General features: G+C 52.6%; 55 protein-coding genes (1 of these 55 running past the window's edge). 33 read left to right on the top strand and 22 right to left on the bottom strand.

The genetic code is table 11. From position 1 onward, the window contains the following. The 12 genes from B7L15_RS13935 to nth all read left to right on the top strand — a co-directional run. Positions 1 to 69, top strand: the 3' end of a protein-coding gene (locus B7L15_RS13935) for a recombination-associated protein RdgC (protein WP_085919558.1). Its footprint begins 876 nt before the window's first position; 69 of the gene's 945 nt are visible here — the last part of the coding sequence; its start codon lies off the left edge, out of view; it ends in the stop codon at positions 67 to 69. A gap of 71 nt (positions 70 to 140) precedes the next feature. Next, positions 141 to 1,322 carry a 1-acyl-sn-glycerol-3-phosphate acyltransferase gene (locus tag B7L15_RS13930; RefSeq protein ID WP_085919557.1) on the top strand — a complete coding sequence of 394 codons (1,182 nt, stop codon included), beginning with the start codon at positions 141 to 143 and terminating at the stop codon, positions 1,320 to 1,322. Positions 1,323 to 1,420: 98 nt separating this feature from the next. After that, a complete protein-coding gene (locus B7L15_RS13925) occupies positions 1,421 to 1,702 on the top strand; it encodes a hypothetical protein (protein ID WP_085919556.1) in 282 nt (93 codons plus the stop codon). Between the two features lie 66 nt (positions 1,703 to 1,768). Then, positions 1,769 to 3,805 (top strand): methionine--tRNA ligase, encoded by a 2,037-nt coding sequence (gene metG / locus B7L15_RS13920; RefSeq protein WP_085919555.1) that lies wholly within the window; start codon positions 1,769 to 1,771, stop codon positions 3,803 to 3,805. Positions 3,806 to 3,898: 93 nt separating this feature from the next. Then, positions 3,899 to 5,500: a sensor domain-containing diguanylate cyclase gene (locus B7L15_RS13915; RefSeq protein ID WP_085919554.1), complete on the top strand. Its 1,602-nt coding sequence runs from the start codon at positions 3,899 to 3,901 to the stop codon at positions 5,498 to 5,500. Further along, on the top strand, positions 5,497 to 6,078 hold the full coding sequence (gene rsxA, locus B7L15_RS13910; RefSeq protein ID WP_085919553.1) for an electron transport complex subunit RsxA: 582 nt from the start codon (positions 5,497 to 5,499) through the stop codon (positions 6,076 to 6,078). The genes B7L15_RS13915 and rsxA overlap by 4 nt, the downstream gene beginning before the upstream one ends. 8 nt (positions 6,079 to 6,086) lie before the next feature. Further along, positions 6,087 to 6,695, top strand: coding sequence for an electron transport complex subunit RsxB (rsxB, locus tag B7L15_RS13905; protein WP_085919552.1), 609 nt, complete (start codon positions 6,087 to 6,089; stop codon positions 6,693 to 6,695). Then, positions 6,679 to 8,331, top strand: coding sequence for an electron transport complex subunit RsxC (gene rsxC / locus B7L15_RS13900; RefSeq protein WP_085919551.1), 1,653 nt, complete (start codon positions 6,679 to 6,681; stop codon positions 8,329 to 8,331). The genes rsxB and rsxC overlap by 17 nt, the downstream gene beginning before the upstream one ends. Then, positions 8,328 to 9,365: an RnfABCDGE type electron transport complex subunit D gene (locus B7L15_RS13895; protein ID WP_085919550.1), complete on the top strand. Its 1,038-nt coding sequence runs from the start codon at positions 8,328 to 8,330 to the stop codon at positions 9,363 to 9,365. Before rsxC ends, B7L15_RS13895 begins: the two co-directional genes overlap by 4 nt. After that, complete coding sequence (gene rsxG / locus B7L15_RS13890) at positions 9,362 to 10,000, top strand: electron transport complex subunit RsxG (RefSeq protein ID WP_085919549.1); 639 nt, start codon at positions 9,362 to 9,364, stop codon at positions 9,998 to 10,000. Before B7L15_RS13895 ends, rsxG begins: the two co-directional genes overlap by 4 nt. Next, positions 9,997 to 10,698, top strand: a complete 702-nt coding sequence (locus B7L15_RS13885; RefSeq protein ID WP_085919548.1) for an electron transport complex subunit E — start codon at positions 9,997 to 9,999, stop codon at positions 10,696 to 10,698. Before rsxG ends, B7L15_RS13885 begins: the two co-directional genes overlap by 4 nt. Positions 10,699 to 10,712: 14 nt before the next feature. Continuing rightward, complete coding sequence (gene nth, locus B7L15_RS13880) at positions 10,713 to 11,351, top strand: endonuclease III (protein WP_085919547.1); 639 nt, start codon at positions 10,713 to 10,715, stop codon at positions 11,349 to 11,351. Here the strand turns inward: nth and B7L15_RS13875 are convergent, their stop codons facing one another. Continuing rightward, the gene (locus tag B7L15_RS13875) at positions 11,352 to 12,443 is read right to left on the bottom strand and encodes a tRNA-queuosine alpha-mannosyltransferase domain-containing protein (RefSeq protein ID WP_085919546.1); all 1,092 of its coding nucleotides are present in this window, start codon (positions 12,441 to 12,443) and stop codon (positions 11,352 to 11,354) included. Between the two features lie 203 nt (positions 12,444 to 12,646). On the opposite strand from B7L15_RS13875, the gene B7L15_RS13870 reads away from it, so the two are divergent. Genes B7L15_RS13870 through B7L15_RS13855 form a run of 4 tightly spaced genes read left to right on the top strand, consistent with a single transcriptional unit; the run spans position 12,647 to position 18,046 of the window. Beyond that, a complete protein-coding gene (locus B7L15_RS13870; RefSeq protein WP_085919545.1) occupies positions 12,647 to 13,021 on the top strand; it encodes a response regulator transcription factor in 375 nt (124 codons plus the stop codon). After that, positions 13,018 to 15,081, top strand: coding sequence for a 3'-5' exonuclease (locus B7L15_RS13865; RefSeq protein ID WP_085919544.1), 2,064 nt, complete (start codon positions 13,018 to 13,020; stop codon positions 15,079 to 15,081). The genes B7L15_RS13870 and B7L15_RS13865 overlap by 4 nt, the downstream gene beginning before the upstream one ends. Continuing rightward, complete coding sequence (locus tag B7L15_RS13860; protein ID WP_085919543.1) at positions 15,078 to 15,287, top strand: hypothetical protein; 210 nt, start codon at positions 15,078 to 15,080, stop codon at positions 15,285 to 15,287. The genes B7L15_RS13865 and B7L15_RS13860 overlap by 4 nt, the downstream gene beginning before the upstream one ends. Positions 15,288 to 15,289: 2 nt before the next feature. Further along, positions 15,290 to 18,046 (top strand): sensor histidine kinase, encoded by a 2,757-nt coding sequence (locus B7L15_RS13855; RefSeq protein ID WP_085919542.1) that lies wholly within the window; start codon positions 15,290 to 15,292, stop codon positions 18,044 to 18,046. Between the two features lie 12 nt (positions 18,047 to 18,058). On the opposite strand, the gene B7L15_RS13850 is transcribed toward B7L15_RS13855, so the two are convergent. The 3 genes from B7L15_RS13850 to B7L15_RS13840 are packed head-to-tail and all read right to left on the bottom strand — an operon-like array spanning position 18,059 to position 20,819. Next, positions 18,059 to 19,186 carry a DUF294 nucleotidyltransferase-like domain-containing protein gene (locus tag B7L15_RS13850; protein ID WP_085919541.1) on the bottom strand — a complete coding sequence of 376 codons (1,128 nt, stop codon included), beginning with the start codon at positions 19,184 to 19,186 and terminating at the stop codon, positions 18,059 to 18,061. 33 nt (positions 19,187 to 19,219) lie between these two features. After that, entirely contained in the window at positions 19,220 to 19,543 is a 324-nt protein-coding gene (locus B7L15_RS13845; RefSeq protein WP_085919540.1) for an HlyU family transcriptional regulator, read from the bottom strand. Between the two features lie 55 nt (positions 19,544 to 19,598). Next, entirely contained in the window at positions 19,599 to 20,819 is a 1,221-nt protein-coding gene (locus B7L15_RS13840; RefSeq protein WP_085919539.1) for an argininosuccinate synthase, read from the bottom strand. A gap of 191 nt (positions 20,820 to 21,010) precedes the next feature. Here B7L15_RS13840 and rnt point away from each other — a divergent pair, with 191 nt between their 5' ends. Next, positions 21,011 to 21,679: a ribonuclease T gene (gene rnt / locus B7L15_RS13835; RefSeq protein ID WP_066320406.1), complete on the top strand. Its 669-nt coding sequence runs from the start codon at positions 21,011 to 21,013 to the stop codon at positions 21,677 to 21,679. 80 nt (positions 21,680 to 21,759) lie between these two features. Further along, a complete protein-coding gene (locus tag B7L15_RS13830) occupies positions 21,760 to 23,019 on the top strand; it encodes a 6-phosphofructokinase (RefSeq protein ID WP_085919538.1) in 1,260 nt (419 codons plus the stop codon). Between the two features lie 93 nt (positions 23,020 to 23,112). On the opposite strand, the gene B7L15_RS13825 is transcribed toward B7L15_RS13830, so the two are convergent. Next, positions 23,113 to 24,828: a bifunctional protein-serine/threonine kinase/phosphatase gene (locus B7L15_RS13825; RefSeq protein WP_085919637.1), complete on the bottom strand. Its 1,716-nt coding sequence runs from the start codon at positions 24,826 to 24,828 to the stop codon at positions 23,113 to 23,115. Between the two features lie 262 nt (positions 24,829 to 25,090). Between B7L15_RS13825 and ppa the strand changes: the two genes are divergently transcribed. From ppa to purH, 8 genes are all read left to right on the top strand, one after another. Then, complete coding sequence (gene ppa, locus B7L15_RS13820) at positions 25,091 to 25,621, top strand: inorganic diphosphatase (protein WP_085919537.1); 531 nt, start codon at positions 25,091 to 25,093, stop codon at positions 25,619 to 25,621. A gap of 144 nt (positions 25,622 to 25,765) precedes the next feature. After that, positions 25,766 to 27,691, top strand: coding sequence for a protein-disulfide reductase DsbD (gene dsbD / locus B7L15_RS13815; RefSeq protein WP_085919536.1), 1,926 nt, complete (start codon positions 25,766 to 25,768; stop codon positions 27,689 to 27,691). Positions 27,692 to 27,950: 259 nt separating this feature from the next. After that, the gene (gene accB, locus B7L15_RS13810; protein ID WP_085919535.1) at positions 27,951 to 28,421 is read left to right on the top strand and encodes an acetyl-CoA carboxylase biotin carboxyl carrier protein; all 471 of its coding nucleotides are present in this window, start codon (positions 27,951 to 27,953) and stop codon (positions 28,419 to 28,421) included. Positions 28,422 to 28,451: 30 nt separating this feature from the next. After that, on the top strand, positions 28,452 to 29,792 hold the full coding sequence (gene accC / locus B7L15_RS13805) for an acetyl-CoA carboxylase biotin carboxylase subunit (RefSeq protein WP_085919534.1): 1,341 nt from the start codon (positions 28,452 to 28,454) through the stop codon (positions 29,790 to 29,792). A 71-nt stretch (positions 29,793 to 29,863) separates the two neighbouring features. Next, on the top strand, positions 29,864 to 30,775 hold the full coding sequence (gene prmA / locus B7L15_RS13800) for a 50S ribosomal protein L11 methyltransferase (RefSeq protein ID WP_085919533.1): 912 nt from the start codon (positions 29,864 to 29,866) through the stop codon (positions 30,773 to 30,775). Between the two features lie 109 nt (positions 30,776 to 30,884). Then, on the top strand, positions 30,885 to 31,922 hold the full coding sequence (dusB, locus tag B7L15_RS13795) for a tRNA dihydrouridine synthase DusB (RefSeq protein WP_085919532.1): 1,038 nt from the start codon (positions 30,885 to 30,887) through the stop codon (positions 31,920 to 31,922). After that, entirely contained in the window at positions 31,919 to 32,266 is a 348-nt protein-coding gene (fis, locus tag B7L15_RS13790; protein WP_085919531.1) for a DNA-binding transcriptional regulator Fis, read from the top strand. The genes dusB and fis overlap by 4 nt, the downstream gene beginning before the upstream one ends. Before the next feature lie 46 nt (positions 32,267 to 32,312). Further along, a complete protein-coding gene (gene purH, locus B7L15_RS13785) occupies positions 32,313 to 33,893 on the top strand; it encodes a bifunctional phosphoribosylaminoimidazolecarboxamide formyltransferase/IMP cyclohydrolase (RefSeq protein ID WP_085919530.1) in 1,581 nt (526 codons plus the stop codon). Between the two features lie 87 nt (positions 33,894 to 33,980). On the opposite strand, the gene B7L15_RS13780 is transcribed toward purH, so the two are convergent. The 3 genes from B7L15_RS13780 to B7L15_RS13770 form a co-directional block, all read right to left on the bottom strand. Continuing rightward, complete coding sequence (locus tag B7L15_RS13780) at positions 33,981 to 35,438, bottom strand: NAD-dependent succinate-semialdehyde dehydrogenase (protein WP_085919529.1); 1,458 nt, start codon at positions 35,436 to 35,438, stop codon at positions 33,981 to 33,983. A gap of 107 nt (positions 35,439 to 35,545) precedes the next feature. After that, positions 35,546 to 36,097, bottom strand: a complete 552-nt coding sequence (gene folE / locus B7L15_RS13775; RefSeq protein WP_085919528.1) for a GTP cyclohydrolase I FolE — start codon at positions 36,095 to 36,097, stop codon at positions 35,546 to 35,548. A gap of 251 nt (positions 36,098 to 36,348) precedes the next feature. Further along, the gene (locus B7L15_RS13770; protein WP_085919527.1) at positions 36,349 to 37,323 is read right to left on the bottom strand and encodes a serine/threonine protein kinase; all 975 of its coding nucleotides are present in this window, start codon (positions 37,321 to 37,323) and stop codon (positions 36,349 to 36,351) included. A gap of 845 nt (positions 37,324 to 38,168) precedes the next feature. On the opposite strand from B7L15_RS13770, the gene B7L15_RS19590 reads away from it, so the two are divergent. Together B7L15_RS19590 and B7L15_RS13755 are read left to right on the top strand one after the other, a co-directional pair. Next, the gene (locus tag B7L15_RS19590; RefSeq protein WP_176243695.1) at positions 38,169 to 38,804 is read left to right on the top strand and encodes a histone-like nucleoid-structuring protein, MvaT/MvaU family; all 636 of its coding nucleotides are present in this window, start codon (positions 38,169 to 38,171) and stop codon (positions 38,802 to 38,804) included. Between the two features lie 296 nt (positions 38,805 to 39,100). Continuing rightward, on the top strand, positions 39,101 to 39,496 hold the full coding sequence (locus B7L15_RS13755; RefSeq protein WP_085919526.1) for a histone-like nucleoid-structuring protein, MvaT/MvaU family: 396 nt from the start codon (positions 39,101 to 39,103) through the stop codon (positions 39,494 to 39,496). A 1,291-nt stretch (positions 39,497 to 40,787) separates the two neighbouring features. Here the strand turns inward: B7L15_RS13755 and B7L15_RS13750 are convergent. The 5 genes from B7L15_RS13750 to B7L15_RS13725 form a co-directional block, all read right to left on the bottom strand. Next, positions 40,788 to 41,699, bottom strand: coding sequence for a RepB family plasmid replication initiator protein (locus B7L15_RS13750; RefSeq protein WP_139839380.1), 912 nt, complete (start codon positions 41,697 to 41,699; stop codon positions 40,788 to 40,790). 575 nt (positions 41,700 to 42,274) lie between these two features. Continuing rightward, the gene (locus tag B7L15_RS13740; RefSeq protein WP_085919523.1) at positions 42,275 to 42,703 is read right to left on the bottom strand and encodes a hypothetical protein; all 429 of its coding nucleotides are present in this window, start codon (positions 42,701 to 42,703) and stop codon (positions 42,275 to 42,277) included. Then, complete coding sequence (locus tag B7L15_RS13735) at positions 42,700 to 43,587, bottom strand: hypothetical protein (RefSeq protein ID WP_085919522.1); 888 nt, start codon at positions 43,585 to 43,587, stop codon at positions 42,700 to 42,702. The genes B7L15_RS13740 and B7L15_RS13735 overlap by 4 nt, the downstream gene beginning before the upstream one ends. A gap of 398 nt (positions 43,588 to 43,985) precedes the next feature. Continuing rightward, entirely contained in the window at positions 43,986 to 44,633 is a 648-nt protein-coding gene (locus B7L15_RS13730; RefSeq protein ID WP_085919521.1) for a hypothetical protein, read from the bottom strand. 129 nt (positions 44,634 to 44,762) lie between these two features. Further along, the gene (locus B7L15_RS13725; protein WP_085919520.1) at positions 44,763 to 45,218 is read right to left on the bottom strand and encodes a hypothetical protein; all 456 of its coding nucleotides are present in this window, start codon (positions 45,216 to 45,218) and stop codon (positions 44,763 to 44,765) included. Between the two features lie 553 nt (positions 45,219 to 45,771). Here B7L15_RS13725 and B7L15_RS13720 point away from each other — a divergent pair. Next, positions 45,772 to 46,161 (top strand): hypothetical protein, encoded by a 390-nt coding sequence (locus B7L15_RS13720; RefSeq protein ID WP_085919519.1) that lies wholly within the window; start codon positions 45,772 to 45,774, stop codon positions 46,159 to 46,161. Positions 46,162 to 46,354: 193 nt separating this feature from the next. Here the strand turns inward: B7L15_RS13720 and B7L15_RS13715 are convergent, their stop codons facing one another. The 3 genes from B7L15_RS13715 to B7L15_RS13705 all read right to left on the bottom strand — a co-directional run bounded on the left by B7L15_RS13715 (position 46,355) and on the right by B7L15_RS13705 (position 49,747). After that, positions 46,355 to 47,440: a hypothetical protein gene (locus B7L15_RS13715; protein WP_085919518.1), complete on the bottom strand. Its 1,086-nt coding sequence runs from the start codon at positions 47,438 to 47,440 to the stop codon at positions 46,355 to 46,357. 244 nt (positions 47,441 to 47,684) lie between these two features. After that, positions 47,685 to 48,059 (bottom strand): hypothetical protein, encoded by a 375-nt coding sequence (locus B7L15_RS13710; protein WP_085919517.1) that lies wholly within the window; start codon positions 48,057 to 48,059, stop codon positions 47,685 to 47,687. A gap of 326 nt (positions 48,060 to 48,385) precedes the next feature. Beyond that, on the bottom strand, positions 48,386 to 49,747 hold the full coding sequence (locus tag B7L15_RS13705) for an IS1380 family transposase (RefSeq protein ID WP_085918935.1): 1,362 nt from the start codon (positions 49,745 to 49,747) through the stop codon (positions 48,386 to 48,388). A 111-nt stretch (positions 49,748 to 49,858) separates the two neighbouring features. Here B7L15_RS13705 and B7L15_RS13700 point away from each other — a divergent pair, with 111 nt between their 5' ends. Both B7L15_RS13700 and B7L15_RS13695 read left to right on the top strand, forming a co-directional pair. Beyond that, on the top strand, positions 49,859 to 50,686 hold the full coding sequence (locus tag B7L15_RS13700) for a PAAR domain-containing protein (protein ID WP_085919636.1): 828 nt from the start codon (positions 49,859 to 49,861) through the stop codon (positions 50,684 to 50,686). Position 50,687: 1 nt separating this feature from the next. After that, the gene (locus B7L15_RS13695; protein ID WP_066319127.1) at positions 50,688 to 51,302 is read left to right on the top strand and encodes a tetratricopeptide repeat protein; all 615 of its coding nucleotides are present in this window, start codon (positions 50,688 to 50,690) and stop codon (positions 51,300 to 51,302) included. A gap of 101 nt (positions 51,303 to 51,403) precedes the next feature. On the opposite strand, the gene B7L15_RS13690 is transcribed toward B7L15_RS13695, so the two are convergent. After that, entirely contained in the window at positions 51,404 to 51,799 is a 396-nt protein-coding gene (locus B7L15_RS13690; protein WP_085919516.1) for a GFA family protein, read from the bottom strand. 75 nt (positions 51,800 to 51,874) lie between these two features. After that, on the bottom strand, positions 51,875 to 52,300 hold the full coding sequence (locus B7L15_RS13685; protein ID WP_085919515.1) for a VOC family protein: 426 nt from the start codon (positions 52,298 to 52,300) through the stop codon (positions 51,875 to 51,877). Between the two features lie 104 nt (positions 52,301 to 52,404). On the opposite strand from B7L15_RS13685, the gene soxR reads away from it, so the two are divergent. Together soxR and B7L15_RS13675 are read left to right on the top strand one after the other, a co-directional pair. After that, a complete protein-coding gene (gene soxR / locus B7L15_RS13680) occupies positions 52,405 to 52,869 on the top strand; it encodes a redox-sensitive transcriptional activator SoxR (RefSeq protein WP_085919514.1) in 465 nt (154 codons plus the stop codon). Between the two features lie 205 nt (positions 52,870 to 53,074). After that, positions 53,075 to 54,271: a DEAD/DEAH box helicase gene (locus B7L15_RS13675; protein WP_085919513.1), complete on the top strand. Its 1,197-nt coding sequence runs from the start codon at positions 53,075 to 53,077 to the stop codon at positions 54,269 to 54,271. Positions 54,272 to 54,323: 52 nt separating this feature from the next. On the opposite strand, the gene rho is transcribed toward B7L15_RS13675, so the two are convergent. The 4 genes from rho to B7L15_RS13655 all read right to left on the bottom strand — a co-directional run bounded on the left by rho (position 54,324) and on the right by B7L15_RS13655 (position 57,456). Then, entirely contained in the window at positions 54,324 to 55,280 is a 957-nt protein-coding gene (rho, locus tag B7L15_RS13670) for a transcription termination factor Rho (RefSeq protein ID WP_085919512.1), read from the bottom strand. A gap of 17 nt (positions 55,281 to 55,297) precedes the next feature. Next, positions 55,298 to 55,522 (bottom strand): transposase, encoded by a 225-nt coding sequence (locus B7L15_RS13665; protein ID WP_254902948.1) that lies wholly within the window; start codon positions 55,520 to 55,522, stop codon positions 55,298 to 55,300. A 260-nt stretch (positions 55,523 to 55,782) separates the two neighbouring features. Beyond that, positions 55,783 to 56,667 (bottom strand): hypothetical protein, encoded by an 885-nt coding sequence (locus B7L15_RS13660; protein ID WP_139839377.1) that lies wholly within the window; start codon positions 56,665 to 56,667, stop codon positions 55,783 to 55,785. Positions 56,668 to 56,721: 54 nt separating this feature from the next. Next, positions 56,722 to 57,456 carry a hypothetical protein gene (locus B7L15_RS13655; protein ID WP_176243694.1) on the bottom strand — a complete coding sequence of 245 codons (735 nt, stop codon included), beginning with the start codon at positions 57,454 to 57,456 and terminating at the stop codon, positions 56,722 to 56,724. Between the last annotated feature and the right edge of the window lie 215 nt (positions 57,457 to 57,671).

Below are 57,671 nucleotides of genomic sequence, written 5' to 3'. Positions count from 1 at the left end.
CGCTTGATGGATTGGCTCGGCGGGGAAGTACAGCAAGAACCAGTACAGCGAGAACCTTCACCGGCTTGATCAGGTCGCGCCCCGAGGTCAACGACTATCGCTCATACATTTGATTTTATTGAAGAAATCTTACGGATCGCATGACACATCACAATAACGCTTCGACCGCCTCGATGCCATCAGACCCCTGGGCGGATGTCCGCCCTTACATGGATCATGAAGTGGCTGACGTGCTTGCCAAGCTTTCGCGGGATAACGAGTTGCTAAATGCGCTTACCCGCTTCCGGCTGCCCCGCCTGGCTCGCTGGGCACCCCCGCTGGCACGTGCCATTGCCAGTCAAGCGGTGCGCCGGGAAGTCAAGGGCGTCACCAGCGTGCGTGAATTCCAGATGCGCATCGCCAGCTATATGGTGCGCATGATCCGCACCACAACCGATGCATTCGAGGTTGCCGGGCTGGACAAACTGGATCCTGATAGCGCCTATTTGTTTATCGGTAATCACCGGGATATTTCGCTGGACCCGGCTTTCGTCAACTACGCTCTCTACCAGGCTGATCGGGACACGGTGCGTATTGCGATTGGTGACAATTTATTGAAAAAGCCCTACGTCACCGATCTCATGCGGCTCAACAAAAGTTTCATCGTCCCTCGCAGTGCACGTGGCAAGCGCGCCATGCTGGCCGCATACCAGAAACTTTCGTCCTATATCCGCCATTCGATTACCGAGGATCAACACTCGATCTGGATGGCTCAGCGGGAAGGTCGAGCCAAAAACGGGATTGACCGGACCGACCCTGCCATCATCAAGATGCTGACCATTGCGAGTCGCCTCAGCAATCGTGACGCTCAATTTGGCGATGCCATTGCCGAGCTTAAGCTTGTGCCCGTCTCGATCAGTTACGAATATGATCCTTGCGACCTGCAAAAAGCCCAGGAACTTCACGATATCGACACGAAGGGCCATTACGCGAAAAGCGAATTCGAAGACATTCAATCTATTGTGGCTGGCATCACCGGCACCAAGGGCCGTGTTCAACTGCGATTCGGCACGCCCGTGGGGGCCGACATGGCCACCCCCGATGAAGTCGCCGCTGAAATTGACCGGCAGGTGATTGGCGGTTACCGACTTTTTCCCAGCCATTATCTGGCGCTGGAAGCCCTTGGGGATGCCCCTGAACTGGTGGCACGTCGCACCATTACCCGTGAAGACAGAGAGCGTTTCAATGCGCGACTGGCAAACGTGCCGGAACCGCTGCGGCCTTACTGGCTGGCACAATACGCCAACCCGGTTAAACACAAGGCGGGGCGTTTAACCCACTGAGGTTACACGCCATGCTCGTTGGCAGAAAAAATGCTATTGTCGAGGTATTTAGTGGCCTCGCTTGACGCCATGCTCGTCGCGATATGAAGGAGAACCCCATGTCCGCTTCAGAAATCCAGAAAACCCGTATCATCAATGAGCTCCGCGGCTTTATTCGCAAGCTGCTGCAAGACCCCAAAATTCTTGAGCAGTCGCTGACCATTGCCCGAGAAGAATTGGCCGAGGGCAACAGCCCCGCCGTCATGGCGCGTATTGCCAACCAAATATCTGATACCACTAGCGTGCATATCCCTGAAGACCCAACCGAGCACTCTGAGGCGGATAAATTGTTTTTAGAGCTATTGCGTGAAGTGGTTCAAGAGGAACAGGCGCTCTACTAGTCAGTTACTTGAGCCGCCTCACCGTTTTATCTTTTTGTTAATGCCTGACCGGGATCTTCGTTCATCATGTCAACTACCTCCTCGCGCCGCATATTGGTTACCAGCGCGCTGCCTTACGCTAACGGCGCTATCCATCTGGGCCACTTGCTTGAATATATCCAAACCGATATTTGGGTGCGCTTTCAGAAAAGCCGTGGTCAGCAGTGCCACTACGTATGTGCCGACGACGCACACGGCACCGCCATCATGCTGCGCGCCGAGCAGGAAGGTATTTCCCCTGAGGCATTAATCGACCGGGTTTCACGCGATCACCAAGCCGACTTTGCGCGCTTCGGCGTTGCCTTTGACAATTATCACTCAACCCATTCCGACGAAAACCGCTATTACAGCGAGCTGATCTACCAGCGCTTACGCGACAAGGGCCATATCGCCACGCGGGAAATTGAACAAATGTTCGACCCGCACAAGGGATTATTTCTCGCTGACCGGTTCATCAAAGGCACTTGCCCAAAATGCGGTGCGGACGATCAGTACGGCGATAACTGCGAAAAATGTGGCGCTACTTATACGCCAGCCGAGTTGATAAATCCGGTCTCGGCGATTTCAGGGGCCACGCCCGAAGTCCGCAGCTCCACGCACTACTTCTTCAAGTTGCCGGACTTTGCTGATTTCCTGCAGCGCTGGATTAACGATGGCCATGTACAGCCGCAGATTCGCAACAAGCTGATGGAGTGGTTTGAGTCGGGCTTTAACGAGTGGGACATCTCCCGAGACGCCCCCTATTTCGGTTTTGAAATCCCCGATGCCCCCGGCAAATACTTTTACGTCTGGCTGGACGCGCCGATCGGTTATCTGGCGAGCTTCAAGAACCTCTGCGAGCGAGAGGGCATTGACTTCGACAGCTACTGGGAAAAAGACTCGGATGCCGAGATCTATCACTTTATCGGCAAGGATATTGTGTATTTTCACGCGCTTTTCTGGCCGGCGATGCTCGAGGGGGCAGACCTTCGAACGCCAACCGCCGTTAACTGCCACGGTTTTGTCACCGTGGACGGCGCCAAGATGTCGAAGTCGCGGGGTACCTTTATCAAGGCAGCCACCTACGCCGACTACCTGAACCCTGAATACCTGCGCTACTACTTTGCCGCCAAGTTGACGTCCAAGGTCGATGACCTTGACCTCAACCTTGACGATTTTGCCGCCCGGGTGAATGCGGATCTGGTCGGCAAAGTCGTCAACATTGCCAGCCGTTGCGCCGGCTTTGTCAAAAAGCTTGGCGGCGGTCGCTTATCCGCCCATTGCAGCGAGCCACAGATGGTCGCCCGGTTCATCGCTGCTGGCGACAGCATTGCCCAGGACTTTGAAGCGCGCGAATTTAGCCGCGCGATGCGCCACGTCATGGAGCTGGCCGACGAGGCCAATACCTATATTGCTGAAAAAGAGCCTTGGGTGCTCGCCAAGCAGGAAGGCCGGGATGACGAAGTGCTCGACATCTGCTCGGTGGGCATTAATCTGTTCCGCCAACTGATGGTTTACCTTGCACCGGTAGTCCCCGGCATGGCTGACCAGGCAAGAGTCTTCCTGAATGTGGAGTCGCTGGACTGGGAGAGCCGTCAAGAGGTGCTTGTCGACCATGACATCAACAAATTCAAACCCCTCATGCAGCGCATCGAGCGCGACAAGATTGACGCCATGATCGATGCCTCAAAGGAGGATATCGTGGAAGAGCAAAAGCTTAAGGAAACCCCCAAGGGCCCCTTGACAGACGACCCCATCGCGGCAGAAATCAGTTTCGATGAGTTTGCCAAGGTTGACCTGCGCATCGCGCGTATCGCCAGGGCGCAATACGTCGAGGGCGCGGACAAACTGCTTCAACTAACGCTCGACCTGGGCGGCGAAACCCGTAATGTCTTTTCGGGTATCCGCTCCGCTTATGCCCCGGAAGCACTGGAAGGCCGTTTAACCGTCATGGTCGCCAACCTCGCGCCGCGCAAAATGCGCTTTGGTGTGTCGGAAGGAATGGTACTGGCATCGGCTAACCAAGACGGCATTTATCTTCTCTCGCCGGACTCTGGTGCGGAACCGGGTCAGCGTGTCACCTAACTAGGTATCCGGCAGTAAAAGGGGCAAGGCACCCAGCCTTCGCCCCTTTTTTATAAGCGCTTATTTAGTACCCATACACTTTTGGTTCACTTTATGCACCGGCATATTCCACGCTCATTGCGTTTCCGCTTTTTCGCTGCTCTTGGCGGATTACTTATCTGTGCAATCGTTGCACTGGCCGCGATCAGTTCATCGGTCATCTTTCCGGCATTGCAAGCTGAAGAGCGCCAGGCCGTAAAACGAGAATTAGATCGCGTTGAGCGCAGCTTTCAGCTTGAGCAGCAGCAACTGCTTGCCCAGGTGCGTGACTGGGCTCATTGGGATGATACCTATCAGTTTGTCCAAGGTGACTATCCCCGCTACAAAGACGTCAACTTCAGTCAGGAAATGTTTGACGATATGCGCTATCAGCTGATGGCGTTTTTCAATAATGCTGGAGAAGTCTACTTTTTAGCCGGTATTAACCCGACGACGGGCAACTACCAAACATGTGAAACGCCTAACGATGAATGTGCCTGGATGGAGCCTTGGGTGAACCGCATGCAGTCAGCCATTGATGGGGATAGAGCAGATCAAAGCGCTATCTACGCTGACCAGAAGCCTGTAATGGTGGGCTCCACCCCCATTTTACGCACCGATAAAAGTGGCTCACCGGCGGGATGGCTATTTAAGACACGCGCCTTAGACGGCGAATGGCTTAGCTTCATGGAAGAATACACGGGGCTGCCTATCAACCTGAGCCTTATCCGGGAGGCCGCCTCAAGCAGTGATGCTCTTAGCTTCTCTGGTAACATCGTTCATGCCGAACGTTACTTACCCATCTATAGTCCACTAACCCCCGTTTCACTAGGAATAGGCATAGAGCTCAATCGCACTAGCTATTTAACTAGCTTGACCACCTTTCGCTATGTCCTGTTGTGGACGGCTGTCCTAATGATTCTGGTCATTGCCGTGGTACTACTGCTGCTTGAGAAAATTGTACTTAAGCCGTTGCGTTTACTTACCCAATTTACTCAACAGCTGGATATACACAAGACGGATGTACATAAGCTCACCAGACGAAGCGACGAAATAGGATTGCTGTCACGAGCGTTTCAGGAACAGTTTACCTGCCAGCAACAGCTCAATGATGAACTTCTGAAGATGTCCACGCATGACGCACTGACAGGGCTGCCCAACCGGCGGCTCTTTGACCAGCAACTTGAAACTGCCTTCAGCGACACCAGTACCGATTCAGACTCAGTTGCCGTGATGATGCTGGATATTGATCACTTCAAACTCTACAACGACCATTATGGGCATCCCGAAGGGGACGTCTGCTTGCAACGTATTGCCGAGGCCATGTACAGTCTCGCCCGAACGAGAGACTTTTTCATTGCCCGAACCGGCGGAGAAGAGTTCTGCGCCCTGCTTCCCCACATCTCGCCCGATAAGGCAAGAGGCATTGGGGAACAGCTTTTGGCGGCGATCGATGGCTTACAGATTCCTCATTCAACCTCACCCGTTAAACCGTTCGTCACGATAAGTGTCGGTATTGCCATGCAAAAAGACGCTAAATCCCAGTCACCCAGTGCGGTGGTCAGCTGCGCCGACCAGGCGCTCTATCTGGCCAAGGAAGCGGGCCGACACCAGGTGGCATTCTTCAGCCCCCAGCTAGCCAGTGGGCTGACGCCTGAACACAATGCTCCGCAATGAATGAGCTCTTTGTGATCTTGGTCAGCACCGCGCTGGTCAACAATTTTGTGCTGGTGCAGTTTCTTGGTTTATGTCCGTTCATGGGTGTTTCCAATAAACTTGAATCGGCGATGGGTATGTCGTTGGCCACCACCTTTGTACTGACCCTGGCCTCCGCCGCCAGTTTCGTGGTCTACCATGGACTGCTGGTGCCCCTGGACGTTACCTATTTGCGCACCATCAGCTTTATCGTGGTGATTGCCGCCGTGGTCCAGTTCACCGATATCATGGTGCGCCAGCTAAGTCCCTTGCTGCATCGTGTACTGGGTATTTTTTTACCCTTGATCACCACCAACTGCGCGGTACTTGGCGTTGCCCTACTGTCACTTAATCGCGATCTGAGTTTTATTGCCACCACCCTTTACGGCCTGGGCGCCGCGGTTGGGTTTTCCCTGGTACTGGTACTCTTTGCCGCCATGCGCGAACGCCTCGCCACGACGGATACGCCCCGGCCTTTCAAAGGTGCCGCCATTGCCATGATCACGGCCAGCTTGATGTCACTTGCCTTCATGGGCTTTTCTGGCCTGGTCCAAGGATAGGTGCGTCGATGAGTGATGCCTTTTCGATCATCAGCCTGCTCAGCGCCATTGCGGTGCTCACCGCGCTAGGCGTGGGGTTTGGTGCCCTGCTGGGCGCCGTTAGCGAGCGTTTCAAGGGAGATGAATCCAGCCTGGTCGAGCAGATTGATACCCTGCTGCCACAGACGCAGTGCGGGCAATGTGGCTATCCTGGCTGCCGCCCCTATGCCGAAGCCATCAACCAGGGTGATGCCATCAACAAGTGCCCGCCCGGCGGCGAAGCGACCATTACCGCCCTCGCCGACCTGTTGGGCCGCACGCCTGAACCGCTGGATGGTGAAGCCCCGAGTGAGGATTTGGTGGCGTTCATCCGCGAGGATGAGTGCATTGGCTGTACCAAATGTATCCAGGCGTGTCCGGTGGACGCGATCATTGGCGCCGCCAAACAGATGCACACCGTTATCGAAGATGAGTGCACAGGCTGCGATTTATGCCTTGACCCCTGCCCGGTCGATTGCATTGATATGCTGCCGCGGAGTACGCCGTTGGACCAATGGCGACCCGTCACCTATCCACCCCAGGTGATTGCCAGTGACCGCCGCTCGTCAATGGAGATGCCTCATGGCACGCACCTTTGAGTTTCATGGCGGCGTCTATCCGCCCGAACGCAAACAGCGCTCCCAAGGGCCGGTGCGTCATGCAAGGTTGCCCGATCAAGTCGTGCTGCATTTGGACCAGCATGCCGGTCGCCCTGCCCTGGCGACCGTCGCCGTGGGTGATAGCGTCAGGGTTGGCACGCCGATCGCCAGGGGCGACGGCATGATTTCAGCCACTTTGCATGCCAGCATCAGCGGCCAGGTCACCCAGGTGGATCGCCATACCATCACCATCGACGGTGACGGCGTTGATACCTGGCAACGCTTGACGCCGCTTGAGTGGCGTACCGAAAGCGCTGATCAACTGCTTAGGCGCCTGGAACAAAGCGGCGTGGTAGGGCTCGGCGGCGCGGGTTTTCCTGCTCATATCAAGGCCCGAATCGGCGAGCGCCAGCGCATCGATACCCTGGTGGTCAACGCCGCCGAATGTGAACCCTATATCACCGTGGATGACCTTACGCTGCAGCAGTACACTTCGGATGTGCTGGAAGGTGCCCAGTTCATCGCCTCGCTTTGTGGCGCCAAGCAGATCGTTGTCGGCATTGAAGATAACAAGCCCGAGGCGATAAGCGCCCTGCGTCAAGCGATGGCAGAAAGCCAACCGCTCAGTGTGACCGTCAGCGTAATCGCCACCCGTTACCCCAGCGGAGGCGAGCGCCAGTTGATTAAATCGCTACTCAACCGCGACGTGCCCGACCAGGGGTTACCCGCTGACGTGGGCGTGCTCTGCCAAAATCCCGGCACGCTCCTGGCAGCCCTGCGCTCGGTTCGCGATGGCGAACCGCTGGTTGAACGACTGGTGACACTGACCGGTGAGGCCATCGCCGACCCGGGTAATCGCTGGGTACGGATCGGTACGCCGATGGCCGCCCTGCTCGACGAGGCCGGCCTGAATCGGGCAGAACTTCATCAACTGATCGAGGGCGGCCCCATGATGGGTACGCCGCTTGACGACCTTGAAGGCATGGTGACCAAAACCACCAACTGCTTGATTGCTGCCACGCGGCAAGAGCTCCCGCCTGCGCCGCCCGAATCGCCCTGCATTCGTTGCGGCGCGTGTGAAGAGGTCTGCCCGGCCAACTTATTACCCCAGCAGTTGCATTGGTATGCGCGCGCTCAGGACGATACCAAGCTGGCTCACTACCGGCTGTTCGATTGCATAGAGTGCAATGCCTGTAGCTACGTTTGCCCGAGCCATATTCCCCTGGTTGCCGACTATCGTCAGGCTAAAACCCGGCTTCGCCAACAGCAACTGGAAACCGCCAAGGCTGAGCATGCCAAGCATCGCTTTGAATGGCGCCAGGCGCGGCTCGCCCGCGAGGATGCAGAAAAGCAAGCGCGTCGGCAGGCACGACTTGCCAGGCAGTCGACTCAGCAATCCGATTCTCAGGGCGCTTCTCCTCCAGCCGACCTGCGAAGTTTACGCATCGCGCAAACCGCCGCCAAAGCCGCGGTCAGGAAAGCCGAGAAGAACCTCGCGCGGGCTGCCCAGCAAGACCCTGAACAGCCCAACGACGACCTCGAAATTCAGTTGGCCACCGCCCAGGAAAATCTGCAGGCAGCCGAGGCACGCCTCGCCGAGGCTCGTGAAGCAGGCGAACCCCAAGAGACTTCATAAGTATGCTGCACGCGTCCCAGGTAGACGACCGACCCCGCTTGACGACAATGCCCAGCACCGGGGGCATCATGCGCTGGGTGATCATTGCCACACTGCCCGGCCTTGCCACCATGACGTTTTTTTTCGGCCTGGGCGTGGTCAGCAACGTCGTCCTCGCCGCCGCTTTCGGGCTGGGGCTGGAGGCCCTTGTCCTGCGGCTGCGTCAGCGCAATTTGCGGCCGCTCAATGATGCCAGCGCGCTACTCACTGGCGTATTGCTCGGCGCGTCGTTACCCCCTGCCAGTCCCTGGTGGCTGATCGGCATCGGCATGGTCGCGGCCATCGTGGTCGCCAAGCACCTTTATGGCGGGCTGGGAAACAACCCTTTCAATCCCGCCATGGTGGGCTATGCCCTGTTACTGGTGTCGTTTCCCACCTACATGACCCTGTGGCCGACGCCCCAGTCGCTATGGCCCGATACGCTTGCCAGCCAGATCATGGGCAGTACCTCGCTTGAGCAGATTGACAGTTTAAGCGGCGCAACACCGCTGGACGCGTTCAAACATAAAGCCGAGGAGGTATCCGCCAGCCAATTCTGGGCTAACCCGCCGCTACCCCGAGCCACCCTCACTGCGTGGGAGTGGATTTCGGCGGCCTGGGCAGTGGGCGGCGCACTGCTGCTTGCCAAACGCCTGATCAGCTGGCATATCCCCGTCGCCATGCTTGGCAGCATGACAGCCGCCGCCGCGTTGCTGTACTTATTCACCCCCGATGAAGCCGCCTCACTCTGGCTACACCTGTTCACCGGCGCGACACTATTTGGCGCATTTTTCATTGCCACCGACCCTGTGTCCGCGGCCACCAGCCAGCGCGGCAAACTGATCTACGGCGCTGGGATCGGCCTGCTTGTCATCGTGATTCGTACCTGGGGCGGCTACCCCGATGCGGTCGCCTTTGCCGTGCTACTCATGAACCTGTGCGTACCGCTGTTGGATATTTACACGGTGCCCGCCACGACGGAATCGCAAGCCGCTACTGGCAGGGCACAACCATGAGCACCCTCAACGCCATGCTGCGCGGTGCACTGACGTTAGGCCTGTTTGCCTTGATCACGGCGGGCAGTGTCGCCTCGCTGAGGGCATTGACTGCCGAGCGTATCGACGCGCACCAGCAAGCCTATCAGCAACGCCAGCGCCAGGCCGTTCTGCCCGAAGCCCTTACCCATCGGGCGACGGTATCCTCCGTTTCGTTGCCCGATGCTGAAAAACTCGGCTACCCCGGCGGTGTGACCGGCTGGCAAGTGGAAAACGACCAGCAACGCGCTGTCGTGTTACCGGTGGTCACCCGACGCGGCTATAACGGCGACATCCACCTGCTCGTGGGGCTTGATGAGCAACAGCGAATCAGTGGGGTTCGCGTCACCCGGCATCAGGAAACCCCAGGCCTGGGCGACGACATCGAGCGCCGCCGTAGCGATTGGATCACTGACTTCGATGGCTTACGCTTGGATTCGCTAGCCACCGAAGACTGGGCAGTACAAAAAGATGGCGGTCATTTTGATGCCTTTACTGGCGCCACCATTACCCCCCGAGCTGTGGTCGATGCTGTACACAGTGCCCTACAATATGCGGCCAACCATGCACTATTTGACAATACACCCAAGCGGCAAGCAGAGGAGCCAAAGCGATGAGCCAACTTGGCCAGCTTTCGCGTGAAGGACTGTGGTCAAACAACCCGGCGCTGGTTCAACTGCTGGGGCTATGCCCGTTATTGGCTGTCAGTGCGAGCGTGGTCAACGCATTGGGGCTGGCCATGGCCACGCTGGTCGTCATGGTCGGCGCCAGCACCACCGTATCGCTGATTCGTCACCAGGTACCCAGCGCCGTCCGCCTGCCTGCCTTTGTGATGATTATTGCCGCCTTTGTCACGTGCGCTGAGCTCCTCATGGCCGCCTACGCCTACCCGCTTTATCAGGTGCTGGGGATTTTTATTCCGCTGATTGTGACCAACTGCGCCATTCTGGGCCGTGCCGAGGCGTTTGCCTCGCGCCAGCCAGTGTTACCTGCCGCCATTGATGGTTTGATGATGGGGCTCGGCTTTGGCGCTGTACTGGTGGTGTTAGGCGCATTACGCGAACTGCTGGGCCAGGGGACGCTGTTCCGGGAAATGGCGCTATTGTTCGGGCCGATGGCCGATGGCTGGCGATTGACATTGATCGACGACTATCAGTTTCTGTTTTTTGTACTTCCTCCCGGCGCGTTTTTCGTCGCGGGGCTGCTGATCGCGCTGAAAAACAGCATTGACCAACGCCGTGAGGCATCGTCACAACCCAAGACCATCACCCCCCGTGAACAGCGCCGTGTCCGCGTCACGGGGACGATTAAATAACCCAGAGACTGACCATGAATGCCCAAAAGCGTCATGAAATTTTCGCCCGGCTGCAGGCAGAGAACCCTCACCCCACAACTGAGCTCAATTGGCATACGCCTTTCGAGTTGCTCGCCGCGGTGCTGCTCTCCGCCCAGGCCACCGATGTAGGCGTCAACAAGGCAACCGCCAGCCTGTTCCCTGTCGCTAACACGCCCCAGGACATTATCGACCTGGGTATCGATGGCCTGAAAACCCATATCAAGACCATCGGCTTGTACAACACCAAGGCCGAAAACCTGATGAAAACCTGCCATCAACTGGTCGAACAGCACAATGGGGAAGTGCCTCAAACCCGTCCTGCGCTTGAGGCCTTGCCCGGCGTGGGACGCAAGACGGCTAACGTCATTTTGAATACGGCCTTCGGCCAACCGACCATGGCGGTGGATACGCACATTTTCCGGGTTGCCAATCGAACGGGCATTGCCAAGGGTAAAAACGTCGTCGAGGTAGAGCAAAAACTGTTGCGCCACGTGCCCAAGGATTTTCTGCAGGATGCTCACCACTGGCTGATCCTGCACGGCCGTTATACGTGCGTTGCCCGCAAGCCGCGATGCGGCAGCTGCATCATAGAAGATCTATGCGACTATAAAGAAAAAACCGAGATTGCTTGATCACTCAAATGCATCTTCCTCCAGCAGGGACGAATAGGCCGCCTGCCATGCTGGCCACTCCCATTGAGCCGTATTCAATGGCTCCGGTTGGTCTGTCGGCGTTGTAAGCCAGCGGTACAACTGATCGTAAAGCCCACCTCGGGTGCCATCGTAACAATACGCCCTGGGGTAAAGTGCCGGAAAGCAAAGACGGTCTGGCACTAACGGTCGTGCGCCACGCTGGGCCGCCTCCATGATCGCCAACCCTTGAAACTCGTGCCACGTCGTTGACACCACGATACCGGCTTTATCCAACTCGGCCTGATAATGCCCTTCCGGCAGCGGCCCCCAGGCGGTGATATGTGACGCAAGTCGTTGCTCCGCCTCGGCAAAAATCGGCGGGACATGACGAAAGCGTTGCCCCACCACTGCAAGCTCGAAGGCCACACCCTGGCCGCTCAGTTCAAAAAGCACCTCGAAAAAGTCCTCAGGGTTCTTGTCGTACTCCCAGCGGTGGTTCCATAGAATTCGCCGGGGATGGCGCTGGCCGTGGTACCCGCCATCAAGGGGCATGATCGGGACAGGCAGTATTCTGGCGCGTTGTCGCAGCGCCTCAAGAGGTTTTACCGCCGGTACATTCTCGGGCATCCTTTTTAAAAAGGCGCGCGCGCCATCGACAAAGGAGTCGCGGTTATAGGCGGTATTAAAAATCACCGTATCGGCCGCCAGAGCGGAATACAGATTGACCATTCTGCCTTCCACCGAGGAGTGCTGCGCTTCCGACACAGGGTAGGCAAACTGGTTCTCATGAAAATAGATGATCTTGTGCGCCTGGCCCAGCGAAGGGAACAAGCCGATTAACGTCGCCAGGTCCACCATCGAGGTTACCAGCACCACATCATAGGACTGACTCAGCGTTTCCCGCTCTTTAAGCAGCCATGTTAATGGGTTACCACGGACACGCCAGCGAAAATGCCGCGCTGGCAAGCGCAGTTGCGTCCACTCGACAGTCTCGACGTGACGAATCACGCTGTCGGCCCAGTAGCGATGGCTCACGGCATCATAGGCGGATAGCAATAAAACCCGCTTCCGGCGATTCAAGGGAGCGTTCATTAGGGTCTCGTTGGGTAGCGTTAATACAATTGTGTAATACCCAGGCGTTGCTTGTCATCACAGCCGCAGGCTACCTATTGAAAATCCACAGCCATCGCTTTGTTACCAAGGTCGTCTTGGCGCAGCCAGCTCGCCTACCTACACTCAGGCTAATAACCGGGCAACTCGGTCCGCCCCAACACCTTTAATCCATGGAGAGCACAATGGCCAGAGTGCTTGTGGTCGATGACGAACCCAACATCTTAATCTCGCTTGAGTTTCTTATGCAGCAAGGAGGCTTCGAGGTCATGACGGCAGAAGACGGCGAGCAAGCACTTGTGCATGTGCAACAAAGCAAGCCGGATCTAATCTTGCTGGACATCAGCTTACCGGGTATCAGTGGGTTCGATGTACTGGAGCAGTTACGCCAAGCCCCCGACACTGCAACACTCCCCATCATTATGTTGACCGCCCATGGCCGCGAGGTGGAGCGGGAAAAAGGCATGGCACTGGGAGCTGATGATTACATTACCAAGCCTTTCTCTACCCAGGCACTGGTCGAAAAAGTCAACGCACTGCTGACAGGAAACAACCCATGACAAGAGGTGGGCTGCCCAAACGCCAGCGATTGATTGGCCTGTGGCTTCTGCTTAGCGGCATCAGCCTGCTGGGCGGGGCTGTCTTTGCTGCGTGGCTGGATGCCCAATTGGCGCCAAGTGGGGCGACGCGAGTCGCCTTGTGGCTGGGCAGTTTCTCTGGCGGCGCCACGATTTTCCTGGCGGGGTTGCTGCTTGAACGCATGCTGTTCACCCCCTTGCGCCACCTGCAGGTCCAATTGGCACGCCTGGTGGCCAACCCCGATGCACGCGATGAATACCCGCCCGAAGGCTGGCTAAAAGGCTTGGGGCCAGACCTTAAGCGGGTCCGCGAGAGCTGGCGTGAAGACCGCAGTCGCCTGGCCACGGCGCATACCGAAGGCGCGCGCAGCGCCGCCAAAATTCGCCAGGAGCTTGAAACCCTGTTGCAGGTGCTCGAAACACCTCTCCTGCTATGTGACCATCATCGTCGTGTGATGCTGTTCAATCAGGCAGCCGAAGACTTTTTCGCCGATAATACCGGCCTCGGCCTGGGCAAACGCCTGGAAGCGCTACTGCCGGTAGCGAGCTTGCAGCAGGCGATCAGCCAGCTACCCAACGATGGCGCCCCCCGTGAGCTGCTTTCTCCTTGTGACAACCGCTGGCTAAAGGTCATTTTACGCCGCGTCCCGGGTAGCGATGGCGAAACGCTGTTGACGTTCAGTGACGCGACCACCTCCTGGTCGAACGAAATGGGGGTAAGAGCGGAGCTTGCTGACATGTTGACGCCCCTTCGCCAGCATACCGCGAGCCTGACCAGTGCCGCGGACGCGCTGATCCAGCTTCGTCATCAAGGCGACCTGGAAACCTCATCGCTACGCCAGCGTCTTGAACGCGTCATCCAGGAGGAAGGCGCCACACTTGGCGACAACGTTGCCCAAATCGGCCAGCTACTGGATGCCATGCAGCATCAGGGCGAACGCCTGACCCCCATGTGGTCAAACGACTTCTGGCAAGCCCTGGACGAACGCCTTGACCCCGAGCACCGCCTGATTACCCCCGTCGGCATGCCTGCCTGGTTCAAGGGCGACGCGCCGGCTCTGATTGCGCTGTTTGATTCGCTGGTCAAGCATCTCAATGCGCACCTGCCCGACAGCGGCTTTGAAGGCGAGATGTGCCTGGGTAATAAGCGTGTCTATCTAGACCTTATCTGGCAGGGCAAGGCGTTACCCGAGCATGAGCTGGCCGAGTGGCGGCAACAACCGCTGCCTTCTCTGCCGCTGAGCCCCATCGTTTCCGACGTACTGCGCCAGCATGCCAGCGATATCTGGAGCCTGACCGACGATGATGGCGTTCATGCCCGCCTGCGCCTTCCACTACCCGCCATGGACCGTGTAGGCGCCCCACGAGAAACCGCCCCGCCGCGCCCCGAATTCCATGACTTTGGGATTGCCGACCTGCCACCGCCGGATGAAGCTCTCGCCAGCCGCTCGCTGCGCAGCCTGGACGTGGTGGCATTTGATACCGAAACCACCGGGCTTGAACTGCGCCGAGGGGATACCGTGATCAGCCTTGGGGCCTGCCGCGTGGTTAACGCACGCCTGCTGGCAAGCGACGTCTTCGATCAAAAAGTGGATCCCAAGCGGCCTATTCCGCTGGCCAGTACCGCCATTCACGGCCTTACCGATGCCGATGTGGCCGGCGCGCCCCCCCTGGATATTGTGCTTAGCCGTTTTCGCGACTATGCCGGTGAAGCGGTACTGCTGGCCCATAATGCCGCTTTTGACTTACTCGCCATCAGTCATCAAGGGGTGACCTTTGATCTCCCCGTGATCGACACCCTCCTCATCTCGCGCGCACTGGACGAAGCGCTGGATGGACACGACCTGGATAGCCTCGCCGAGCGCTACGACCTGGCCTTCCCGCCCGGCACACGTCACACGGCGTTGGGTGATGCGCGCGTCACCGCCGAACTCTGGCTTGCCCTGCTACCACGCCTGGAAGCCCGAGGCATCAATACTCTGGAGCAACTACTTGCCCTCCAGGCCAATGCCTTCGACCGAGAGGATGCCAGCGCCTCATGACACCTTCAGGCCCTCAATCACGCAAAACAGAACGCCTGGTCGCTCTAGTTGCCATTGCCTTGGTGCTGTTTTGCCCGCCGCTGATCATTGTGGTTGACCGCCTTCCCTCACCCCACATTGGCTGGCTATCCCTGTATCTATTTAGCGCCTGGGCAATCATCATCGGCCTGGCGGCATGGCTGATGGAACACCGTGCAGGCCGCTGACCATGCGCACTGACCCTATTATTCTGGGCACCGCCTTTGGTTATCTGGCCCTGCTGTTCGTGGTCGCTGCCTGGGGAGATCGTCGTGCAGAACAGGGCCGGTCACTGATCGGCTCCCCCACGGTTTATGCGCTTTCCATCGCCGTTTACTGCACTGCCTGGACCTTCTACGGCAGCGTGGGGCGTGCCGCCGAGCATGGGCCCAGCTTTTTGCTCATTTACCTGGGGCCCACGCTTGCAATGCTGCTGTCGCCCTTTATCATCCGCAAAATGGTGCGCATCGCCGCTCGCCAGCGCATCACATCGATTGCCGATTTTATCAGTGCCCGCTACGGCAAAAGCAGCAGCCTCGGCGCCCTCGTCGCCTTGATGGCCCTGATCAGCATCACGCCCTACATCGCCTTGCAGTTAAAAGCGATCACAGTCAGCCATGCGGTGCTGATCAACTACCCCGCTGCGGCCGACACCACCCTTGTCGATGAACACTTCTGGATGGATAAGTCGCTCTGGGTCGCTCTGGTTCTGGCCGTTTTCATCATCCTGTTTGGTACCCGCCACCTGGATGCCAGCGAACGCCATGAGGGCATGGTGGCAGCCATTGCGCTGGAGTCGATCGTCAAGCTGGTGGCGTTCATGGCCGTCGGCGTGTTCGTCGTCTTTGTCATGTTTGAAGGGCCTGGTGCGCTGTTTGACCAGGTGGCCGCAACGCCCGGCCTGGCCGGCAGCATGCGCCTGGATAGTGTGCCTGGCGGCGCGACCGGCTGGGTAGGCATGCTGGTACTGGCTTTTCTGGCCTTTTTAACCCTACCGCGCCAGTTTCAGGTCCTGGTTGTCGAGAATGTCGATGAGCAGCATCTCACCCGGGCAAGCTGGCTGTTCCCGCTGTATATGCTGCTGATCAATCTGTTCGTGATTCCCATTGCGTTGGCGGGACTGCTCCTGGGCGTGAGTGCTGGCGACCCCGACAGCTTTGTGTTGACGCTGCCACTTTCCGCCGGGCTGGAAGGGCTGCCCTTGCTGGTATTTATAGGCGGTCTCTCGGCCGCCACCGGCATGGTCATCGTCGAGACGATTGCGCTTTCCACCATGGTCAGCAACCAGTTGGTCATGCCGCTGCTGTTGCGCTCGCGGCGGCTGCACCTGAGCACCAAGGGCGAACTTGCTGGCTGGCTGCTCGGCATCCGCCGGGTGGCCATTGTGCTGATTCTGCTTCTCGGCTACCTCTACCATGCGCTGATTGGCGACTCCTATAGCCTGGTCACTATTGGATTGGTGTCCTTTGCCGGCGCGGCTCAGTTTGCCCCGGCGCTGCTCATCGGCCTTTATTGGCGTGGTGCCACTCGCCAGGGCGCCGCTGCAGGATTAATCGCGGGTTTCGTGGTCTGGTGTTATACGCTGCTGCTGCCAGGCTTTGCCCAGTCCGGCTGGTTGGATGCCGGATTGCTTACCGAGGGCCCCTGGGGAATCGCCTGGCTGATCCCCTATGGGTTATTCGGTCTCGAAGACTGGGATATTTATACCCATTCGCTACTCTGGAGCATGCTGGCCAACGTCGGGCTATTGGTGGGTATTTCGTTATTTACCCGCCCCACACCACTTGAACAGACCCAGGCAGCACTGTTCACCGAAGCGATGCACCCCAACCTGCAAACCGCCCCACTCTGGCGAGGGCAAACGACGCAAGGGGCGCTTAGCGAGTTGCTCATTCGCTATCTAGGCAACCAGGCAACGCGGCGCGTCTTCCGTCAGAACCGCGCCGACAATGCCTTCGCAGCAGATGAGCCCGCCAACGCCGAGCTGATTACCCGCGCCGAGCAGGCCCTTGCCGGGTCGCTGGGCAGCGCCTCTGCCCGGGTTCTGATCAACTCGGTGGTACGCGGCGAAGCGCTGGATATCGAGTCGATTCTGAGCATTCTGGATACCACCTCGCAAACCCTTGAGTACAACCGCCGCCTGGAGCAAAAGTCCCAAGAGTTGGCGCAAATCGGCGAAGAATTACGCGCTGCCAATGAACGGCTGCGCGAGCTGGACCGATTGAAAGATGAGTTTGTCGCCATGGTCAGCCATGAACTGCGCACACCGCTCACCTCGATCCGCGCCTTTGCGGAGATTCTGCGTGATAACAGCGAGCTACCCGACGAAAAGCGCCAGCACTTTCTGGGCGTCATCGTTCATGAAAGCCAGCGACTATCCCGCCTGATAGAAGAAATTCTGGATCTTGCCAGATTGGAGAGCGGCCGCTTAACGCTTAACCCGGTGCCTCTTGACCTGGCTGCGCTGGCGCGGCGCAGTGTGGATACCATTGCACACCTGCATCAAGAACGCGGGATCAAGCTTGAGATGAGTCTTGAGGCCGACCCGGCCATGGTGATCGGCGATCAGGACCGCCTGGAACAGGTAATCATCAATCTGCTCGATAACGCGGGCAAGTTTGCTGATCGCCATCAGCCCATGGTGCGCCTGAGCCTATACCGTCACCGCCATCATTTCCGCTTAAGCGTGGAAGATAACGGCGCGGGAATTAGCGTTGATGAGCGCGAGCGGGTATTTGAAAAACTCCATCAGATACAGCAGGACGGCGATATTCCCCACGGCCGCCCCAAGGGAAGCGGGCTCGGGCTACCCATCAGCCGGGGCATTATTGCCCATCTGGGTGGACGCCTCTGGGTTGAAGATGCCAGGACTCTGGGCGGTGCATGCCTGACACTGGAGCTGCCGCCCGCCCCTGATCACCCTACGGCGACAGAGTCATCGGCATAATCCCACCGCTTGCTAGGCCGCTCTCACCTGCTTTACAAACGCCTTGATCTGCTGGAGGTCGAACTTTAACAGCAGTTGCTCATCTTCGCGCAGACGGTGCCCATCAATCCACCCGTCAGCAACATGGCCGCCCGCCTTGTTGTATCGCTGCTGATCCAGTAATCGCTGCTGTAAGCGCTCAAAGGCTGCCAGGAGCATGTCTGATTGCGACGCTGTCAGCACCTCTGCGGCATGGCTGAGCGCAACCAGCCGTTCCCGAGTGCCTATTTCATGGCGTTGGTGGCGAACACAAAGCAAGCGCACGGCACTGATCAGCGGCATTAACCCCTGCTGTTTCAGGTTGACAGCCTGCTCGTGGGGTGCCGCAAGACCGGGGCTTGAGGCGATCCGCCCGAAGCGATCCAGCGCCACCGGCAGCTCGTCAAGCAATGCGGCCATCTCGTGCATGAACAGGGAGGCCTTGGGCAACGTCGCCGCGATGCTTTCAGCCAGTTGTTCTGCCAGCGCGGGATTGCCCGCAACCGGTGAAAAATCAAGCAGAATATTAGTCTGCTGTACCCGTTTTACCCGCCGGTCGGCACTCCAGATTGACAGCTGCGCGCGCCATTCGCTCAACCGCTTGCGCCACATCGGCCAGCGCGCCATCACGTGGCCTCGGCACAGTGGTATACCTGCCTCGTCCAGGCGATTGGTAAACCGCTCGCCTAATGCTTGAAAGTAGCCGTCGATCTCGACGTGTCGATGGTCGGGATAGTCGTCAATAATCAGTGCGTTATCCTGGTCGGGACCCAGTAAACTCTCGTAGCGCGCTGCAGAGCCTAACAGCAGGACGCAGTAGTCGACTGGCGGTTCCCCCCAGCCTTGTGCGCGCATTTCGTCAAGCGATAGCGAAATCGCCTGGCGGTAAAGCATGGCGTTATGGTCACTGATCACCTCACTAATGCGCCAGGCTGGCAGATCGTAGCGAACCAGTGATTCAGCCAGGGACAGCTGCCACGCATGCGCATCGGCTAACGAGGTAAGCGGCGAAGAAAGATGGGTTGAAAGGTGGCTCAACGGCGCGGTGAGCGCCGATAGCTTGAGCGTCCCGTCATCAGTAAACAGGGAGCGCCAGGGTGAGGCTTGGTGGACAACCCGCATACGCCTCTCCTTAACGTTACAGCCGCCTCTCCGTCACCGGCCACCTTCGTGGCGTGGGTCGGGCTTGAACATGTCGTCGCCCACTTCATCAATGTAGCGCTGGGCTTTGGTGATCATCATGGCGTCGCAGGCATCGCGGCTGGGCAACATGTCCGAACGCTCAAAGCGGTGCTCAAGATCCTCGCCCTCGCCCTGAGGACGGCTGATCAAACCGCTCACCCGATACTGGCCACTCTGGTTATCGGGCTGAGAGGTGATCATGTAGCCTTTATATTCGACGGGGTCGGCCGACTGGGTTTTACCCGTGGCGCCTTCCTGACCGCCACCCAACAAACCTGAGAGTAATTTTTTTAACATTTTGACTCCTCGCGTCCGGCAGGCGGCAAGCCACACTTGCCGCCCAACCAGCCCGTTAGCTCTGTTGACGACCTTTACCCGCCGCAATCCGCAGACGCAGCGCGTTCAGCTTGATAAAGCCTTCAGCGTCTTTTTGATCGTAAGCACCGGCGTCGTCTTCAAAGGTGGCAATCGACTCATCAAACAGCGACTGCTCTGACTGACGGCCCACCACGATGGCATTGCCCTTGTAGAGCTTCATGCGCACAACACCCGAAACATTGTGCTGGGTTTCATCGATCGCCGCCTGAAGCATGCGACGCTCAGGGCTCCACCAGTAGCCGTTGTAGATGACTTCAGCGTACTTCGGCATCAACTGGTCTTTGAGATGGGCTTCTTCGCGGTCCAGGGTCAACGACTCGATCGCCCGATGGGCACGCAGCATGATGCTGCCCCCCGGGGTTTCGTAGCAGCCACGCGATTTCATGCCCACGTAGCGGTTTTCTACGATATCCAGACGGCCGATGCCGTTATCGCCACCCAGCTTATTGAGCTTTTCAAGCACTTCATGGGGTTTGAGGGCGTCACCATCAATCGCCACGATATCGCCTTTCTCGAACGTGAGTTCCACGTAAGTCGGCTGATCAGGCGCCGCTTCCGGCGAGACACTCCAGCGCCACATGTCTTCTTCGGCTTCCGCCCACGGATCTTCCAGAATGCCGCCTTCGTAAGAAATATGCAGCAGGTTGGCATCCATGGAATAAGGCGATTTTTTCTTTTTACTGGAAAAGTCGACGGGAATGTTGTGCTCTTCGCAGTACGCCATCAACTTTTCACGCGAAGTGAGATCCCACTCACGCCACGGTGCGATCACCTTCACACCAGGCTTAAGCGCATAACCGCCGAGTTCGAAGCGTACCTGGTCGTTGCCCTTGCCGGTCGCGCCATGGGAGATCGCATCGGCACCGGTCTCGTTGGCAATATCGATCAGGCGTTTGGCGATCAACGGGCGGGCGATGGAGGTACCCAGCAGATATTCGCCTTCATAGATGGTGTTGGCGCGAAACATTGGGTAGACAAAATCACGCACAAACTCTTCGCGCAGGTCTTCAATGTAGATTTCTTTGACGCCCAACGCCTCTGCCTTGGCGCGCGCTGGCTCAACCTCTTCGCCTTGACCGATGTCGGCGGTAAATGTCACCACCTCGCAGTTGTAGGTTTCTTGCAACCACTTAACGATAACGGATGTGTCCAGGCCGCCTGAGTATGCCAGCACAACCTTTTTGACATCGGACATTCTTGACTCCTTTTCTGAACAATTGCGCGCCAGACTCGCTAATCGCGGAATGGCTTACGTTGAAAAACACCAGTCACCAAGTATAGCGTTCTCAGTGCTCAGCGAATACCGCCAACGACGCCTTAAAAGGAAACTGCTAGAATCATCCACGAAAAGCGCTAACCGATTACTCGCAGACTAAGGAGAGCTGCATGAGCGAGGCGATTGCCCGCGAATTAATGGCCCAACGTTTTCGCAGTTACCTGCCCGTTGTCGTTGATTTAGAGACCGGCGGCTTCAATGCACAAGGCGACGCCTTGCTGGAAATTGCTGCCGTTACCCTGACAATGGACCCAGAAGGCAACCTTTTGCCCGATGCCACTCATGCCTACCATATTCAGCCGTTTGAGGGGGCTAACGTTGAGCAGTCCGCGCTGGATTTCACCGGCATCAATCTGGATGACCCCTTACGTCAGCAGGTCGCGCTGAGTGAAGAAGAAGCCTTGGGCGAAATTTTTCGTCCTATTCGCAAATCGATTAAAGCCCACGGCTGTTCGCGGGCTATCCTGGTCGGCCATAACGCGGCATTCGACCATGGTTTTTTAAATGCGGCTGCCAACCGCTGCGGTGTCAAGCGCAACCCCTTTCACCCTTTTTCCAGCTTCGATACAGCGACCCTGGCGGGATTGGTCTATGGCCAGACCGTTCTGGCGCGCGCCTGCCAGGCAGCGGGTATCGAATTTGATAACAAAGCGGCTCACTCGGCACGCTACGATACCGAACGCACAGCAGAGCTGTTCTGCGCCATGGTCAACCGCTACAAGGATTTAGGCGGCTGGCAGTTGGCCCAACGCGAACAGGCTCTGGATAGCGGCGACTAGCCGTATGCAGGCCTTAGCGCTTTACGCTAAACTTCGCCCACTTATTACGCTTTCCGACTTTCAGGAGATGAGACGTTTCCATGGCTCAGTATAATGCCTTCTACGCCCAATCAGGCGGTGTCACCGCTGTGATCAATGCCAGCGCTTGCGGCGTCATCGAAGCTTGCCGACAAGCCCCCGACCAGATTGGCAAGGTCTATGCCGGTCATAACGGCATTATTGGAGCCCTGACGGAAGACCTCATCGATGTCACCCAGGAAAGCGACGACGCCATCGCGGCCTTGCGCCACACCCCGGGGGGTGCGTTTGGCTCTTGCCGCTACAAGCTTAAGGATATCGATACCCACCGCGCCCAATACGAGCGCCTGATCGAGGTCTTCAAGGCCCACGATATCCGCTATTTCTTTTATAATGGCGGGGGTGACAGCGCCGACACCTGCTTAAAGGTCTCACAGCTTTCCGAAAAGCTTGGCTATCCGCTGACCGCGATTCATGTACCCAAAACCGTCGATAACGACCTGCCGGTTACCGACAACAGCCCAGGGTTTGGCAGTGTGGCGAAGTACATCGCCACCTCAACTCTTGAGACGTCGTTGGATATCGCCTCAATGTGCGCCACATCGACCAAGGTGTTTGTACTTGAAGTGATGGGTCGCCACGCTGGCTGGATCGCGGCGGCAGGCGGGTTAGCCGGTGAAGGTGCTGGTGCCCCCCCCCATCTGATTGTATTCCCGGAAATTCCTTTCAACCGCAAAGCGGTCATGGAAAGGGTCGAGCAAAGCGTCAAGCAGAATGGCTACTGCGTTATCGTGGTGTCGGAAGGGGCACGCTACGAAGACGGCACCTTCCTGGCCGATGCGGGCAACACCGACGCTTTTGGCCACCGCCAACTGGGCGGCGTTGCCCCTACGCTGGCAGGCATGATCAAGCAGGATCTGGGGTACAAATACCACTGGGCCGTTGCGGATTACCTGCAGCGCGCTGCCCGTCACCTGGCGTCTAAAACCGATGTAGAACAGGCCTACGCGGTAGGTCGCGAAGCGGTATCACTGGCACTGGCGGGCAAGAACGCCATGATGCCAGCGATTCGCCGTATTTCTCAGTCACCTTATCAGTGGGATGTTATCTCTGCCCCGCTCTCCCAGGTGGCTAATCAGGAAAAGTTCATGCCCCGCGACTTCATCAGCGAGGAAGGCTTCGACATTACCGACACGTGTCGCGACTATCTTTCACCGCTGATTCAGGGCGAAGATTTCCCACCGTTTGAAAACGGCCTGCCGAAAGTGGCCAAGCTGAAACTGGCCAAGGTAGAACGCAAGCTGCCTGTGTTCACGCTTTAACCGTTCGCTGATACCTGTAGGTTGATACACAAAAAGCCCGGGCGTCTCCACGACGCCCGGGCTTTTTGTCAGCTCAACGGCAAAGAGCGAGCACTAACGCAACAGCCAGGACAACACAAGCAGCAAGAGCAGAATACCGGCAACACCCTGCCAGAAATGGCGTGGCTCTTTGCGTTCTTTCTCGCCCGGTGTCCGTTTACCCAATGGCAGCCGCAAGGCATGCAGAAACTCGGATAACCGCCTGAAACGCAGTGATCGTTGAGGGTCCAATGCGCGCCGCAAGGCCTCATCAAGCTCCGGCGATATTTCCGGATTAGTGGTGCGTGCATTGCGGTAGCTCAGCCCTTCCAGGTCGGTATGACTGCGCAGCCGGTTAGGCGTCAGGCTGTAAGGCAGTTCGCCCGTCAACAACCAATATACGGTCGACGCCAGCGAGTATTGGTCGCTGCGCCGCCCGACGCTGTCCCCGAGGGCATACTCGGGGGCCGTGTGCTCATTGAAGCCCACTTGCCTTAACAGCTCGCCTGAATGGCGATGGCCGTCAACCTCGCGCATGTGGCAGGCACTGAAGTCGGCCAGGACGACCTTCCCGTGCGGGTCGATCAGAATATTATCGGGATTGACTTGCTGATGCAGGATGTCGCGATGGTGCAATGCCTGAACCGCTTTGCCCAACTGATTGGCGATATCCAGCCGCTGGGACAGGTTTGCCTGGGGATGGCGCTCGGCCCACTGACGCAGCGTCTCGCCTTCAACATGCTGCATCAGATAGTAAAGGTAACGCCGCGGCCGTGACGGCTCAACAACCTTGACCACGAACGGCGAGTTGACCCGCTCTACCACCCACTGCTGGAGCAGAAAGTGCTCTAGATAGGCATTACGCAGCGAAAGCTCCGGGCTGGGCGCCTTCATGACCATTTCCCGCTCTGAGTAGACATCGCGCACACGGTATATGCGTGACTGGGCCGTACGCGACAACACCGCCAGCACCTCCAGGCCATCCAGTCTCGCCCCGGGGGCCAGTTCAGGCGGTATCGGCAATTCGCCATATAACTGACCGGGATGGTCGCTGCTTTCTTCAGGCAGTTCATCGATGCGTACCAACTGGAAACAGAACTGGTCACCCCCATAGCCGCGATCCTGAGCGCGTTGTTTCGCTTCATTGGCAAGGCGTTCACAGGCCGCATCCAGATCGCTGGCATCCTGGCGGATCAGTCGCACGTAGTCGGAAGGCAGCAAGGTGCCCCCCACGGCCTGGGTCGTAAACAGGAAAAGGTCGCCCTGCTTCATGGGCAGATGGGAGTAGTCAATATCCAGACTGCCATCCATACCCAGCGCCCGTGATGGATAGCGATACCCCCCAAGGTCCGTGACGTGGTCACGGGTCAGTTGTTCAAACTCGGCCCCTCTCAGGCGAAACACCAGGGTGTCACCCATATGGAACAGGTGGGCATCGCGTTCACGGAAGATCAAGGCCGACAGCGATGATACGAAGCTGCCATTCTGCACATGCTGGCTTTGACCATAACACCAGCTGTTGAGCGCTCTTAGTACACGCGTCGCCGAGGTTTTTACATCCCAGTGATCAGGTGTTGAAAAATAATCGGCTAAAAACCCCCTTACGCTTAAATCGCCTGCCTGTTTGGCCAGGGTATTGCGCGCCAGCGAGTCGCTAATGACCGCGCAACTCCCTTTAGCCTTGAGCAAAGGCGGCTCGGGGAAGCGTACCGACATGGAGCTGCGGTGCAGGCGCCGATCCGGGGCAACAAATGCCTGACCGTAACTGATCAGCAATTGGGCATGGGCCAAGTCATCCTCCTGAGCATACAGCATTGGCAACTGACATCACTGTCTAGGACTTCCTATGATACACACTGGAGATACTGAACGATGCTCGCCAAACGTCGTGACCTTATCAAGCTTGCCGTGCAGTCCGATCGCAGGATGGCAAACGCTTTGTCGTCGCAACACCTATGTCGCATTGGTAATCTTGCGGCCATGTTCGTATAATCCGGTGTTATTCATACAGCAACTTCGATTGCCTAGCCATTGTACGACCAAGGAATTAACGATGAACTTCGACAACATCCCCGCTGGTAAGGATCTGCCCAACGACTTGTATGTGGCGATTGAAATTCCTGCCAATCATGCGCCGATCAAATACGAGATCGATAAGGACATGGGGGCCCTGCTGGTCGACCGCTTTATGGCCACTCCCATGTTCTACCCGGCCAACTACGGTTTTATTCCCCACACCTTGGCCGACGATGGCGACCCGCTGGACGCACTTGTCGTCACTCCACATCCGGTGCAGCCCGGCAGTATCATTCGTGCACGCCCCGTCGGCATCCTGAACATGACTGATGAAGCCGGGGAAGACGCCAAGCTGGTATGTGTCCCGCACCCCAAGCTTAGCTCGCTCTATGACGACGTTCAGGAAGTCACCGACCTGCCCGAATTGCTGCGTCAGCAAATTGCCCACTTCTTCGAGAATTATAAAGATCTGGAAAAAGGCAAATGGGTTAAAGTCGAGTCCTGGGAAGGTGTCGATGCGGCACGCAAAGCCATTGAAAAATCGGCAGCGGCCTACCAAAAAGCCTAAGCGCCTCAGCGCACGTGATGAACGGGGCCACCTTCGGGTGGCCCCGTTTCGTTGACGGTCAGCATTCTCCCTGAAGCCCGTTGCCAGCGCGCCACGTTGCGTTATGCTAGCTGCTGATATGACGTTATCGACCAAGGACACATTTTGCACACGATTCGACGTTTAGGTCTGTTGCTTCTGCTCGGCACGCTACCACTATTTGCCCAGGCGCAGTGGTTCTCTTCAAGCGATCAGAACGACGACTTTCTACCCGTCCTGGAAGCCTTTCAACCCACCGCCTGGCATGACGGCGACACGCTCTTCGTGGGCGTCGAAGTCGCTGACGGGTATTACCTCTACCGGCACCAGTTTGCCGTGGAAAGCCTGACAAACAAGGTTCGCCTGGGTATGGCCGAACTGCCCGAGGGTACCTTCACCCATGATGAATTCATGGGTGACGTCTATATTTTCCGCGACCAAGTGGTCATGGAAGCGCCGTTGGAAAGTGACTTTTCAGGTCCGCTGGATGTCGACTTCACCTTCCAGGGCTGCGCCGATGCCGGGCTTTGTTACCCGCCGGAAACCATCGCACTGAAGGCTACCGAGAGCCAACCGCCACGCGCATATGCCGACTGGGAGACCGGAGCGAACGCCGACGAAACGCCTCCCGCATCGCCGGCGGACGCGTCGAATAACGCCACCGATGCGGCAACGTCTGCCGACTCGACGGTGGCATTGAACGACAGCGCTGCAACCCTTGGCGCGCCACAAAGCGAGGACAGCCGCTTCAGCCAACTGATGACCGATGCCAGCCTGCCGCTGGCACTAGGGCTTTTCTTCCTGGCCGGCATCGGACTGACATTCACACCCTGCGTATTGCCGATGGTGCCCATCCTGTCTTCGATCATCATCGGTCAACAGCCCTCACGTCCCCGTGCGTTCATGCTGTCGGCCAGCTATGTACTGGGTATGGCCATTACCTACGCTGGCGCGGGTGTGCTGATGGGCCTCTTTGGGGCCGGTCTCAACCTCCAGGCACAGCTCCAGTCCGCGCCGGTACTGATCTCCTTTGCCATTCTGTTCAGCGTGTTTGGCATGGCAATGCTTGGCACCTTTGATTTACGCCTTTCACCACGCCTGGCGCAACGCGTCGATGCCTGGCAGACACGAGCACAACGCAGCGGCCCGGCTGGCCTGGCACTGGCAGGTGCACTCTCGGTCCTGGTGGTGTCTCCCTGTGTAACGGCACCCTTGGCCGGGGCACTGGTGATCATTTCCACCACCGGTGATGCGCTGACGGGAGGTGCCATGCTATTTGCACTGGGCATGGGGATGGGCGTGCCGCTATTGCTGGTCGGCACCTTCGGCGCCACTCTGCTGCCACGTTCCGGCGCATGGCTTAACGGGGTCAAAATGGCTTTTGGGCTATTGCTGTTCGGGGTGGCAATCTGGATGGTAGAACGCCTGATAGCACCGTCAATTGCCCTGCTGCTCTGGGCGGGGCTTGCCATTGGCACCGCCCTGACACTGGGCGCCTTGCAAACCCATACGCCATCGGGCTGGGCTAAAGCGCGTCAAACGCTGGGCCTTATCCTGCTGACCTGGGGCATCGCCCTTACCCTTGGCGCTGCCTTGGGCTCGCATAATCCGCTGCGCCCGCTAAACATCCAGACGACCAACAAAAGCGACGCTCAAGCACCATTGGCTTTTCAGCATTTGGACAGCTTGCCAGCACTCAACAGCGCCATCGACACAGCTGAGACAAAGGGCAAACCCGTCTTCGTTCATTTTACGGCTGACTGGTGCATCTCATGTCGCCAGTTGGAGCGCAAGGTCTATACTGACCCCGATGTCATTGAGCAACTTTCAGGCTTTGAGCGCATTGCCGTCGATGTCACCGATACCAATGAGCAAAGTCGGCAACTATTGAACCGCTACCAGCTTTTTGGCCCACCCAGCCTGCTCTTTTTCCAGAATGGTCAGGAGGTCCGTGCAGCGCGCATACAGGGTGATATCAACGCCGCCGACTTTGCCCAGCACCTGCGCGAATTGGCGCGCTGGGAAGAGAGTCGCCAGGCAGGCAACGGTTAGATATTGAGGCGTCCTGTCGCGAACGCCGTCAAACGACCGTTTAAGAACAGCCTTATGTGCCAAGCATGTGATAACTGGACATCGATAACGTTTTTCGGCACACTTCGCCACCATATTGATTGAACTTCTGCTTTTATAAGCAGTAAAAAAGGGTAACGTTCGTCATCATGCGGCGTTCTCTACATTTTATAATTTGGTTTACTGCGCTATTGACGCGTGATGAACACACCACTCTCAACGATAGTGATGGGGCTAGGTAATGGATATCCGTAAAGTCAAAAAACTGATTGAACTGCTTGAAGAATCCAATATTAGCGAGATTGAAATCCAGGAAGGCGAAGAGTCGGTTCGCATCAGTCGTCATCCCAATGGGGGCACCTGGCACCCGCAGTCAATGCCCCAGTACGCTCAGCCTGCCCCTCAACAGCAACCTGCTGCGCCTGCGACTAACGCCGCAACGCCTGAAGAAGAGCCCGCTCCAGGCAACAGCTATCGCGGCGAAGCCATCAACTCGCCGATGGTCGGTACCTTCTATCGCAGCCCCGCGCCTGGCGCCAAATCCTTTGTTGAAGTCGGCGATACGGTCAAGCAAGGCGATACGGTGTGTATCGTGGAAGCCATGAAGATGATGAACCAAATTGAAGCCGACCGTGACGGCGTGGTGGAAGCCATTCTGGTAGAAGACGGTGAGCCGGTGGAATTCGATCAGCCAATGATCGTCATCGCTTAATCCTTCATTTCAATACGGGTGGACTCTCCCATGCTCGACAAGGTACTTATCGCCAACCGCGGCGAGATTGCCCTACGTATCCTCCGGGCCTGTAAAGAGCTAGGCATCAAGACCGTGGCGGTTCATTCCAAGGCGGACCGCGAACTCATGCACGTACGCCTAGCCGACGAGGCGGTATGTATCGGTCCGGCCTCCTCTGCTCAGTCCTATCTTAATATTCCGGCATTGATCAGCGCAGCGGAAGTGACCGATTCCAGCGCCATTCATCCCGGCTATGGCTTTTTATCCGAAAACGCCAACTTTGCCGAACAGGTAGAACGCTCAGGCTTTACGTTTATCGGCCCCCGCGCTGAAACCATTCGCCTGATGGGCGATAAAGTCAGCGCCATCGAGTCAATGAAAGCGGCTGGCGTCCCCACGGTTCCAGGCTCGGACGGCCCACTTGGCGATGATGATGAAACCAACCTTGCGACCGCACGGCGCATCGGCTATCCGGTTATCATCAAGGCAGCAGCCGGTGGTGGCGGGCGCGGTATGCGTGTCGTGCATACCGAGGGCCACCTGCTTTCCGCGATTACCGTCACCCGCACCGAGGCCCACTCCTCGTTTGGCGATGGCACCGTCTACATGGAGAAGTTTCTCGAAAACCCCCGCCATGTGGAAGTTCAGGTACTCGCCGACGGCCAGGGCAATGCCATTCACCTCTTTGACCGTGACTGCTCGTTGCAGCGTCGCCACCAGAAAGTCCTCGAGGAAGCGCCAGCTCCCGGCATCGACCCTGACGCGCGTGCCAAGGTGCTGGAAGCGTGTCGCCAGGCATGCGTGGAAATCAACTACCGGGGCGCGGGTACCTTCGAGTTCCTCTACGAAGACGGCAACTTCTTCTTTATCGAGATGAACACTCGCGTCCAGGTCGAACACCCTGTCACCGAGATGGTGACCGGCGTGGATATTGTCAAGGAACAGCTGCGCATTGCCTCGGGCATGCCGCTGACGATCCGCCAGGAAGACGTTGTATTGAACGGCCACGCGTTCGAATGCCGCATCAACGCGGAAGACGCGCGCACCTTCATGCCGTCACCCGGTAAGGTAACGCTTTACCACGCACCAGGTGGCCTTGGCGTGCGTATGGACTCGCACATGTATACCGGCTATACCGTCCCGCCCCATTACGACTCGCTGATCGGCAAGCTGATCACCTGGGGAGAGGACCGGGAAATTGCCCTCACCCGCATGCGCAACGCACTGGATGAGCTATTGGTTGAAGGCATCAAAACCAACATTGATCTGCAAAAAGACCTGGTGCGCGATAGCTACTTCCGCCAGGGTGGCGTCAATATTCACTATCTAGAAAAGAAACTCAGCAGCTAACACACGCTGAGATCGATCATCACGGGATGGCCATCGTCATCCCGCTTTTTTTGCTGCTGCGGAGACCCGGAATGCCCTGGCTTCAACTCAAAGCGCACGTCCCGCCCGAGCAGGCAGAACTGCTGGAAGAATTACTCCTTGAAGAAGGCGCGACGGCAATTGGGCTTCAAGACGCCCAGGATGACCCGGTATTCGAACCCGAACGCGGCACAACGCCTCTATGGCAGGACACTGTCGTCACCGGGCTATACGATGACCTCGAGGGCATTGACGCCATGCTTGCGCGCATCGAAGCCGCCTGGTCGGAACAGGTACCGGACGAACCCTGCCCGGCCATTGACTATGAGCTACTCGCAGACCGCGATTGGGAACGCGAGTGGATGGAAGACTTTACGCCACTACGTATGGGAGAAAGGCTCTGGATTGTGCCAAGCTGGCACGAACCACCCGAGTCCGATGCCGTCAACCTGGTCCTTGACCCGGGCCTGGCGTTTGGTACGGGTACCCACCCGACCACGGCTTTGTGCCTTGAATGGCTTGATAGCCTGGCAGTCAAGGGGCAACTCGCTGACCAGTCTGTGCTGGACATTGGCTGTGGTTCGGGCATTTTGGCCATTGCCGCATTAAAGCTCGGCGCGGCCCATGCCGATGGTACCGATATTGACCCCCAGGCACTGCAGGCCAGTCGTGACAACGCCGAGCGTAATCATATCGACGAAACAGCACTGGCACTCTGCTTTCCTGAGCAACTCGTCAAAAGCCGCTACCCGATTGTCACCGCCAATATTCTGGCGGGTCCGCTGATCGAAATGGCATCAACGGTTGCTGGCCACGTTGCCCCTGGCGGTCACATTGCCCTTTCGGGCATTTTGGCCAACCAGGCCGATGATGTCATGCAGGCCTATCAGCAACAGGGGCTCAGCATGGATGCGCCTGTCATGCGGGAAGGCTGGGTACGCCTTACCGGACATCGCCTCATTTAATCTGTCGCTGACACTCAGGCCGCCTTCACCCCGCCGTCGAGTAAGCGTATCATACGCGTCCTCGGGCGGCCTGACGGTCGTTAACCGCAACATCAAAGCGCCAACTGCCATGACCCTAGCAACACCACCACTCAAGATCGGCCCACACGCCCTGCCGAACCGGGTCATATTAGCGCCCATGGCGGGGGTGACCGATCGTCCTTTCCGCCAGCTGTGTCGACGGCTCGGGGCAGGCTGGGTAGTTGGCGAGATGGTCACTGCCGACCCCAATCTATGGCATACACGCAAATCAAAATTGCGCATGGATCATCGTGGCGAACCCGCCCCCAGGGTTGTGCAAATTGCCGGGGGCGACGCCGAGATGCTCGCCCAGGCAGCCCGGCTCAATGCCGATCTTGGCGCACAGGTAATCGACATCAACATGGGCTGTCCGGCCAAAAAAGTCTGCAATAAGGCAGCAGGCTCAGCGTTGCTTCGCGACGAAAGACTGGTTGGCGAGATTCTTGACGCCGTCGTCAACGCCGTCGATATTCCTGTCACCCTTAAAATTCGCACTGGATGGTGTGCTGACTCCAATAACGGCGTCCGTATTGCGCGTCTTGCAGAGCAAGCAGGCATTCAATCGTTGGCAGTTCATGGCCGACATCGCGAGCAGCGCTATACTGGATGGGCAGAGTACGACACCATTGCCGATATCAAGTCACGACTGGGCATTCCGGTGATTGCCAACGGGGACATCACCACCCCGGAAAAAGCGGTAGAGGTGCTGCACTACACGCAAGCAGACGCCGTTATGGTCGGACGGGCCGCCCAGGGAAATCCCTGGATTTTTGATCAGATTCAGCACTTTCTGGAACATGGTGAGCACCGCGCTCAACCCAGCCTGGAAGAGCGCCGCGGCGTGCTCATTGATCATTTAAACGCCCTTCATGGCTTTTATGGCGACACCATGGGCGTGCGCATTGCGCGTAAGCACCTTGGCTGGTACCTGGGCGAAGATGCCCGTTTCACTCCAGCTCAGCGGCGTGATTTAAAGCAACAATTCAACGGATTGGCCACTACCGAAACACAAGTCAACTGGATCAATGACGCCATGGCACCCGATGCCATCAAGCGTCTGCTAGCCAAAGGAAGCTATGCAGCATGACCGAACGCGATCTTGACCTTGTTTCCAGCGACAGCGCGTCAGACAGCCATACGCGCCTCAACGGCACACTGGCAGACTCCGAGGCCAATATGCCGCCGCAGCCTCTTCGAGAGGCCGTGGAAGCTGCGATGCGTCGCTACTTCGAGCATCTCGATGGCAGTCAGGCGAGCGACCTGTATGCCATGGTGATGGCCGAAGTAGAGGCGCCTTTGCTCGCCTGCGTGCTTGAGCACACCGAGGGGAATCAGACCCGTGCGGCGGATGTACTGGGCCTCAACCGTGGCACGCTGCGCAAGAAACTCAAGCTTTATGGACTTATTGAAGGCGACGCCCCAACACCCTGAGGGCGTCATTGACTTTTCATTCTCTACTCTGTACACGAGCACCCTCATGGCTGATAGCACTGCGACCCCTGTACGCCGCGCCCTTTTGAGCGTTTCTGATAAAACCGGCATCGTTGAATTTGCCCGCGGCTTGTCCGAGCATGGCGTGGAGCTTCTGTCCACGGGCGGCACATTCCGCCTTCTACAGGAACACCAGATTCCGGTTAAGGAAGTTAGCGAACACACCGGCTTCCCCGAGATCATGGATGGCCGCGTCAAGACACTGCACCCCAAAATCCATGGCGGCATTCTCGCCCGCCGCGGCCAGGATGACGCGGTCATGGCGGAGAACGACATTACCCCGATTGATATGGTCGTGGTAAACCTCTACCCCTTTGCTGCCACCGTCGCCAAGCCGGACTGCACGCGGCAGGACGCCATCGAAAATATCGATATCGGTGGCCCGACCATGGTCCGCGCCTGCGCCAAGAACCACGCGTACACGACGATTGTCGTCAACGCCGACGACTATCCCCGGGTGCTGGGTGAGCTCGCCGCTCAGGAGGGGTATGTCAGCGAAGCCACCCGCTTCGACCTCGCGGTAAAAGCATTTGAACACACCGCAGGCTACGACGCTGCCATTGCCAACTACCTGGGACGCCAGGTCGAGGCAACAGACGCCGATTTCCCAAGGACGCTAAATCTGCAGCTGCACAAGAAACAGGCCATGCGCTACGGTGAAAACCCGCACCAGCAGGCTGCTTTTTACGTGGAGGAAGGAGCCAACGAACCCGGCGTGGCGACGGCAACAATGCTGCAGGGTAAGCCGCTGTCGTACAACAATGTCGCCGATACCGATGCTGCCTTTGAGTGTGTCAAAGAATTCGATGACACCGCCTGCGTTATCGTCAAACACGCTAACCCCTGCGGCGTTGCGATTGGCGCCACCGCCCTTGAAGCCTACGACAAAGCCTTTGCGACCGACCCTACCAGTGCGTTTGGCGGCATTATCGCTTTCAATGTGGCGCTCGATGCCGACACGGCCCGGGCAATCGTCGATCGCCAATTTGTAGAGGTGATTATCGCCCCCGGCGTCAGCGCCGACGCCGCTTCCATTGTGGCAGCGAAGAAGAATGTCCGGCTACTGGATGTCAGCGCACATTGGCCCAGCGAAACCAAGCCCGCCTTCGACTTCAAGCGGGTTAACGGTGGCCTGCTGGTTCAAGAGCGTGACGACGGCATGGTAACGCGTGATGCCCTGACGGTGGTCAGTGAGCGCGCTCCGTCCGAGCAGGAACTGCGTGATCTCTCGTTTGCCTGGAGGGTCGCCAAGTTCGTTAAATCCAATGCCATCGTGTACGCCCACAGTGGCCAGACAATAGGCGTTGGCGCGGGACAGATGAGCCGTGTCTATTCCGCCAAGATTGCGGGCATCAAGGCGGCCGACGAGGGTCTCTCAGTGCCGGGTTCCGTAATGGCGTCGGACGCTTTCTTCCCGTTTCGTGACGGCATTGATGCCGCTGCGGCGGCAGGTATCACCGCCGTCATTCAGCCGGGCGGCTCAATGCGCGATCAGGAAGTGATCGATGCAGCCAATGAAGCCGGCATTGCCATGGTGTTTACCGGCATGCGTCATTTCCGCCACTAAGCCAGACTAGGGTCCCCGACAGCAAACAACCCTCATTGACGTGTTCAGTGAGGGTTGTTTCAGCTCAGGAAAAATGAAAAGCGGGGTTTAACTGAGATCAATACACAGATACTTGGTTTCCAGATATTCCTCCAAGCCCTGGTGCCCCCCTTCGCGTCCCAGGCCGGATGCTTTCACACCGCCGAACGGCGCCGCTGCATTGGAAATCAGGCCGGTATTAATGCCTACCATGCCATATTCAAGCGCTTCAGCTACCCGCCAGACCCGCGACAAATCACGAGAATAGAAGTAAGACGCCAGCCCATATTGAGTGTCGTTAGCCATTTCAATGGCCGTCTCTTCGTCATCGAAGGGAAAGACAGCCGCCAGCGGGCCAAAGGTCTCTTCATGGGCGACTTTCATTTCATTCGTGGCAAAGCTGATCAAGGTTGGGCTGAAGAAGTTACCTCCCAAGGGGTGCGGATACCCGCCCAGTAACAGCTCTGCCCCATGGTCGACAGCGTCCTGGACGTGCTCACTGACTTTCTGAACGCCATTCTGGTCAATCAACGGCCCGATGTTGATATTTTCCTGAGTGCCATCGCCCACATTCAGCTCGCTGTTCATCGCCACGGCGAGCTTTTCGCAAAACGCATTGATGACGCTGGACTGGACCAAAAAACGGTTGGTGCAGACGCATGTTTGCCCTGCGTTACGAAACTTGGCAGCCATGGCGCCGTCAACCGCCGCATCCAGATCGGCATCTTCAAAGACGATAAAGGGAGCGTTGCCGCCCAACTCAAGCGATATTTTCTGCACATGCTCGGAAGCCTGCGCCATCAGCTTGCGGCCAACTTCGGTCGAACCGGTAAAGGTAATCTTGCGCACTTTAGGTGACTGGGTCAGCGCTTCGGCGATGTCAGCAGCGCTCCCCGGTACAACGTTGAAAACGCCGCGGGGAATACCGGCACGCTCCGCCAGCATGGCCAGGGCCGTGGCCGAAAACGGCGTCTGGCTCGCTGGCTTGACCACAATGGTACAGCCAGCCGCCAGAGCAGCACCCGCCTTACGGGTAATCATCGCCGCCGGGAAATTCCAGGGGGTGATGGCACCGACAACGCCAACAGGCTGTTTGGTCACCACAATACGCTGGTTGGCCTTGGCGGCAGGAATGGTTTCACCGTAGACGCGCCGAGCTTCTTCAGCGAACCAGCGAAGAAAGCTCGCCGCATAGGCAATTTCACCCGCCGCCTCTTTCAGTGGCTTGCCTTGCTCGTGGGTCATCAGCATGGCGAGATCGTGCTGATGTTCCAGCATCAGGTCATGCCACTTCAATAACAAATCCGCCCGCTCCTGGGCAGTCAGCGAGCGCCACGCGGGAAGTGCTGCATCAGCCGCTTCAATGGCCCGTTCGGTTTCCGCTTTCCCCAGCCTTGGCATATCGCCCACTATCTCACCGGTGGCCGGGTTAAGCACGTTGATCTGGTCACCGCTGTCGGCCGCTACCCAACTTCCATCGATATAGGCAAACGGACAGTACAGCTGTGTCTCTTTAAGCGCTTCCATGACAGACTCCTGCCCCGGATAAGGGACTCATCAGCAAAATAACGTATTCATGCTATGACGAAACAGGGTAACAGACCAACCGTAATACAGTATCGTGTCGCACAGGGTTAATTGACCAGCGTCAAGAACTCCTGACGCGTTGCCTGATTGGCCCGGAAATCGCCCAGCATGACGGATGACGTCATACTCGAGTTTTGTTTCTCGACGCCACGCATCATCATGCAAAGATGACGCGCTTCAATTACCACGGCCACCCCACGCGCCTGGGTGACCTGCTGCACTGCCTCGGCAATTTCCCGAGTCAGGTTCTCCTGAATCTGCATGCGTCGGGCATACATATCGACGATACGAGCAAATTTGGAGAGCCCCAACACGTTACCGTTCGGCAGGTAAGCGATGTGACACTTACCAATAAAAGGCAACAGGTGATGCTCGCACATTGAATACAGCTCGATATCCTTGACCAGCACCATTTCGTCAGTCTGCGACTCAAAAACGGCACCGTTGACGATTTCCTCCAGCGACTGATGATAGCCATGCGTCAGGAACTGCATTGCTTTTGCTGCGCGAAGAGGGGTATCTCTGAGCCCTTCACGCTCGGGATTTTCCCCAAGTGCGCTGATGATCTGTTGGTAATACTGGGCGATATCATCCGTCATGGTAAGCCTCGTCAAAAATGTCGTGCACGATCAATATGGCTCCATCGCGCTAAAAGGAGTCGGCCATAGGCCGCCATGGCAATGATTGGACGCAATCCAGACACAACCATGTACAGAAAATATACTTTAAGTAAGGCATGTACAATAAAATATTAACATAACGCAATAAAAGCGTGCATCTTAGCGCACCTAAGCGCTGGGTGGCAGCTTGGCTTGATCCGGCATCCCGCTATGCGCGTGATAGAAAGACACTATGCCAACCACTGCGGCTTTTTTAGTATTAGCAATTGTTGCTCAAGTTGCCGGATATGCTGATCCCAGTACCCTTTATCAGCGACCCAGGGAAACGCTAACTGGAAGGCAGGGTCTTGCCAGCGAGAGACCAGCCAGGCGCTGTGCCTTATCAACCGGTAGGCACGCAGTGGTTCAATCAGCTCTATCTGCTGATGGGGAAAGGGCCGCGTTTCTTCGTACCCTTCGACAATCTCACTCATCTGACGCTGCCACTCAACGGGCTCATTCGCCGATAGCAGCATCCAGATATCCTGGATCGCTGGCGCCATCAGGCAATCATCAAAATCCACCAGTGAAAACTGCTCATCGCGCCCCAGAATATTGCCCAAATGACAGTCACCGTGACAACGTATCATTGTTTCATCACCCCATTGATAGGGACGAAGCGCTTCCAGCATGCGGGTAATGACGCTTTCATAACCCCGACGCTGGTAACGATCCAAACGCTGGCTATCGAAGACCCGTTGCTGAGCATCTTTCACTCCTTCCACTAACTCCAGACGTGGACGATGGATAAAAGTGCCCTTGCTTGACGCCTCGTGCAACTGCCCCATCAGTTCACCCAGCGCGAAAAGGTGGGCATCATTGTCCAACTCGGGGGCCTGTCCAGGGCAATGGCGGAATAACGCAAAACGATACCCTTCATAGCGATGCAGGCTTTGCCCGCGACGATCACGCCAAACAGTGGCCACCGGCACTCCGGCCTGGCTAAGCTCGACAAGAAAATCGTGCTCTTCCTGGATAGTGGCGTCCTGCCAGCGTTCTGGACGATAGAACTTGATAATCCATTGACCGCCTTGCTCATCGCGGAACATCATCACGCGGTTCTCATAGCTGTTTAGCGCAAATGGTTCCGACGTTGGCCATATATCCAACGACTCCACCGCTGACATCACAAGGCCAGGAGAAAGCTGGTGAAAAGCATGCGTCATGGTGTCTCCAGGGATCAATCAGTAAAAGCGTATCATCGACGAGGGCATCGTGCTGTCAGGCGTCATCAACCACCAGAGGTGTGCGCGCCGCCGCCCACACATCAACACGCTGCGCTCCAGCCCGGCGCAATGCCAAAGCGAGTGCATGGGCCGTAGCCCCCGTGGTGACAACCATGACCACTACTATAGAGACAACTTAATAGTATGTCTCACTGAGACAGCGGTACGGGCTGAGATCTTTATAGAACGATTAGCTCTATATCAAGAATAAAGTGGTCTATAAATGTTATATCGCCCCTCCCCCCTTCTGTCTCGCTTCGCTCGGGCTATTGAGTGATTGATATGAAGCGAATGCCGTTCTGTGCTGGCTTCTAGATGGTTCTCGGGTGATAGGTAGGGTGAGCCATAGGGTGAAGCCTGGAATGGCTCACAGGGGCTTTCAAACAAGTAAAAGCCCCACCCTGCTCAAAGGTGGCCTACTCAGCTCAATGCTCATAAACAAACACTTCTATTAGATTGGTGTTTCTAGATCTAGAAAAGTAGATATAAACACTAAATAAAGATATTGATTTTTCAAATACTTAATAGAAACCCAGCATTAAAATAGAGTTTTATTCACCCTATGCCTTCCTTAACTCGGTGTTATTTAGCACGGGGAACATTTCTTTTTATTGGTGTATCGCCAAAACCATTGAAAAATAAAATAAATAATTGAGCTCAACTAAAGGCTAAATAAAAAAGTTATATTTTTATGGTTTATGGGGGCTGCGGCGAATAAATCCGGGTGCTATTATTTAAACATCGGAAGCAAACACAACCTATATAACTGTAAAGGTGAATGAAAAATGAACTCACTAACTTATTACTTCAAAAAAGAGCACCAACTAAAGCAACTTGAAGTTGAATTGAACTCTCTGAAAGAAGATGAAAATCTTAAAAAAGCCATTGAATTCAAAAAGAACGTGGAAAAAATGGCAGAAGATTACGGCTTATCTAATGAGTCGGTCTTACAGGTTCTTGTTCCTGAGAAATTCGCTGAAGAAGCTGTAGCTTCGGAGCAAAAGAAAACCCGCAAGCCTCGCAAGCTTAAAGTGTTTAAAAATCCTCACACTGGCGAAGTGGTAGAAACTAAGGGTATGAACCATCGTGTGCTGAAAGCTTGGAAGAAAGAATATGGTAATGAAACCGTCGATAGCTGGTTGGTTGATGACAATGAGCCAAAACAGCAACCACTGAAGGAAGAACCAAAGGTAGAGAAGGAAGAAGAGAAAGAAGAAGTGAAGGTAGAGCCAAAGGAAGCACCTAAAGAAGCCCCCAAGGAAGAAAAGGTAGATCCAGTTGAGGCCAAGAAAGATACCCCTACTGAACCTAACAAGGCACTTAACACTAAGGCTACCAAGCGAGAGCTACCTGTAAAGCCACTAGGTAATAACAAGCCAAAATTCCAATACACACCGCCATCTAAAAAAGCCAACCGTTGAGAGCAACGATGACGTATGAAAGCCCGACATAGTGCGGGCTTTGTTGCATCCCCTGCCCTATTACTACCTACCACTTACACCTTATCGCTGAAATGAAAACGTATATATTTCACAAAATCTTTCTGAGAACCCTATTTTCAATAACCATTTATTGATTTTAAATTATCATGGATGTTGTAGATTATATTTAATTTAAAAATTACTAGTTGTAATTTAAAATATTTGCATCGTTAAAATCTCGGTGATATTATCCGGGCTGTTCGCAACAAAATATTATTGAATTCAAGGGAAAGAGTATGTCTTCTAGATTGAAAAAATATCAAGAAACAGAAAGAATGATGAAGCAGTTGCAGGAAGAACTTCTTGCAATGGAGAGCGACACCGAACTCAAGCAAGAAATGGAATTCAAAGAGAAACTTGAAGCTTTGATGGCAGAATTCGGTGTAGCAGAAAAAACGGTTCTTCAAATTATCGCACCTGAGAAATACCTTCAGTCACAAGGTCAAACCAGCACCAAGCCTCGTAAGGTCCGTAAGCTGAAGGTTTATAAAAATCCGCATACGGGCGAAGTGATTGAGACTCGTGGCGGAAATCATAAAGGGCTCAAAGCTCTCAAAGATGAACACGGTGCTGAAGTAGTTGAGGGCTGGCTCATCAATGATGATGCTGATAACAAGAAGACAGAAGCTTAAGCTCCCCCTCTTGTAAGCAAAGAAAAGCCCGCTTCTGAGCGGGCTTTATTGTTTCTGGCATCCTACTACCTAAAACCTCTTTGAATGCCTCCTTGGTGGCTTATAGAGCTAAGGAGTCCTGCTGTGCAACGGTGTTACCACTAGTGTCAGTAGCCACAATATCAACAATCAAACTATCGGTATCTGTATACTGCTTGATAAGATCGATATTGCCTCTCGATATTTGAACAACATTACTGAAATTGCTACTACTGTTAACAGTGTTTGAAATAATCATATTGCTGTCATTAAAAAAATTTCCATTTAATATTATTTTTAATAATTTAAATAACGGCTCCATATATAGTAAAGGTTGAAAATAAGATATCTAACATAAGCCGTCTAAAAGCTTCTGTATGCTTCCTAAATCTAGAACCTAGCCAACCCCTACCCTACACTGTGAAAGCTCCTAGAAAGGCATATTGAGCCACATAGTTAATCACAGAAATGGAACGGCATACAGTTAAAGCCATTACCTCTAAAGAAATAAAATAATCCTATACTCAATAGCTCGTTTGCGAAGCAAACCAAAACAAGACAGCTACAACCTCAATACAAAATACTCATCGACCAAAGAAACTAATCACTCCTTTCTTCAATAGCCAGTTTGCGAAACAAACCAAACATACTCATTCAAGCGATAAAGTAAAATAAAGATACTGAATAATTAAATACTCTTTTTCGCTCGCAAGCTCGCTAGATATTGAATATAAGATTATTGAATTGCTGTAGTGTTTAGCTAGTAGTAACTGTTTATATGTTCGCCATTCAATAAGCTGATAACAAAGTAGCCACTTTGACGGTCACATATTTTTTAAGCATGACAAAAAGTAGACTAAAGTTATGAGCCAGAAATTGTGTATTAAAAATAAAACACTTTCAGAACGGTTTTTTGGAAATAGAATTTATCGTCTGTAGGGTCTTCTTAGAATGGTATATATTTTACGAACGAAAAAAACAGCCTCAAAGCTTTTCCTAAGTAAATAATAAGTTCATAAGAAGACTTTATTTTATTATGTTATTTTTAACGAAGAAATACATTACATAAAACATAAAAGAGAACTTTGGAGGTGGTCACCTTGTCGGGTAGTTTTTTTAAAAAGGTGGTCAGCTTGTCGGTTATTTAAGGCATATAATTTTTGAAAGTGGTCAGCTTGTCGGGTCTTTTTTTATACCAAGGTGGTCAGCTTGTCGGGTAATAGAAACAAATAAAGCCACTACATTAGTGGCTTTGCTCATTACCGCTTTTAATCTATTTATTGATTTTCCAGTCTACATTGAATACAAGTTTCTCACCTGCTCCATACGTTTGAATATTCCAATCTACATAGTCATTCAATTTTTCTAATAATTTTTTATACTTCTTTCTAGTATGCTTATCAATGTCATCTGTATTTTCTTCTAAAACCTTAATCACTCTATCTAAATTAAAATGCTGGTCTTCGCCTCTATTTACTCTTGCAATAATAAAATCGTAGAGAGCTAAAGCTCTTTCATTTCGTATGAAATTCTTTTTTACTGACAAATCTATTAAAGTAAACTGAGCTGTTAAAGCATTTGTAAACATAGAATTTATGGTTAACTTTAACTTTCCATTTTCATTATTATAATCGTATTTTAAAAACAATTCATTATGTCCTTTTTCAAATTCTTCATTTTCATATAACTCTGGAATATGTATTTCGTGTGTAATTCTACCTAGCCTCAATAAAGATCTTTTTAGAGCTTTCCTACTATTTAAGCTATCACCTAGTCCTGCTTTCATTAGTATTTCATAGTAAGATGTATAAAACTCTATTTGACTACCATATCCGAAAGAATTTCTTATTTCTGGATTATCTTCAGCAAAATTATTAAAAGCTTCTCTAGACTCTTCATCAACAAAAGCCTTATTTACAATAACTTCATCCCCATACTTAGCTAACCTATTACCCGCAACACTTAATATCGCCTGCAAATAGAGCATATCTTTATGAGTTGGTTTTTCTCGTGCTGAAAAGATATGCAATAAGCTATTTACAACTTTTTTAGTAAAAAGTGTTGGTCTTTGTTTTTCTCCTGTAATATATAGTGAACTTATTCCAGATAACATACTGGCCCTCTCTTGTTTGGCATAATTACCTATTAAAAAATTTGTATTTTGTTTTCTTTGAACTTTAATCATTGTATTCCCCTTCCTTTGTTTTCTCTTCCTCAACTTCCTTGTTGAGTCTTTTTATTTTTTTAAATTATACAACATCGTATCTTCTAGCACTTTTGGTATATAGGCTTATTGGTATTAAGCTGTAATAACTATTATATAATATATTATTTAATAAGTCAATTAAATATTTGATAGAAAGTTTGACTTTTTATCTTTTTTTGAAATTTAAAAGACTATTTTGGATATACTACTACAACATTATAGGTATCTTTTTCATTTTATATAAACTGGAAAAAAGCATGGTAAAATATATTTTTTATTTAATAAAAGGGAAAAATGGATTTTGATATCAAAAGAAGGAACGATATAAAGAAAGCAGTGCTTACCGAAGTTGCGGTGGGCACTGCTATCTTTCTATTCGGCACAGCGATAACACTCTACAATTACCATCAACACAATTATTTTAACGGCTTTGTGTTTTATGGGTTATCCCTTATAGCTTCACTGAGCCTTTATAAGATAGGGTATATATTTTACAAAAATAGAAAAGCTTAAAAACAAGAAATCGTCATGTAGGCGGTTTTATTATTTAGTCACTATTTAAGCATTGCATTTTGTTGGAAATTCTTCAGGGCTAGTATCTTCATTTTGATAACAACCATTTTACTCTTAATATCGGTGGCATCCTGTCCATATTTAACTTTCTTGTAATTGATTATTTTATACTCGTTTTCCTTGTCTCGAATTTCCTTCATCTTGTCGGCAAGCTCATAAAATTCAGGGGTAGCTTCTCTAACCGCATCCATCACACTATCAAGCTCTTGTGTTTTGGCGACAAGGTAGGACTGGTGAAGATCCGTCATGGTCTTTATCATGGCGGTAAGGTCACTCATGATAGGAGAACCCTTGTATTCATTGTCGCCAAGCTGGTTAGCTCTTAGATACCCCTTCTTCTGCCTGTAGACCCTACAAAGCTGGCTCACCTGCTGTTCTTTGCGGTCAAAGTGGTCGTATCTACCTTTCATTCCGCTTCTCCTTGATTCTTCAACCTGTCAGCCATTGATTGGAATTTTACCTTCACATCCTCGCTCTCTCGCCTAGCGAAAACAGGGATATCGAACAAGTCAGTTAAGCTTTCCTCTTTCGCTTCCTGGGGCTTCTGTGGCTCGTCTATCGCCTTGGTGGTAGGTTGGCCTACCCTATCCTCTTCCGTGGCTTCTACTGGCTTTAGTGTCGCCCCCTGCCTACCAGCTTCGATGTAAGGTAGGTCATCCTCTGGCTGGGGTGCTTTCTTACCACTTCCCTCATGAATACCAGACATTCCTTCATCAATAACTTTGTTGACACCAAAATGAGCTATTGAAGCGATATACTCTGCTCTCTTATCAGGGGAAGTGATTAAATTCACCTGCATGGTGTGTTTCATATACCTTTCACTGAAAATCTCGGAAAGATATTTAGGAAGGTTAATCCTCTTCTCTTTCTTGATGGTGGCAAAAATCTCTATCGCAAATATCAAGTCAAAAATAGGATGGTCTTCTTGTAGGTGGTTGGTATCCATATTCTTACGGATGTGAGACACAATCTCTTCAGCACCATTGAAAGATAGCTCCACCTTTTCCCTTACAGGGTCGTAGCTCGCACCTTTGAAGATAATCGCTTTGGCATAGTCTCTTGTTAGCAAAAGAATGTCTCGCCTTACTACTCGAAGCACATTGCTAACATTCTTGTTTCTTTTGTAGTCGTAGTCCTCAACTTTAAATCTTCTCTGGTATTCCTTCCAACAAAGCTTATTCAAACCCTGCTTCGTGATACCAAGCTTCTCCATATCCGCTTTTTGTAGCGAAGAGAGCTTAACCTTACTTTCCTTCTGCTTTTTATAGAATTCCTGAATTCCTTTCGTAACCATAACTTTCTCCTTATTGTTTATGGATATTATATCATACACTAAAATAAATATCATCTTACTGAATAGAAAACAGGATTAGTAAAATAAAAATTGCACGAAAAGTGTTAACAAAGGAAGATAATTAAAATATTACTTTAATCATTAAAACAAGCAATGTATATTGAAATTATAACTTTGGCATTTAGGGTGTTTTTAAGTTTTAAGTAAGACACAGTATCGCACTAATCCTGTGTCTTAAAAGGAAAGAAGTCGCAGTCTTCTCCTATAATTGTTGTTATCCCCTTTTTAGCAAAAGGATTTGCTACCCAAGGATGGGATTTAAAGTAAATGATTTACTTAAAAGGAATTTAAAGAAGGGGTTGCCTTCACTGGAAAAGGTGAAGGCTTTTTTATTGCCATCAACCAAAGAGATCGCCTGTATTCCTTTGATAGTCGATAAGTAAACCTTTCCTGAACTCATCCACACTTAGCTTCCCTTCTTCATTGACTTGCCAAGCTCCTAGGTTTCTCTCAATAGGCTCATTGAAAAGCGAATGCGGGGATAGCTTCTTGATACAAGCTATTAAGTCTTTCTTTTCGCTCTCATCCCTTGCTAGCAATTCAGCGATACTATCAGCATCGTTGTCATCAATACCAAAATAGCTGATATAGGTGGAAAGGCTTAGTGTCCTGCCCTGCTTGGCATAGTCATTCATAAAATGGTTGAAAGCTTTGTCAGCAATTTTATCGAAGACAATAGGGGTATACATCGCTGACTGGTGTTCGCTACCACCCTTCAATCTCAAGGTGAACAGGATTTTATTGAACAGTGGTGTGTTGTCTTCCTTGTCTATGCTGTCTTCACCAAAGGGGTTGCGGAAGAACCTACGGCCATCATCGAGCAGGTCAAGGAAGATGAAGTATTCCAGGCCAAGAAAATTGACGGCAACCTTGAGGGTGTAGAGATCACCCGAACATTCATCGGTCTGGATTAGCTCGGGCTTGGGGTGCCTTGGGCTTCCAACCACCACCGCCTCCATAATATCTAGCACATCCATATAGTCCATCACACGCCTGCCGTTGTTGTAAGCCTCTATGCTGGTCGCAGAAGGATACCATAGGCCATCACCCTATTAAGCCTCTACCGTGGCTCCTAGGGCGGTTCTAGACAGCTTGTATCTGTGCTGGTGGGTAGGTTAACCAGCCATCTTTATGGCTAGCTTGTCGTCAAAGTGGACCTGGATCTTCTCCTGCACCCTGAAGAGAGCTTCCTGTACCACTTCCTTCACCGCTGGCTCTGGTAGATCTCCGTTGTTGACTTCAATATAAAGGTTCTTCACAGCCTCGATGAAAGCCTTGTTGTCGGCTGTGAACCTGATCGTATCAAGGGATAGGTCGTAGGAGGTATCAAGGTCAGCATACAGCACCACCTCTTCACTACTCACCTTGTAGGCATCCAGTAGCACCGTGTATTCGACTGAATTGAAGTCAATGCGGGTTTTGAATACTCGCTCCATTGAAGTCTTGCCCTGCCCTTTCTTTTTGAGAATAGAACCTTCTATGATGCTCAAGCCTGAAAGCACTTGCTCAATCATCGAAGCTTTCTTCTCAACTCGGTCTAATATCAAAGTTTCGTATGTTGTTTCTGTCATTGTTTTCTCCTAGATTATTATTCTTGTTGTTGATATTATATCACACAGACATAAAAAATGATTGGCAACATCAATCGTCAAATATTCACATTCAATAACTAATTTTATCATTTAATAAGAGAACTATTTTTTAAACTGGCTCTCTGTTAAGCCCACTACATCAACCTTGAATTCCTTATCACTTTCTTTGAAGTGAATCAGTGACAGTGGTTGAGCCGTCATTGAAAGCAAAGCAGTAATGTTTGATTTTAACTTCTAAGCTATTGATAGAGTATTTCTGCTTTATAAGATAGTGTGTGCGATCACCTGACTTTGTAGTATTTAGGATAACTGGACTGTTTCTTTTTTTGATTTCAAAACTGGACATACAAACCTCTTAGACATTTGAATACATATAACCACTATGAAAGCACACTTATTTTTTTGTTTGAAAAATAGTGAAAAGTTAAATTTGAAAATGGTATTAGAAAATTTCTTATCCTAGTTGTTAGGGGGCTGCATTGATTTAATAGCCGATCTATAATTGAGACACAAACATCAAGGGAGTTAAAATATGGAACATCTTGAACAAGAACAGCTTCACCATAAAGAGATTGCTACTACCATTTTAAATCAGTTTGGTGGTCACATGGCACTCAAGTTGATTGGTGGCAAGCCTGCTATGGGTGCCAGCGATGGAAATAAAAATTCAGTCGTTTCAGTGGGCAATGAGGGAGATACGGTAGTTGATATCAAGTTTGAAGGAACAGCGAACGAAATTGAAGGTGTTCACCCTAATGTCGTGCGGATCATCTACTGCCTTAGCTCTGATACCTACCGTATGATTTTCTTCCGTGCGGTGGAGAATACGGCGGTTGTTCTCAAAGAGTTTGATGATGTCTATTGCGATATGCTCCAAAGCCTCTTTGAAGACACTACAGGGCTTTTCCTCTACTTCAAGTGATCTACCCTACCAGCCAAAAAAAATGCCTAGCTGGGGAAGCTAGGCGAATCTGACAAGGGGAGTCAGATCAGTTGGGAACTGAATGCGGGATTTTACCAAACTGCCTAGCACTATCAAGATATACAGCATAAAGACCGCTATGTCAGTGGGCTTACTCTTGTGCGAAAAGGACTACTTGCTTGTAAGATATTTCTTACATACCTAGGTTTTTATTTACTGCCTGCTTCTTCTCACCCATCTTCGCTTCTATAATCCCTTTCTCAATACCTTCTTTTAAGCCTAACTCAATATCCTCGAAATTAAAGTTCTTTGAGATAATATCAGCACCATACCCTTCAATAACCTTATTTTTAAATGCTGTGTTATCTTTGCTGTCAGTATCCAAGCTACTCATATCGACAAAATAGACACTGCTTTCATTTCCAGTGCCTTTTTCTGCTTGAAGGTTGAGTATATATTTTTCATCTTGATAGTTAACGGTAGTGATACAGTTATAACCGCCTTCATCGTTTTTGACTGTTTTAACCTTATCAACCTCAATACCAGTAATGCCAAAATATTCAGTCGCTAGTTCGTGTTCTTCATTCGTCATTCTGGGAGTAATGAAAAAAAGGCGATCATTGATAGTATTGTTGACTTGAGAAAGTATGTAATCAATCTGTTCTTGATTGAAGCTCTCTTTAAGTGTGTCGCCGTGCTGTTGTAAGAAATACTCTTTTTTAAAGTGTGATTCGTTATCACCTACGTTGTATTCTAACTCTAAGTGTTTATCTGGTTGCTGAACAGATACAGTGAAGTGAATAGATGTTGAATCAACTTCTTTTAAATAGGTTTCTCCTGTTTCTTCACAAAACACTTCAAGTCCATCTTTCCTTCCGTCAAAAAGCTCATTCCACTGCTCCATACTGAAGTCTTGAAAATCGCTTCGTATGAAGTTGTTGAAGCTCCATTCTGCTCTTTCCCTAACAGTATCTAAAATCGCTTCAGGGCTTGTTTTGGCTAGCTCTGATACCTTATTAAAGAAGTCTCTATCTTGAACTATCAAGTCTTCATTGTATGTTTTGATTTTGCCTGTATCGTTAAACTCAACTTCAAGCTTTGTGTGGTGTGTCTCGTATGGATCTTCGTGTCCTAGTTCTTCCGCTGTTTCAGAAAGCTTATTTGATAGGTATACATTTAATGTATTCTTATCAGATAGTGTATCGTCTTGAATAGTCGTTACTATCTGATACCCGCTATCTTCTAGAAAGCTTTTTAAATTTAATAATTGTTTCTCCATTTTTTTCTCCTGTTTATTGTTAGTCTATATATTATACCATTGTTAGAACATTAAGTTCCTCGTTGTTTTTTCGCTCGCAAGCGAGCTAGGTATTGAATGTGGGGATATTGGCTTTCTGTGTGGCTTTAGGAAGGCTCTGTGAGTTGTTCTAGTTCAAAGTGGTGTCACTTCCTTAACCTCAATCGTAGCTCCTATATTGCTTTTAGGCGGATAGAAAAAGCCCGCTGTGGTAGCGGGCTGGTGGTCACATCGAGAATCTTTGTCCTTTCTGCTTCTTGTGGTGCTTAGAGATCTGACTATTAAAGCCTTTCTCTATATCTCCATGAACAGCTTTCATAATTTTCTCAAGGTCTGGTCTAGTATCAGCTTGAAGCTCTAACTCTTTATGAAGCCTGTCTTCTATAATTACAGCAATACTTTCTATAAATACATTTGTGTCCCTAAACATCGAATGGGCTGTATTTGAAAAGTGGTTAGATATATCTTGAACCAACTTAAAATCAAAAGAACCATCGTTTAACGGTAGCCTTAGCTCCAAGTCACCTTTTTGAGTTCTGAATGTTGTTTTAACTGCATCCTTTGTAGCTTTATTGATTTTGATTTCAAATTCTTTTTCCACTGTATTCTCCTTATTGTTGTCAAAAAAAAACCCGCACCATCGCGGGCTTTATCTACTGCTTGGTTTACATGGACATTCCAAAGCCTTTACTTTTCCCTGAATCCGTGAAGCCGGCGCCGACACTTTCCCTATCACCGCCAGCGAGCACTTTTTGATCATTCGCCCCGTGCAAGTTGGCTTTCGCAAGCCCGTTATTGCCAAAACCCACCGTGCTGATCGGTGCTGACGGCCCGTTTTGTCATGCCTTTCCACCCGCCAGGCACGACATATCTGGCGATCGCGTGTCGCTTGGAACTGCTTGTGGATAGAGTGTCGCCGATTGACGGTCAGCATGGCGTTCCTCGTGGATAACGCAGTCGGCTCCGCAGCGTCTTGAGCACCGTCATGCGCCCGATATCCTGCCCGAAGTCGAGGATGATCTGCCGTGCCTTGTGAATCACGAGAGCCGCACGGTGCACCARCTCTTGTAGCACGGTGCGCAGCCGGCGCCGCTTGGCCGGGTGGCGAACCGGGCTCAGCTCGCCGGTCATGCCCAGCTGTCCCATCAGGCGCAGGATGTTGTAGGCCAACTGGGCGAGATGCAGGATCAGATCGTTGGTGGCGAACTTGCCGGACGGCAAGCGCTCCAGGTCGAGATCGGTCTTGATCTCGCTGTGAAACTGCTCATGGGTGGCATGCGCCTGGTAGCGYTTGATCACCGCCTCCGGCGCCTCGTCCAGGCTGGTCCACCAGCCTTCCAACTCATAGTCCGGTTCGAGCAGCAACTGGCCATCGCSATCGGCGGTGCGCTCTACCAGGCGCATCACGCGTTGGACGACGTATTCGGTCTTGTTGTCGTCGTGGATCGAGACGGTCTGCGTCCACAGCGCCTGGCGCTTGCCAGGACGCAGCTCTTCCCAGTAGTCCGCCGCCACCGCCAGCCAGGTATCTCGATCAGCCGTGGCCGAGCCGCGCGGGTTCCATTTGACGACATAGTCGAGCCGGCGCCCCTCGTCGGCAAAGACCTGGCGTTGCTGTTCGAGAAGCGCCAGGTGCGCCTGGCTGTCGAAGCCGCTGTCCTCGCGTAACAGGATCGGTTGCTTGGTCARGCATTGGGCGCGAGGCAGTACCCGCTCCAGGAAGGCGTTGCTCTCCTTCATGGTGTGCTGCTTGCCAGGCCGCAGTTCCAGACCCAGGCACCACCCTTCGTTGCCCAGATAGGCGGCGATCGGGGTGTAGCCATCGACCTTCTGGTAGGTCCGCGAGACGCCTTCCTTCTTCGAGTTGCTGTTGTCCATGACGAAGGTGTCGATGTCCAGGCAGACGTGCGTCGTCTCGGCGGTGATCGGTGCTTCGATCAGTGACAGCAGGGTCGTGGACCAGGTGGCGGTGCGCGCCTGCAGGTCGTTGGCGGCAAGTTTTTCCAGCCGCTGTCGCAGCGTCGCCGCGCTCGGCACCTTCTGCAGGGTCAGCAGTTGTTGGAAGGGCTTGTCGCGGCGGAAGTTCTCGACAGCGTCATAGTCGCTCATGCCCAGACACAGCAGGCCCAGGTAGCTCTTGATCACGTCACTGGTGCGCATGCCCAGCGTGGTGGGGAAGCGGCTGTCGATGCTGTCGACGCCAGCGATCTCGAAGCATTGCCCGATGATGGACAGCCCGGCGTGGCTRGTGAGGGTGCGGCGACTGGCGCGGAACTTTATGTTGGGCATGGCACTGTCTGGGTGAATGGCGATAATGGCTATATTGCCATGCAGGTCAGTGGGTTAGAAGTGCTTCCGGGGGCCGGTCTCACGGATTCAGGTATATATAAGGAACGTTCGATGGATCTTGCCAAGGTAGGCGACAGAGTCATATGTCAGTGTAAAGGAAGCCCACACAACATTGTCTCCGGCGCATCCGCCACTATGGTCGATGGCATACCGGTTGCCAGGATAGGAGACAAGAGCTCTTGTGGCGCAGTCATTTCATCAGGTACCAGTTGGTATTCGGTGGAGGGCTCTCCAACTGCCATTCATGGTAGTGCGACCTCATGTGGTGGCTATATCGTGGCAGCTTCTTCTGCGATAACTGGCTCACCCACCACAGGAGGCATACAGACATCCACCCATCAAGCAAGCGCAGCCGCTGATGATGCACCAAACCAGGAGGGCATCCCCTCATCTGAGCTTTCTCCTACCGAAAACAACGAAGAATCTATATACGAATTTGTCGCCGAAACAGCCGAAGTCACCATGAATCAACCCGCCTATCTACTCGTGGAGGGCGTGGGCATGAATGGCGGCTATTCATTTCGGAACAATATCGTTATTAGAGGAAATGCCCTCCATATTTCTTCGCTGGGCTGGGCTCCTTCTGCACTATCGCCAGGGTCAGGCTCCGCCGTGCTTAATATGCGTGCTGAACTCAAGGATGGCAACCAACTTATTCAGGCAGTAGTTCTTGAGAATAGTGGTATCAATGCCTGGCCAGACGACCCCCAGTATACGCCGGTAGGCCACGCCACCATCCGATTACCTGAACCACAACCTGACACAACGCTTTCGCTTCACTTCCAGGGCACTTTCATTTACCAGACAAGCTCAGGTTCAGTGACGCCAATGCCGCCAAGCACTAGCAAGATGATTTCTATCCAAGTAGTGGCAAAATGACATGATTAAAAAATTACTCCTTATTCTGCCAATTTTCCTTTTAATGTCAGCTTGCCAGGAAAGCTCGGGCAATAGCATTGATGACGAGTCTATCGATCTCCAAAGGCAAGCCAACGAAGAAGTTACCTTCGGCATAGCGGAAGAAAATAGCGAAAGACTGGACAGAGCGAAGGAACTGATCGAGCAATCACTAAATGCAGACCCCAACAACCATGCAGCGTTGATCAATAGAGCTCAGATTGCCGTATACCAACAAAACTACGAACGCGCCCTAAGCGATGTGGAAAGCGCTTACGACATTGCGCCGAGCAATGATTCACTCCCACTTTTTCGCTGCATTCTGATAGAAGAAGTGAAAGGTAATGATAGAGGCAAGGCGTGCTACTCATCTGTCGAAGAACGTTACGCCGAGCGACATAATTCTGATGGTAAAATTCCCGCCAATTGGGTAGGCGCGGCCATACTGGCTGATACTCAAGACGCACCAAGACTGGTCGAGGCATATCTTGAGCAGGCAAGGAGTAAGGGCGAGATGGAAGCTGAAATGGCCGAAATGACGATTGAAAGCCTCCAGGATGGAAGCTACGTGGACCAAGTATTGATGCGGCATAAATGAGTGTCAGCTCTACTAAACTCTTGGGCAGCGTAAGCCCCACTTAATTAGCGCTACACCCATTGGTTGAATGACCCGCCTGCTTTTTTGCCGACTGAATTAACCTACAAATCAGCTTCATGATTGATACCGTCACTAACGGGAAGATCAGGTAAGTCATGCGGGTTAACACCTTCCAAACACCCGACATTGAATCCGTATATATCGGGATTCGAGCGCGTTTGGTGGTGCGTGTAGATGCCACAGTTTGAACAGAAGTAGTGTTTTGCGACTCCCGAATTGAACTGATAAAGCCTTAACTGCTCAGCGCCATTGATAACACGAAGACCACCCAATGGCACATAGGCCATCACCGCGCCTTTGCGCCTGCACATCGAGCAATTACACCTTTTGGGGTCGACAAGGCCATCAGGCAGATCGAGCTCAAGCACCACCATGCCGCAGTGGCACGTCGCCCTATGTTGGGGCTGGATTTCTACACCGCCGACTTGTTTGAGCATTGCCCTCTCACATTTGTAGTGGCATGAAAGCCGCTACCAGTGCATGTCCAGCTCAGGCAGCGGCCAAAAGTGTCCCTACTGAGCATCGCGGTTTAAATTCCGCTCGGATGGAATGTCACTCAGGTATTCGACAAACTCTACTTCAAAACCCGCCGGATCGACAAAATAGACATTCTTGCGAAACGGCTCTGGGGCGCCGGGTTTGGCAACGTCATAACCGGCTTCATTTAATCGAGTGACAACGGCGTCGAGGTTATCGGTCACATAGGCAAAATGGGCCAGCCCAACGCTGTGGCCTTTTAGATCACGGTTCTCCTCTTCCCCATGATCGCTTAGCGCCAGGTAGTGATCATCGTCTCCAAAGTGGATCCATTTGCGTGGCTTGCCATACCACTCGCCATGACCCTCATCGCGTATCCGCCAGTGCGGGAAGACGGCGCGGTAAAATTTCAGCATGGCATCCATATCAGCAACCACCAGATTAACGTGTTCCAAGTACATGAGATTCTCCTTGCGTTAAGTGAGATGGCAGGATAAAACCTCAACTTAACTTGAGGTAAAGCGATTTTTGCCGAAAAATGGCAAAAAAAATTTAGGTGATAGTCATGGCAGAAACTGTCTGGAGTGTCGGCAAGGTTGCCAAGCGTTGCGGGATTAACGTCAGCACCCTGCACTTTTACGAGCAACAGGGGCTAATTCATAGCTGGCGCAATGCGGGCAATCAACGCCGCTATAAACCAGAAGTGCTGAGGCGGATTTCGGTGATCAAAGCCGCGCAGAAAGTCGGTGTCAGCCTGGAAGAGATAAAGCAGGCCTTTGAATCTTTACCCAATAACCGCACACCGACGGTTGAAGACTGGCAGCAGCTCTCAAAAAACTGGCAGCAGATGCTTGATGGTCGGATTGCCTACCTACAGAAGCTGCGCGATAACCTGGCGGGCTGCATCGGCTGTGGCTGCCTGAGCATGACCCGTTGCCCGCTCTATAACCCAGACGACATACTGGCCGAATCGGGTAGCGGCCCGGTGCTTCTGGATCAGGCTGAGCAGCGGGCTCGGGTGGATCAATAGACCGATCAACGTGCATAACTCGGCCTTGTGCTGATTAATGTCAGAATCGTGACGCCAAAGATGGCCTCTAACGCCGCAAGCAGGGGGTTAGGTCACAACACTATGACGCAGATTGGATAATTCGAGAAACGAACGGCGGCTCTCGCGCTATACTGCACCACTTTTTATTTTCGACACCCCTCACGACTATCTGTCAGAGCGCCTTATGTCATTTGCAAAACTAGGATTATCCAGTCCTCTTGTTCAAGCGATTACCGAGCTCGGTTACAAAACGCCAACGCCCATCCAAGAACAAGCCATTCCTGCCATTCTTTCGGGTAACGACTTGATCGCCACCGCACAAACCGGCACAGGCAAAACCGCTGCTTTTGTGCTGCCGCTTCTGGAACGCTTCAGTAACGCGGAAACCTTGCACGGCAAACGCATACGTGCGCTGATCCTGGTACCAACCCGCGAGCTGGCGGTTCAGGTCGAAGCCAGTGTGGCGCAATACGCTAAACACACGCCCTTAACCTCGATGGCCGCGTATGGCGGGGTGGATACCGCACCGCAAAAGGAGCGCCTAATCGAAGGCGTGGATATTCTGGTTGCCACGCCGGGCAGACTGCTTGATTTAGCGCATCAGCGTGCGCTGCACTTTGATGAACTTGAAGCCATGGTATTGGACGAAGCAGACAGAATGGTGGACATGGGTTTTGTCGATGATATTCACAAAGTCATCGTGCGCCTGCCTGAAAACCGTCAGAACCTGCTGTTCACGGCCACCATGACCAATGACGTTCGCGCCATCGCCAATGCGTTTTCAGATAGCAAGATGACCAACCTGGCGGCTGACATCTCGATTACGCCCAATGTCCGCGCCGCCACCACGATCAAACAGTGGCTGATCACAGTAGACAAAGACACCAAGTCCGCCCTATTGAGCCATTTGATCAATGAGCAAGCGTGGGATCAGGCGCTTATTTTTGTCGAGAAAAAACACAGTGCGGCCAAGCTGGTTGCCCAACTGGAAAAACGCGGTATTACAGCAGATTCCATTCATGGCGGCAGAAGCCAGGCCATGCGTGAGAAGGTGTTGGATCAGTTCAAAGCGGGCGAACTGAAGTACCTGGTAGCCACCGGGGTGGCCGCTCGAGGGTTGGATATTGGTGAACTGAGCCGTGTGGTGAATTACGATTTACCTTTCCAGCCCGAAGAGTACATCCACCGCATTGGCCGCACCGGCCGTGCAGGTGCCTCCGGTGAAGCCATCTCGCTGGTCGACATCAGCGACTTTAAAAATCTGTGTGCGATTGAAAAGCGGCTGAAAAACACGATTGAGCGCAAAGAAGTTGAGGGCTTTCCGGTTAAAAAAGCCGTACCCGCCTCTAACTTGGACCATGTCAAAAAAAGAAGTCGTTAAGCTTTAACAAAGAAGCTCACCTCTTGTACGCATATATAGGTGAGCTTCACTTCTACTCAGCGGGCGAGAAAGCATCCAACAGCTCGGCATTCGTAGGGTATTTCTCCAACAGCGCAAGCAGCTTCTGCGCGCCTTCTATTGGCTTAAGATGCGTTAGCGCTCTGCGCAGTGTGCGTACTTTCTCAATATCTCTTTCATCAATCAAAAGCTCTTCTCGCCGGGTACCGCTTTTGGCAATATCGATCGCCGGGAAGATCCGTTGGTTGGCCACGTCGCGGGATAACACCAGCTCCATATTGCCCGTGCCCTTGAACTCCTCGAAAATCACCTGATCCATACGGCTTCCCGTATCCACTAGCACGGTAGCCAGTATGGTGAGCGATCCGCCGTTCTCGATCTTTCTTGCAGCGCCAAACAGTTTTCGCGGTATTTCCATCGCTCGGCTATCCAGCCCACCCGACATCGTACGACCATTGCCCCGCTGCTCCGAATTGTGAACGCGCGAAAGTCTGGTCAGCGAATCGATCACGATCATCACATCATGCCCCTCGCCTGCTTGTTTACGCGCCGTCTCAAGAAGCTTATCGGCCATATTTACGTGATGTGTGTAGGTTTCGTCTGACGATGATGCATGCACTTCTGCCGACACGCTGCGCTTAAAATCGGTCACTTCTTCAGGGCGCTCATCAATCAGCAAGGCATACAGCTTTATATCAGGATGAGCCTCAGCCACGGCCTGACAGATATGTTTTAACATCGTCGTTTTGCCAGAGCCTGGCGGCGCCACAATCAACCCCCGTTGCCCCATCCCGATGGGCGTAATCAAATCCATCGCCCGCACCGTACGCTGATTAGAGCCAGGCGCTAAAACAATGCGTGGGGAAGGATGAATAGCGACGCCATTTAAAAAACGTTTTTCGGGATCATTGGGGAATGGATCCTCAACTTCGTCGGCGGGCTTGGCATCTACCTGCTTTTTTGTTTTCAATCCTAGTGTTTTTCTGGTCATAATATTGATGAATCGCCTTAAATAGCCTGGGTTGGTAAAACACTGAGTTTGTAGAATAGCTGCATCATAGACAGCCGACTGATCGCGCCGTTGCGATACTTGGGATAGAAGACAAACAAGTCGTGCTTGAGCTTAACCAGGTAATGTACGGCTTGCTCAAAGGTGCCTGGCTGGAGCTGATCTTGGTAGTTGATCACCGCAATGGCGCTCTGATCGTAGTTATAAGCCTTGAAGTGCGGCATGCTGATCATTCCTCGTCTGTTCTCTCGATCCTACCAAAACTTAGGGGTCAGCGGTTTTTTCTACAGGCTCAACGCCACTCAGCACGCGCGGTTACGGAATGAAGGCGAAGCCGCAATGTAGTAGCCGTCGCCATGACTGGCCTTGTTATATGTTAAGAGCAAAACCCAGAACCAAAAAATCTGATGTAGGCCTTTCGAATTCACAGCGGCTGAGTGGAGCCAAATTATTCGCTCACCTAGATTACTATTTTCATTCCAATTTAAATATATTCGACTTTCGAATACCCGGGCCTGTCGGGGTCATCGACGAAAACATAAACTCTCTTCGCTTTGTAAGCTTTTTCGATTTCTTGCTTTAAGCTATCATGGTTTTCGGGTATCTTGCTTATTAATTCTTCGAGGTTCTCAGCAAATGCTTTGTTAATGCTATCTGATTCGTTTAAAATTTCAGCCAAATCCCTTAATGTGTATTTTGGATCTCTCCCCAGGTCAATCTGCATTATTGCAGTTTCAATACATTGCCCAAGCGCATTAGCTTTCACTCCTTTAAGATCCCAAACATATCCTGACATTCTTCCTAGGTCGACTTTTATATCCTTAATATCTAACATTACGTTTTCTTTCAGCGTTTGATTTTCTTTATTTAAAGATTCGATTTTAGCGTCTAAGTATTTTTCTAAGCCTTTTTGTTTTTCAGAAATTGCATCCAAGCCTTCTGTAGCAACCCGCATTAACTCTTCTCTCGTCGCCCTCTCATTATCTCTAGTTATCGAGTATATGTCGCCAACAACATCAGACTTAAGTGAAATAAACTTCTCATCTATATCGCTTCTAATTGACCCTATTTCTTCCTTATTTATTCTGTAATTGAAAAATATTTGACTACCAAATATCGCTAAAATAAAGGTTGCAACAATACCAATGGCCCAATGCATGGTTGAAATAATTCTTTCATTTGCGGAAGCCGAATTTTCATATAAAAGCTTGTACATATCAATTTTATCAAGCTGATTATGTGAAGAGGTGTCACTCATTTCGAAATTGGAAGTTCTAATGGCTGAACTTGCCTCCTCTTCTTCATGTGTGTTGGCGATAGCTGTAGCACCAATCAGTAATAAGATTAATGTTGTTAAAAATGTTTTCATTAAATCCTCTTTAAACGTCTTACTGACAAATATACTAGACATATAACGCCGCATTCAGCGGCTCGTCCGCTGCAATACTTTGTTAGGCGAACGAAAATATGACTGATTGCCTAAAAGCCATTTTGAATCAACTGTCCGGCCAACAAGTTTTTCAATAAAGCTAGATTCAGAACTTGCGTTCAGAAAAGACAGACCACGCTTTATCTCAGTACCTTCGATATAGACATATATATTTTCGTAAAGATAATCACACCCCATCAAACACACCGGCATTACAATATATGGGTCTAATCGTTCTGCATCATTACAATCTGATCTCGGCTTTTTATGTGCGGCGACTAAAGTATTTACGCTGAACTCTAACCCGCAAACAGCGCAATTTTCATGCGTTTTACCTTTAAATAGCCACTCTTGTAATATGCGCTGTTCTCTTCTTGCTATTTTTTCTATTGTTTCATCCGTCCCGGCTTCTAGAAGCTTTCTTAGTCTACGAAGATAAATTTCATAGGTATCAATACCTAAATCATCATCCTGTGCGGCAGCTCTATGACCAACAAGACTGTATACATAATGCCTTCGGCCTTTAGTCTTATCTACACATACTAACGGTGAAAAATTTGTAGTTTTTAGTATGTGTGGTCTTCCATAACCTTTATTAGATAAGTATTTATCAAGTTCAGGAAATGATGCGCTTTGACCTTGGTTGAAAAAAGACATCAAATCCTCTTCTATTTCATTAAGCTTTGTGGTTTCGCCTATGAATTTTAACCCATGATCAGTGTTAACCATGTATACAGAACTTCTTAAGTATTCCTCGATAATTTCTGTAGGCGGGTACGAATACTTATAGCTCCTGCCATCTAGCCCGGATTTCTCACAGGGTATAAAAGAAAGCGGCTGAAAGTGCTATGATTTCAAGAACCTAACCAATCCATCAAGCACCAACAGCCGCTTCCAAAATGGTACCTGAAAAACTGACCTTCTCGCCACTCTCACGCCGCCAA

The organism is Halomonas sp. CSM-2, assembly GCF_002119345.1.
Classification (GTDB): domain Bacteria; phylum Pseudomonadota; class Gammaproteobacteria; order Pseudomonadales; family Halomonadaceae; genus Vreelandella; species Vreelandella janggokensis.
Note: the sequence above shows the minus strand (reverse complement) of the source record. Positions and strands in the feature narration are given on the sequence as shown.

Coding starts and splice junctions, on each gene's coding strand:
- B7L15_RS13930 (WP_085919557.1), top strand. CDS start 141: ATGACACATCACAATAACGCTTCGACCGCCTCGATGCCATCAGACCCC.
- B7L15_RS13925 (WP_085919556.1), top strand. CDS start 1,421: ATGTCCGCTTCAGAAATCCAGAAAACCCGTATCATCAATGAGCTCCGC.
- metG (WP_085919555.1), top strand. CDS start 1,769: ATGTCAACTACCTCCTCGCGCCGCATATTGGTTACCAGCGCGCTGCCT.
- B7L15_RS13915 (WP_085919554.1), top strand. CDS start 3,899: ATGCACCGGCATATTCCACGCTCATTGCGTTTCCGCTTTTTCGCTGCT.
- rsxA (WP_085919553.1), top strand. CDS start 5,497: ATGAATGAGCTCTTTGTGATCTTGGTCAGCACCGCGCTGGTCAACAAT.
- rsxB (WP_085919552.1), top strand. CDS start 6,087: ATGAGTGATGCCTTTTCGATCATCAGCCTGCTCAGCGCCATTGCGGTG.
- rsxC (WP_085919551.1), top strand. CDS start 6,679: ATGGCACGCACCTTTGAGTTTCATGGCGGCGTCTATCCGCCCGAACGC.
- rsxG (WP_085919549.1), top strand. CDS start 9,362: ATGAGCACCCTCAACGCCATGCTGCGCGGTGCACTGACGTTAGGCCTG.
- B7L15_RS13885 (WP_085919548.1), top strand. CDS start 9,997: ATGAGCCAACTTGGCCAGCTTTCGCGTGAAGGACTGTGGTCAAACAAC.
- nth (WP_085919547.1), top strand. CDS start 10,713: ATGAATGCCCAAAAGCGTCATGAAATTTTCGCCCGGCTGCAGGCAGAG.
- B7L15_RS13875 (WP_085919546.1), bottom strand. CDS start 12,443: ATGAACGCTCCCTTGAATCGCCGGAAGCGGGTTTTATTGCTATCCGCC.
- B7L15_RS13870 (WP_085919545.1), top strand. CDS start 12,647: ATGGCCAGAGTGCTTGTGGTCGATGACGAACCCAACATCTTAATCTCG.
- B7L15_RS13865 (WP_085919544.1), top strand. CDS start 13,018: ATGACAAGAGGTGGGCTGCCCAAACGCCAGCGATTGATTGGCCTGTGG.
- B7L15_RS13860 (WP_085919543.1), top strand. CDS start 15,078: ATGACACCTTCAGGCCCTCAATCACGCAAAACAGAACGCCTGGTCGCT.
- B7L15_RS13855 (WP_085919542.1), top strand. CDS start 15,290: ATGCGCACTGACCCTATTATTCTGGGCACCGCCTTTGGTTATCTGGCC.
- B7L15_RS13850 (WP_085919541.1), bottom strand. CDS start 19,186: ATGCGGGTTGTCCACCAAGCCTCACCCTGGCGCTCCCTGTTTACTGAT.
- B7L15_RS13845 (WP_085919540.1), bottom strand. CDS start 19,543: ATGTTAAAAAAATTACTCTCAGGTTTGTTGGGTGGCGGTCAGGAAGGC.
- B7L15_RS13840 (WP_085919539.1), bottom strand. CDS start 20,819: ATGTCCGATGTCAAAAAGGTTGTGCTGGCATACTCAGGCGGCCTGGAC.
- rnt (WP_066320406.1), top strand. CDS start 21,011: ATGAGCGAGGCGATTGCCCGCGAATTAATGGCCCAACGTTTTCGCAGT.
- B7L15_RS13830 (WP_085919538.1), top strand. CDS start 21,760: ATGGCTCAGTATAATGCCTTCTACGCCCAATCAGGCGGTGTCACCGCT.
- ppa (WP_085919537.1), top strand. CDS start 25,091: ATGAACTTCGACAACATCCCCGCTGGTAAGGATCTGCCCAACGACTTG.
- accB (WP_085919535.1), top strand. CDS start 27,951: ATGGATATCCGTAAAGTCAAAAAACTGATTGAACTGCTTGAAGAATCC.
- accC (WP_085919534.1), top strand. CDS start 28,452: ATGCTCGACAAGGTACTTATCGCCAACCGCGGCGAGATTGCCCTACGT.
- prmA (WP_085919533.1), top strand. CDS start 29,864: ATGCCCTGGCTTCAACTCAAAGCGCACGTCCCGCCCGAGCAGGCAGAA.
- dusB (WP_085919532.1), top strand. CDS start 30,885: ATGACCCTAGCAACACCACCACTCAAGATCGGCCCACACGCCCTGCCG.
- fis (WP_085919531.1), top strand. CDS start 31,919: ATGACCGAACGCGATCTTGACCTTGTTTCCAGCGACAGCGCGTCAGAC.
- purH (WP_085919530.1), top strand. CDS start 32,313: ATGGCTGATAGCACTGCGACCCCTGTACGCCGCGCCCTTTTGAGCGTT.
- B7L15_RS13780 (WP_085919529.1), bottom strand. CDS start 35,438: ATGGAAGCGCTTAAAGAGACACAGCTGTACTGTCCGTTTGCCTATATC.
- folE (WP_085919528.1), bottom strand. CDS start 36,097: ATGACGGATGATATCGCCCAGTATTACCAACAGATCATCAGCGCACTT.
- B7L15_RS13770 (WP_085919527.1), bottom strand. CDS start 37,323: ATGACGCATGCTTTTCACCAGCTTTCTCCTGGCCTTGTGATGTCAGCG.
- B7L15_RS19590 (WP_176243695.1), top strand. CDS start 38,169: ATGAACTCACTAACTTATTACTTCAAAAAAGAGCACCAACTAAAGCAA.
- B7L15_RS13755 (WP_085919526.1), top strand. CDS start 39,101: ATGTCTTCTAGATTGAAAAAATATCAAGAAACAGAAAGAATGATGAAG.
- B7L15_RS13750 (WP_139839380.1), bottom strand. CDS start 41,699: ATGATTAAAGTTCAAAGAAAACAAAATACAAATTTTTTAATAGGTAAT.
- B7L15_RS13740 (WP_085919523.1), bottom strand. CDS start 42,703: ATGAAAGGTAGATACGACCACTTTGACCGCAAAGAACAGCAGGTGAGC.
- B7L15_RS13735 (WP_085919522.1), bottom strand. CDS start 43,587: ATGGTTACGAAAGGAATTCAGGAATTCTATAAAAAGCAGAAGGAAAGT.
- B7L15_RS13730 (WP_085919521.1), bottom strand. CDS start 44,633: ATGGACTATATGGATGTGCTAGATATTATGGAGGCGGTGGTGGTTGGA.
- B7L15_RS13725 (WP_085919520.1), bottom strand. CDS start 45,218: ATGACAGAAACAACATACGAAACTTTGATATTAGACCGAGTTGAGAAG.
- B7L15_RS13720 (WP_085919519.1), top strand. CDS start 45,772: ATGGAACATCTTGAACAAGAACAGCTTCACCATAAAGAGATTGCTACT.
- B7L15_RS13715 (WP_085919518.1), bottom strand. CDS start 47,440: ATGGAGAAACAATTATTAAATTTAAAAAGCTTTCTAGAAGATAGCGGG.
- B7L15_RS13700 (WP_085919636.1), top strand. CDS start 49,859: ATGGATCTTGCCAAGGTAGGCGACAGAGTCATATGTCAGTGTAAAGGA.
- B7L15_RS13695 (WP_066319127.1), top strand. CDS start 50,688: ATGATTAAAAAATTACTCCTTATTCTGCCAATTTTCCTTTTAATGTCA.
- B7L15_RS13690 (WP_085919516.1), bottom strand. CDS start 51,799: ATGCTCAAACAAGTCGGCGGTGTAGAAATCCAGCCCCAACATAGGGCG.
- B7L15_RS13685 (WP_085919515.1), bottom strand. CDS start 52,300: ATGTACTTGGAACACGTTAATCTGGTGGTTGCTGATATGGATGCCATG.
- soxR (WP_085919514.1), top strand. CDS start 52,405: ATGGCAGAAACTGTCTGGAGTGTCGGCAAGGTTGCCAAGCGTTGCGGG.
- B7L15_RS13675 (WP_085919513.1), top strand. CDS start 53,075: ATGTCATTTGCAAAACTAGGATTATCCAGTCCTCTTGTTCAAGCGATT.
- rho (WP_085919512.1), bottom strand. CDS start 55,280: ATGACCAGAAAAACACTAGGATTGAAAACAAAAAAGCAGGTAGATGCC.
- B7L15_RS13665 (WP_254902948.1), bottom strand. CDS start 55,522: ATGCCGCACTTCAAGGCTTATAACTACGATCAGAGCGCCATTGCGGTG.
- B7L15_RS13660 (WP_139839377.1), bottom strand. CDS start 56,667: ATGAAAACATTTTTAACAACATTAATCTTATTACTGATTGGTGCTACA.
- B7L15_RS13655 (WP_176243694.1), bottom strand. CDS start 57,456: ATGGTTAACACTGATCATGGGTTAAAATTCATAGGCGAAACCACAAAG.